56 protein-coding genes and 1 tRNA gene (1 of these 57 only partly in view) are annotated in these 56118 nt (G+C 58.4%); 38 read left to right on the forward strand and 19 right to left on the reverse strand.

Going from position 1 to position 56118, the window contains the following annotated elements; genetic code table 11:
* Both ABF859_RS02545 and ABF859_RS02550 read right to left on the reverse strand, forming a co-directional pair.
* Positions 1–24: the 5' portion of a sugar phosphate isomerase/epimerase family protein gene (locus ABF859_RS02545; RefSeq protein ID WP_415525862.1), read on the reverse strand. 828 nt of this gene lie to the left of the window's left edge; only the first 24 of its 852 coding nucleotides appear in the window; its start codon is at positions 22–24; its stop codon lies off the left edge, out of view.
* A gap of 4 nt (positions 25–28) precedes the next feature.
* On the reverse strand, positions 29–838 hold the full coding sequence (locus ABF859_RS02550) for an alpha/beta fold hydrolase (protein WP_415525864.1): 810 nt from the start codon (positions 836–838) through the stop codon (positions 29–31).
* 130 nt (positions 839–968) lie between these two features.
* On the opposite strand from ABF859_RS02550, the gene dusB reads away from it, so the two are divergent.
* From dusB to hflX, 6 genes are all read left to right on the forward strand, one after another.
* Positions 969–2084 (forward strand): tRNA dihydrouridine synthase DusB, encoded by a 1116-nt coding sequence (gene dusB / locus ABF859_RS02555; RefSeq protein WP_415525866.1) that lies wholly within the window; start codon positions 969–971, stop codon positions 2082–2084.
* A 33-nt stretch (positions 2085–2117) separates the two neighbouring features.
* On the forward strand, positions 2118–2849 hold the full coding sequence (locus tag ABF859_RS02560) for a sigma 54-interacting transcriptional regulator (RefSeq protein WP_415525868.1): 732 nt from the start codon (positions 2118–2120) through the stop codon (positions 2847–2849).
* Positions 2850–2917: 68 nt separating this feature from the next.
* The gene (locus tag ABF859_RS02565) at positions 2918–5233 is read left to right on the forward strand and encodes an ATP-binding protein (protein WP_415526173.1); all 2316 of its coding nucleotides are present in this window, start codon (positions 2918–2920) and stop codon (positions 5231–5233) included.
* A complete protein-coding gene (locus tag ABF859_RS02570) occupies positions 5223–6635 on the forward strand; it encodes a sigma-54-dependent transcriptional regulator (protein ID WP_415525870.1) in 1413 nt (470 codons plus the stop codon). Before ABF859_RS02565 ends, ABF859_RS02570 begins: the two co-directional genes overlap by 11 nt.
* A 48-nt stretch (positions 6636–6683) precedes the next feature.
* Positions 6684–6938, forward strand: coding sequence for an RNA chaperone Hfq (hfq, locus tag ABF859_RS02575; protein ID WP_415525872.1), 255 nt, complete (start codon positions 6684–6686; stop codon positions 6936–6938).
* Positions 6935–8248 (forward strand): GTPase HflX, encoded by a 1314-nt coding sequence (gene hflX, locus ABF859_RS02580; RefSeq protein WP_415525874.1) that lies wholly within the window; start codon positions 6935–6937, stop codon positions 8246–8248. The genes hfq and hflX overlap by 4 nt, the downstream gene beginning before the upstream one ends.
* 7 nt (positions 8249–8255) lie before the next feature.
* On the opposite strand, the gene ABF859_RS02585 is transcribed toward hflX, so the two are convergent.
* The 3 genes from ABF859_RS02585 to ABF859_RS02595 form a co-directional block, all read right to left on the reverse strand.
* On the reverse strand, positions 8256–9416 hold the full coding sequence (locus ABF859_RS02585; protein WP_415525876.1) for an OpgC family protein: 1161 nt from the start codon (positions 9414–9416) through the stop codon (positions 8256–8258).
* A 74-nt stretch (positions 9417–9490) separates the two neighbouring features.
* A complete protein-coding gene (locus tag ABF859_RS02590; protein ID WP_415526175.1) occupies positions 9491–10123 on the reverse strand; it encodes a hypothetical protein in 633 nt (210 codons plus the stop codon).
* A gap of 100 nt (positions 10124–10223) precedes the next feature.
* Entirely contained in the window at positions 10224–11678 is a 1455-nt protein-coding gene (locus tag ABF859_RS02595; protein ID WP_415525878.1) for a SulP family inorganic anion transporter, read from the reverse strand.
* Positions 11679–11909: 231 nt separating this feature from the next.
* On the opposite strand from ABF859_RS02595, the gene ABF859_RS02600 reads away from it, so the two are divergent.
* Both ABF859_RS02600 and ABF859_RS02605 read left to right on the forward strand, forming a co-directional pair.
* On the forward strand, positions 11910–12773 hold the full coding sequence (locus tag ABF859_RS02600) for an SDR family oxidoreductase (protein WP_415525880.1): 864 nt from the start codon (positions 11910–11912) through the stop codon (positions 12771–12773).
* 101 nt (positions 12774–12874) lie between these two features.
* Positions 12875–12950: transfer RNA gene (locus ABF859_RS02605), tRNA-His, on the forward strand.
* A 32-nt stretch (positions 12951–12982) separates the two neighbouring features.
* Here the strand turns inward: ABF859_RS02605 and ABF859_RS02610 are convergent.
* Positions 12983–13915, reverse strand: a complete 933-nt coding sequence (locus tag ABF859_RS02610) for a DMT family transporter (protein WP_415525882.1) — start codon at positions 13913–13915, stop codon at positions 12983–12985.
* Positions 13916–14157: 242 nt separating this feature from the next.
* On the opposite strand from ABF859_RS02610, the gene ABF859_RS02615 reads away from it, so the two are divergent.
* Complete coding sequence (locus ABF859_RS02615; protein WP_415525884.1) at positions 14158–15579, forward strand: mannose-1-phosphate guanylyltransferase/mannose-6-phosphate isomerase; 1422 nt, start codon at positions 14158–14160, stop codon at positions 15577–15579.
* A gap of 30 nt (positions 15580–15609) precedes the next feature.
* Here the strand turns inward: ABF859_RS02615 and ABF859_RS02620 are convergent, their stop codons facing one another.
* Both ABF859_RS02620 and ABF859_RS02625 read right to left on the reverse strand, forming a co-directional pair.
* Complete coding sequence (locus ABF859_RS02620) at positions 15610–16533, reverse strand: SDR family oxidoreductase (protein WP_415525886.1); 924 nt, start codon at positions 16531–16533, stop codon at positions 15610–15612.
* Positions 16530–17936 carry a hypothetical protein gene (locus tag ABF859_RS02625; protein ID WP_415525888.1) on the reverse strand — a complete coding sequence of 469 codons (1407 nt, stop codon included), beginning with the start codon at positions 17934–17936 and terminating at the stop codon, positions 16530–16532. Before ABF859_RS02625 ends, ABF859_RS02620 begins: the two co-directional genes overlap by 4 nt.
* Before the next feature lie 328 nt (positions 17937–18264).
* Between ABF859_RS02625 and rplM the strand changes: the two genes are divergently transcribed.
* Both rplM and rpsI read left to right on the forward strand, forming a co-directional pair.
* Entirely contained in the window at positions 18265–18738 is a 474-nt protein-coding gene (gene rplM / locus ABF859_RS02630) for a 50S ribosomal protein L13 (RefSeq protein ID WP_415525890.1), read from the forward strand.
* A 10-nt stretch (positions 18739–18748) separates the two neighbouring features.
* A complete protein-coding gene (rpsI, locus tag ABF859_RS02635; protein ID WP_062496006.1) occupies positions 18749–19240 on the forward strand; it encodes a 30S ribosomal protein S9 in 492 nt (163 codons plus the stop codon).
* An 89-nt stretch (positions 19241–19329) separates the two neighbouring features.
* Here the strand turns inward: rpsI and ABF859_RS02640 are convergent, their stop codons facing one another.
* Positions 19330–19875: a DUF2975 domain-containing protein gene (locus tag ABF859_RS02640; protein WP_415525892.1), complete on the reverse strand. Its 546-nt coding sequence runs from the start codon at positions 19873–19875 to the stop codon at positions 19330–19332.
* A gap of 263 nt (positions 19876–20138) precedes the next feature.
* Here ABF859_RS02640 and ABF859_RS02645 point away from each other — a divergent pair, with 263 nt between their 5' ends.
* Positions 20139–21218 (forward strand): branched-chain amino acid aminotransferase, encoded by a 1080-nt coding sequence (locus ABF859_RS02645; RefSeq protein WP_415525894.1) that lies wholly within the window; start codon positions 20139–20141, stop codon positions 21216–21218.
* A gap of 36 nt (positions 21219–21254) precedes the next feature.
* On the opposite strand, the gene ABF859_RS02650 is transcribed toward ABF859_RS02645, so the two are convergent.
* Together ABF859_RS02650 and ABF859_RS02655 are read right to left on the reverse strand one after the other, a co-directional pair.
* Positions 21255–21851 (reverse strand): nucleotidyltransferase family protein, encoded by a 597-nt coding sequence (locus ABF859_RS02650; RefSeq protein WP_415525896.1) that lies wholly within the window; start codon positions 21849–21851, stop codon positions 21255–21257.
* Positions 21848–22819 carry an XdhC family protein gene (locus ABF859_RS02655; RefSeq protein ID WP_415525898.1) on the reverse strand — a complete coding sequence of 324 codons (972 nt, stop codon included), beginning with the start codon at positions 22817–22819 and terminating at the stop codon, positions 21848–21850. The genes ABF859_RS02650 and ABF859_RS02655 overlap by 4 nt, the downstream gene beginning before the upstream one ends.
* A 170-nt stretch (positions 22820–22989) precedes the next feature.
* Here ABF859_RS02655 and ABF859_RS02660 point away from each other — a divergent pair, with 170 nt between their 5' ends.
* The 7 genes from ABF859_RS02660 to ABF859_RS02690 all read left to right on the forward strand — a co-directional run bounded on the left by ABF859_RS02660 (position 22990) and on the right by ABF859_RS02690 (position 27987).
* Positions 22990–24186, forward strand: coding sequence for a molybdopterin molybdotransferase MoeA (locus ABF859_RS02660; protein ID WP_415525900.1), 1197 nt, complete (start codon positions 22990–22992; stop codon positions 24184–24186).
* Entirely contained in the window at positions 24176–25210 is a 1035-nt protein-coding gene (gene moaA, locus ABF859_RS02665; RefSeq protein WP_415525902.1) for a GTP 3',8-cyclase MoaA, read from the forward strand. The genes ABF859_RS02660 and moaA overlap by 11 nt, the downstream gene beginning before the upstream one ends.
* A gap of 45 nt (positions 25211–25255) precedes the next feature.
* A complete protein-coding gene (moaC, locus tag ABF859_RS02670; protein WP_062447451.1) occupies positions 25256–25738 on the forward strand; it encodes a cyclic pyranopterin monophosphate synthase MoaC in 483 nt (160 codons plus the stop codon).
* Entirely contained in the window at positions 25735–26574 is an 840-nt protein-coding gene (locus tag ABF859_RS02675) for an NTP transferase domain-containing protein (RefSeq protein ID WP_415525904.1), read from the forward strand. The genes moaC and ABF859_RS02675 overlap by 4 nt, the downstream gene beginning before the upstream one ends.
* Positions 26571–27071: a molybdenum cofactor biosynthesis protein MoaE gene (locus ABF859_RS02680; protein WP_415525906.1), complete on the forward strand. Its 501-nt coding sequence runs from the start codon at positions 26571–26573 to the stop codon at positions 27069–27071. Before ABF859_RS02675 ends, ABF859_RS02680 begins: the two co-directional genes overlap by 4 nt.
* Positions 27072–27181: 110 nt before the next feature.
* Positions 27182–27772 (forward strand): hypothetical protein, encoded by a 591-nt coding sequence (locus tag ABF859_RS02685; RefSeq protein ID WP_415525908.1) that lies wholly within the window; start codon positions 27182–27184, stop codon positions 27770–27772.
* 8 nt (positions 27773–27780) lie between these two features.
* Positions 27781–27987: a hypothetical protein gene (locus ABF859_RS02690; protein ID WP_415525910.1), complete on the forward strand. Its 207-nt coding sequence runs from the start codon at positions 27781–27783 to the stop codon at positions 27985–27987.
* Between the two features lie 131 nt (positions 27988–28118).
* Here the strand turns inward: ABF859_RS02690 and ABF859_RS02695 are convergent, their stop codons facing one another.
* Positions 28119–29258 (reverse strand): type III PLP-dependent enzyme, encoded by a 1140-nt coding sequence (locus ABF859_RS02695; protein ID WP_415525912.1) that lies wholly within the window; start codon positions 29256–29258, stop codon positions 28119–28121.
* A gap of 511 nt (positions 29259–29769) precedes the next feature.
* Between ABF859_RS02695 and ABF859_RS02700 the strand changes: the two genes are divergently transcribed.
* On the forward strand, positions 29770–30717 hold the full coding sequence (locus ABF859_RS02700) for a YihY/virulence factor BrkB family protein (protein ID WP_415526177.1): 948 nt from the start codon (positions 29770–29772) through the stop codon (positions 30715–30717).
* Positions 30718–30768: 51 nt separating this feature from the next.
* Here ABF859_RS02700 and ABF859_RS02705 read toward each other — a convergent pair whose 3' ends face one another.
* Positions 30769–31419, reverse strand: a complete 651-nt coding sequence (locus ABF859_RS02705; protein WP_415525914.1) for a septal ring lytic transglycosylase RlpA family protein — start codon at positions 31417–31419, stop codon at positions 30769–30771.
* Positions 31420–31572: 153 nt separating this feature from the next.
* Here ABF859_RS02705 and aroQ point away from each other — a divergent pair, with 153 nt between their 5' ends.
* Genes aroQ through ABF859_RS02725 form a run of 4 tightly spaced genes read left to right on the forward strand, consistent with a single transcriptional unit; the run spans position 31573 to position 34410 of the window.
* A complete protein-coding gene (gene aroQ / locus ABF859_RS02710; RefSeq protein ID WP_041112562.1) occupies positions 31573–32022 on the forward strand; it encodes a type II 3-dehydroquinate dehydratase in 450 nt (149 codons plus the stop codon).
* Positions 32019–32474 (forward strand): acetyl-CoA carboxylase biotin carboxyl carrier protein, encoded by a 456-nt coding sequence (locus ABF859_RS02715; RefSeq protein WP_225198892.1) that lies wholly within the window; start codon positions 32019–32021, stop codon positions 32472–32474. The genes aroQ and ABF859_RS02715 overlap by 4 nt, the downstream gene beginning before the upstream one ends.
* Entirely contained in the window at positions 32474–33826 is a 1353-nt protein-coding gene (accC, locus tag ABF859_RS02720) for an acetyl-CoA carboxylase biotin carboxylase subunit (RefSeq protein WP_415525916.1), read from the forward strand. The genes ABF859_RS02715 and accC overlap by 1 nt, the downstream gene beginning before the upstream one ends.
* Positions 33827–33840: 14 nt before the next feature.
* A complete protein-coding gene (locus tag ABF859_RS02725) occupies positions 33841–34410 on the forward strand; it encodes an NIPSNAP family protein (protein WP_415525918.1) in 570 nt (189 codons plus the stop codon).
* An 81-nt stretch (positions 34411–34491) separates the two neighbouring features.
* Here the strand turns inward: ABF859_RS02725 and ABF859_RS02730 are convergent, their stop codons facing one another.
* The gene (locus ABF859_RS02730) at positions 34492–35181 is read right to left on the reverse strand and encodes a YfdX family protein (protein WP_415525920.1); all 690 of its coding nucleotides are present in this window, start codon (positions 35179–35181) and stop codon (positions 34492–34494) included.
* A gap of 412 nt (positions 35182–35593) precedes the next feature.
* On the opposite strand from ABF859_RS02730, the gene edd reads away from it, so the two are divergent.
* From edd to ABF859_RS02795, 13 genes are all read left to right on the forward strand, one after another.
* The gene (gene edd / locus ABF859_RS02735; RefSeq protein WP_415525922.1) at positions 35594–37441 is read left to right on the forward strand and encodes a phosphogluconate dehydratase; all 1848 of its coding nucleotides are present in this window, start codon (positions 35594–35596) and stop codon (positions 37439–37441) included.
* Between the two features lie 12 nt (positions 37442–37453).
* The gene (gene eda, locus ABF859_RS02740) at positions 37454–38077 is read left to right on the forward strand and encodes a bifunctional 4-hydroxy-2-oxoglutarate aldolase/2-dehydro-3-deoxy-phosphogluconate aldolase (RefSeq protein WP_415525924.1); all 624 of its coding nucleotides are present in this window, start codon (positions 37454–37456) and stop codon (positions 38075–38077) included.
* A 103-nt stretch (positions 38078–38180) separates the two neighbouring features.
* A complete protein-coding gene (locus ABF859_RS02745) occupies positions 38181–38744 on the forward strand; it encodes a metal-dependent hydrolase (RefSeq protein WP_415525926.1) in 564 nt (187 codons plus the stop codon).
* Complete coding sequence (purH, locus tag ABF859_RS02750) at positions 38741–40318, forward strand: bifunctional phosphoribosylaminoimidazolecarboxamide formyltransferase/IMP cyclohydrolase (RefSeq protein WP_415525928.1); 1578 nt, start codon at positions 38741–38743, stop codon at positions 40316–40318. The genes ABF859_RS02745 and purH overlap by 4 nt, the downstream gene beginning before the upstream one ends.
* The gene (locus ABF859_RS02755) at positions 40315–40665 is read left to right on the forward strand and encodes a hypothetical protein (protein WP_415525930.1); all 351 of its coding nucleotides are present in this window, start codon (positions 40315–40317) and stop codon (positions 40663–40665) included. The genes purH and ABF859_RS02755 overlap by 4 nt, the downstream gene beginning before the upstream one ends.
* Positions 40666–40822: 157 nt before the next feature.
* Positions 40823–42145 (forward strand): hypothetical protein, encoded by a 1323-nt coding sequence (locus tag ABF859_RS02760; protein ID WP_415525932.1) that lies wholly within the window; start codon positions 40823–40825, stop codon positions 42143–42145.
* 15 nt (positions 42146–42160) lie between these two features.
* Complete coding sequence (locus tag ABF859_RS02765; RefSeq protein WP_415525934.1) at positions 42161–42898, forward strand: flagellar hook assembly protein FlgD; 738 nt, start codon at positions 42161–42163, stop codon at positions 42896–42898.
* A 177-nt stretch (positions 42899–43075) separates the two neighbouring features.
* Entirely contained in the window at positions 43076–44755 is a 1680-nt protein-coding gene (fliF, locus tag ABF859_RS02770; RefSeq protein ID WP_415525936.1) for a flagellar basal-body MS-ring/collar protein FliF, read from the forward strand.
* The gene (locus ABF859_RS02775; RefSeq protein WP_415525938.1) at positions 44719–45765 is read left to right on the forward strand and encodes a flagellar motor switch protein FliG; all 1047 of its coding nucleotides are present in this window, start codon (positions 44719–44721) and stop codon (positions 45763–45765) included. The genes fliF and ABF859_RS02775 overlap by 37 nt, the downstream gene beginning before the upstream one ends.
* Positions 45765–46415, forward strand: coding sequence for a hypothetical protein (locus tag ABF859_RS02780; RefSeq protein WP_415525940.1), 651 nt, complete (start codon positions 45765–45767; stop codon positions 46413–46415). The genes ABF859_RS02775 and ABF859_RS02780 overlap by 1 nt, the downstream gene beginning before the upstream one ends.
* Positions 46416–46455: 40 nt before the next feature.
* Positions 46456–46749, forward strand: a complete 294-nt coding sequence (fliN, locus tag ABF859_RS02785) for a flagellar motor switch protein FliN (protein ID WP_415526179.1) — start codon at positions 46456–46458, stop codon at positions 46747–46749.
* Positions 46750–46800: 51 nt separating this feature from the next.
* Positions 46801–48933, forward strand: coding sequence for a flagellar biosynthesis protein FlhA (gene flhA / locus ABF859_RS02790; RefSeq protein WP_415525942.1), 2133 nt, complete (start codon positions 46801–46803; stop codon positions 48931–48933).
* A gap of 758 nt (positions 48934–49691) precedes the next feature.
* Positions 49692–50450, forward strand: coding sequence for an NAD kinase (locus tag ABF859_RS02795; protein WP_415525944.1), 759 nt, complete (start codon positions 49692–49694; stop codon positions 50448–50450).
* Between the two features lie 3 nt (positions 50451–50453).
* Here the strand turns inward: ABF859_RS02795 and ABF859_RS02800 are convergent, their stop codons facing one another.
* Genes ABF859_RS02800 through ABF859_RS02810 form a run of 3 tightly spaced genes read right to left on the reverse strand, consistent with a single transcriptional unit; the run spans position 50454 to position 52868 of the window.
* A complete protein-coding gene (locus ABF859_RS02800; protein WP_415525946.1) occupies positions 50454–51386 on the reverse strand; it encodes a 2-hydroxyacid dehydrogenase in 933 nt (310 codons plus the stop codon).
* A 37-nt stretch (positions 51387–51423) separates the two neighbouring features.
* On the reverse strand, positions 51424–51891 hold the full coding sequence (locus ABF859_RS02805) for a low molecular weight protein-tyrosine-phosphatase (protein WP_415525948.1): 468 nt from the start codon (positions 51889–51891) through the stop codon (positions 51424–51426).
* Positions 51888–52868 (reverse strand): AEC family transporter, encoded by a 981-nt coding sequence (locus ABF859_RS02810; protein WP_415525950.1) that lies wholly within the window; start codon positions 52866–52868, stop codon positions 51888–51890. Before ABF859_RS02810 ends, ABF859_RS02805 begins: the two co-directional genes overlap by 4 nt.
* A 159-nt stretch (positions 52869–53027) precedes the next feature.
* Between ABF859_RS02810 and ABF859_RS02815 the strand changes: the two genes are divergently transcribed.
* Positions 53028–53339, forward strand: a complete 312-nt coding sequence (locus tag ABF859_RS02815; protein WP_415526181.1) for a hypothetical protein — start codon at positions 53028–53030, stop codon at positions 53337–53339.
* A 20-nt stretch (positions 53340–53359) separates the two neighbouring features.
* Here ABF859_RS02815 and acs read toward each other — a convergent pair whose 3' ends face one another.
* Entirely contained in the window at positions 53360–55267 is a 1908-nt protein-coding gene (gene acs, locus ABF859_RS02820; protein ID WP_415525952.1) for an acetate--CoA ligase, read from the reverse strand.
* A 120-nt stretch (positions 55268–55387) separates the two neighbouring features.
* Positions 55388–55630 (reverse strand): hypothetical protein, encoded by a 243-nt coding sequence (locus ABF859_RS02825; protein WP_415525954.1) that lies wholly within the window; start codon positions 55628–55630, stop codon positions 55388–55390.
* Positions 55631–56118: the final 488 nt, after the last annotated feature.

Genomic DNA, 56118 nt, shown 5'->3' on the forward strand with positions numbered 1-56118 from the left:
GAAGCTGAAGGGGAATGTCGTCATGGGATCAGCTCTTGATGAAGTCGAGAACGGTGCGGTTGAACTTCTCGGTTTCGTCGAGAAAGACCATGTGGGCACTGTCCTCGAACTCCACTCCCGTGCAGTTGGGCATGTGCTGCGCCACCCAGGCCGGACCATCCGGATTCAGGACCTTGTCCTTGCGGGCGATCATCATCAGCGCGGGGAGCGTGAAACGGGGCAGGATATCGCGCCAGTCCTGCGTGGTGTGATCCGCCATCATGGCGCTGCGGGCATGAGCGGGACTTTGTGCCATTTCCCGGAGCAGGAACGCTTTTTCATCCTCGGGAAGCGGGTGGCAGATGCAGCTTTCCAGATTGCTCCTGTCGAACGCGTCCGGCGTTAGGGTGAGCTGCTGCTGCACGGCGGTCAGGCCGGCCTGATCGTAGCAGGCCGCATGTCCGAGCTTCCAGTCGGCGGAATAGTACTGTTTCGGGGTCTGCTGGACGAAAATGGCATTGCGGATGCGTTCTGATCCGAACAGTTCGAGATACGACCAGATGATGGGGCAGCCGATCGACCAGCCCAGAAGCGTGATGTCGTGAAGGTTGAGAGCAGCTAGAAGATCCCGCAGATCGGCAGCCAGACGGGCGATGCGGTAACCGTACTGGGGCTTCTCGGACCGGCCATGTCCGCGCAGGTCCACGGTGATGACGCGGGCCTGTTCGGAGATCGGACCGACATTGCGGTGGAAGAAGCGTCCCGAGAACGTCCAGCCATGGATCATGACGATGGGACGTCCGTGCCCCTGTTCCTCGTAATGGATGCGGGTTCCGTCACTGGTCGTGATGTGTGGCATGCTCTTCTCCAGGAATTGGGGGTGGGAAAGGGCGTGGAAACTCTTGAGGGCATAGCGCACGGACAGGGAGTGGGTTGCGTGCAAAGGAGCGTTTGCGCTTGCGGGGGCGGGACGGTAAATTGATCCTGCCATGACTGCTTCTTCTCCCTCCGCCGCCTCTGACGTGCCTTCCGCAGCACCCCCGAACCGCGTTCTGAAACCCATTGATCTGGGGCAGGGCGTGGTGATCGAGGACCCGGTGATTCTTGCTCCGCTCTCGGGGGTCACGGATCTGCCGTTCCGTCAGCTTGCCCGCGATCTGGGGGCGGGGCTCGTCGTGTCGGAAATGATCGCATCCTGGGCGATGATCCGTGAGAACGAGAACACCATGCGCATGGCGCGAATGGCCGAGCGCGGGCCGAATGCGGTCCAGCTCGCCGGGTGTGATCCCGAGGCCATGGCACAGGCGGCGAAGATCTCGGTGGATGGGGGCGCGAATCTCATCGACATCAATTTCGGCTGCCCGGTGAAGAAGGTGGCGATCGGGCAGATGGCGGGCTCCGCGCTGATGCGGGATGAGGTTCTGGCCGGAAAGCTGCTCGAAGCGACGGCGCGGGCCGTGAATGTGCCCGTGACGCTCAAGATGCGCATGGGCTGGGACCACAATTCCCTCAATGCGCCGCGTCTGGCGAAGATCGCGGAAGAGAGCGGAATCCGGCTCGTGACCGTGCACGGCCGCACGCGGCAGATGTTTTATAACGGTACGGCGGACTGGCATTTCGTCAAAACGGTGAAGGATGCGGTGTCGCTGCCCGTCATCGTCAACGGGGACATCAATACCATCCGCGATGCGCGGGAGGCGCTGCATCAGTCACAGGCTGATGGTGTCATGATCGGACGGGGCTGTTACGGGCGCCCCTGGTTTACGGCGCAGGTAGCGCAGTCCCTGCGGACCGGCGAGGATGTGCCGGACCCGGATCTGGCGACCGAGAAAGAGATTGCCCTGCGGCATTACCGGATGATGCTTGATCATTTCGGTGAGCGGCCCGGTCTGCGGCTCGCGCGCAAGCACGTCTCCTGGTATTCCGCCGGGCTGCCGGGGTCTGCGACGTTCCGCTCCACCATCAACGGTGTCGAGAGCGCAGCCGAGGCTATTGCGCTTCTGACAGCGTTCTATGACCGTCATATCGACGCCGGTGTCGTGCGCAACCGTGAGGCTGGCCCGACGGGCAGTCTGAGCCGCGACGGTACGCGTGAAGCGGCCTGAGGACGTGAGCAGTCTGGCGCTTTCGTGGCAGCCATGACGCAGCATTCCGCAGCAGGACTGGTCGAGCAGGGCTGTCATCCGGTTTTTCTGTACGGCGCGTCCCGGCTGGACCGGCAGGACGTGGCCCGGCGGCTGCACAGTCACAGCCCACGGGCGCAGAATCCCTTCGTCATTGCGGCGCTGACTGCGACGCCGCGTGCGCTGCGTGAAACCGCCCTGTTCGGAAATGGTGAGGCGGGCTGGATCCAGCAGGCGCAGGGGGGGACTCTTCTGCTGGATGAAATCGACTGTCTGTGCCCGCTGATGCAGGACCGGTTCATGGACTGGCTGGGCCAGGAGGACACGGATCTGCGCGTGATTGCGGGCAGCCGGCATGATCCTGTCCTGCTTCTTCGGCAGGGCGGTCTTGCAACGGGGCTGCATCAGTGGCTCTCGGCGCTGCCGTCCGCGCAGCGCATGGGGCCGGAGCGGATCAGTGCGGTCTGTCGGCTTGCGGCGGGAACGGGCACCGCCCGCCCGCGCGGGCTGGAGCGGGCGCTGGAACGTCCTTTGTCCGAATATCTTGAGGGCGATCTGGAAAACGGCGCCGGCGATCTGCATGCCTGTGTGGTGGGCGAGGTCGAGCGACCACTGATCACGATGGTCCTGCGCCGGACCTGTGGAAACCAGTTGCGGGCCGCCGCCATTCTGGGGGTGAACCGCAACACCCTGCGCAAGCGGATCCGTGAGCTGGACATCACGATCCCGAAAGGCATTGACGAGTGAGATTTCCTGCCCTGAGGCGCCTGTTTGCAAGGCTGACGAGTGCCAACGGGGCGGTTCTTCTGACAGTCATGGCGCTCGTGCTCGCCTTCGCGACCTTCGTCGTGCTGTCGGGGGGCATGTCTCTGGCGCATCGTCCGCAGGTTCAGGCGATTGTCTTCCTGCTCGACTTTATCATGCTCATGCTGATTGCGGCGGCGGCCGTGGTGCAGATCGGGCGGATGCTGGCGGAGCGCAGGCTCGGTCTGGCGGGCGCGCGGCTGCATGTTCGGCTTATTACGCTGTTCGGGATCGTGGCGGTCGCGCCGACCATCGTGGTGGGCGCGGTGGCGACGCTGTTCTTTCATTATGGCGTGGAAATCTGGTTCTCCAATCGTGTGAACGATGCCCTGACGGAGGCCCGTTCGGTCGCGGTCGGCTATCTGCGGGAGCATAACGACAACGCCCGGACCGAGGCGTTCGCGTTGGCGAACACGCTCATCACGGTCCAGAACGATGAGCTTTTCTCGCGTGGGATCGATCTTTTCCATGATCCGGCGCGTCTTCAGGAGTTTCTTGATGACGAAGTCACCGAGCGCGGCCTGACGGATGCGGAGGTCTTTGATCCGCTGACCTACAAGGTTCTGGCGGTCGGTGGTCTTCTGGGCAGCGACGCGGACATGACGACCGCCCCACCGCTTCCGCCGAAATCCGTGGTGGAACTGGCCCAGCACGGTGAGGCCGTGATTCTTGACCGGCCGGATCAGCGCAGGGTGCGTGCCGTGGTGGCTCTGGGGGGCAATTCGGGCCTCATGCTGGTCATTACCCGTCCGGTCGATCCGGATGTCGTGGAGCATATGCGCCGGACGGATGCGCTGGTTGCGGATTACCAGAGGTTGATTACCAATCGCGGTAAGACGCAGGTTCTGTTCGCGGTCATTTTCGCGCTGATGGGGCTGCTGGTTCTGGCGGTCGGGATGCTGACGGGGCTGGCGCTGGCCAACCGCATCGCCAATCCGCTCGGGTTGCTCATTCTGGCGGCCCAGCGGATTTCCAAAGGGGATCTGGGTGTGCGGGTGCCCGTCCCCGATGATGCGGGGCAGGATAAGGACGACGAGGTCACGGGGCTGTCCCGGGCGTTCAACAGCATGACGGACCAGCTTGAAAGCCAGCGTTCCGAGCTGATGCAGGCCTATGACCAGATCAACGAGCGCCGCCGCTTTACCGAAACCGTGCTGGCGGGTGTGTCGGCGGGTGTGATCGGGCTGGACCGGATGCAGGTCATCGAACTGCCGAACCGTGCAGCCTCCAGCGTGCTCCAGCGTGATCTCCAGCCAGCCATCGGCCGGAAACTGACGGACCGGGTACCGGAGTTTTCGGGTCTTCTGGAGGCTGCCCGCATGGCCCCGGAGCGCGTTCATACCGCGGAAATCCAGGTGGACACGGAAGGCGCGCAGCGTCCAGGTGGTCCGGGCGAAGGCGCTGGGGCCGGTGCGGGGCGGACGCTTCTCGTGCGCGTCGTGGCGGAACTGCGCGGGCAGGAAGTCGCGGGCTATGTCGTCACCTTCGATGACATCACGGATCTTCAGTCCGCGCAGCGCAAGGCGGCCTGGGCCGATGTGGCGCGGCGTGTGGCGCATGAGATCAAGAACCCCCTGACGCCGATCCAGCTTGCGGCAGAGCGCCTGAAGCGGCGCTTCCTCAAGGAAATCCAGTCCGATCCCGACACCTATACGCAGCTTGTGGATACGATCGTGCGGCAGGTGGGCGACATCGGGCGTATGGTTGACGAGTTCTCCGCCTTCGCGCGGATGCCACAGCCCGTCATGCAGCCAGAGGACTTCTCACGGCTCTGTCGGGAGGCGCTGGTGCTTCAGCGGAACGCTCATCCCGAAATCGTGTTCGAGACGACGGGGCTGCCGCCATCCGGGCCGATCGTCCGGTGTGACAGGCGACTCATCGGCCAGGCGCTGACAAACCTGTTACAGAATGCAGCCGATGCCATCAGCATGGCAGGCCGCGGAAAACCGGGAGAAAACGCTTCCGGGCAGCCAGTGCAGCCAATTGGACACATTGTGGTGGGCTTGCACATTCGCGGCGGGCATGTCCTGCTAGACATAGAAGATGACGGGATCGGCCTGCCGACGGTGGAACGCCACCGGCTGACCGAGCCTTATGTAACCCACAAGGCGAAGGGCACCGGCCTCGGCCTTGCGATCGTCAAGAAGATCATGGAGGACCATTCCGGGATGGTTCAGCTCACTGATCGGGAACCAGACCTGTCCCGTGGCCCGGCGGCCGGGCGGCGGGGAACGCGTGTTACCCTGTCCCTGCCGTTATGGGAGCAGGAGAGCCATCTCCCGGCTGGAACGGACCTTCAGACCATGAGGACAGCAGATGGAACATGAGATCCTGATCGTCGATGACGAACCGGACATCCGGTTCCTCATCGAGGGTATTCTGAACGACGAGGGCTACAAGACCCGGACTGCGGCGAATTCGGATCAGGCGCTCGAGCTTTTCCGTGCCCATCGTCCGTCGCTGGCGATTCTGGATATCTGGCTGCAGGGGTCGCGGCTGGACGGGATCGAACTGCTCAAGATCTTCCAGACCGAGGAGCCGGGGCTGCCGACGCTCATGATCTCGGGGCATGGGACCATCGAGACGGCGGTGTCCAGCCTCAAGCTCGGGGCCTATGACTTCATCGAGAAGCCGTTCCAGTCGGACCGGCTTCTGGTGGTGGTGCGTCGTGCGCTGGAAGCGGCGCGTCTGCGGCGGGAAAATGCGGAACTGCGGCTGCGGGCCGGGCCGGAGACGACCCTTTCGGGGGATGGTCCCGTCATCTCCGCCATCCGTGCCCAGATCGAGCGTGTCGCCCCGACCAATTCGCGCGTGCTGATCAGTGGTCCGGCTGGCTCGGGCAAGGAGGTGGCGGCGCGCATGATCCATGCGCGGTCCCGTCGTGCGGAAGGGCCGTTCATTGCCCTGAACTGTGCAACGCTGGCGCCCAACCGCTTCGAGGAGGAACTGTTCGGTCTGGAAGGCGAGGACGGCCAGCCGATGCGTCGCGGCGTGCTGGAGCGCGCGCATCGTGGAACGCTGCTGCTCGACGAGGTGGCAGACATGCCGCCGGAGACGCAGGGCAAGATCGTCCGGGCGCTTCAGGACCAGACGTTCGAGCGGCTGGGGGGCAATACGCGGGTGAAGGTGGATATCCGCGTCATTGCCACGACCAACCGCGACCTTCAGTCCGAGATTGCCGCGCACCGGTTCCGCGAGGATCTGTATTACCGGCTGGCGGTCGTGCCGCTGCGGATCCCGTCCCTGCGGGAACGGCGGGAGGATATTCCGGGTCTGGCGCGGCATTTTCTTGAACGCTGTGCGCAGTCCTCGGGTCTTCCGGTCCGGGAGCTGTCCGTTGATGCACTTGCGGCGTTGCAATCCTATGAATGGCCGGGGAATGTGCGTGAGTTGCGCAATCTGATGGAGCGGCTGCTGATCATGATGCCGGGGACGGGCAACGATCCGATCCGGGCGGACATGCTGCCCGCCACCATCAGTCAGGGCGCGCCGTCCATGACGCGGCTCAATTCGGGTGCGGATGTCATGAGTCTGCCGCTGCGGGAGGCGCGGGACCTGTTCGAGACGCAGTATCTTCAGGTGCAGCTCATGCGGTTTGGTGGTAACATCAGCCGGACGGCCAGCTTCGTCTGCATGGAGCGCAGTGCGCTGCATCGCAAGCTCAAGCAGCTTGGGGTGACGACGAATGACGAGCGTTCCAGCGCGCAATCCACGCCGGTGAGCAGTTGAGATGATGCGCCGGCTTTTCTCCTTTTCCTTCAGTCGACTGATAACCGCGTGACTTCAGACCCTTCCTCTTCTGCCGGTGCCCGAGCCGTTCAGGAGGTTTTTCTCGACCATCTGCGCAGGACGGAAGCTTCCGTGACCGTCTTTCTGGTCAATGGCGTCAAGCTTCAGGGCATTGTGGCCCAGTCGGATGCCCAGACCCTGCTGCTGCGCCGTGATGGTCATGTGCAGCTTGTCTACAAACATGCCGTCAGCACCATCATGCCGGTGGCGGCGATATCCCATTTCATGGAAGAAGAGCTTTGAGCGGTTTCGAGACCAAAAAACCTGCAACCCGGGCGGCTGTCATCCTGCCGTGGGAGAAATCGGGACCGCAGGAAGAAATCCGTGCGGCCGATGCGCGTCTTGAAGAAGCAGTCGGACTGACGGCATCGATCGGGCTGGTGGTGGTGCGCCAGGCTGCCATTTTGTTGCGGGCGCGTCGCCCTTCCACGCTTCTGGGCAGCGGTCAGGTCGAGCAGTTGGCCGAGGCGGTCAAGCTCGACAATGTGGATGTAGTCGTCATCGATGCGCGCCTGTCACCCGGTCAGCAGCGCAATCTTGAAAAGGCGCTGGGCTGCAAGGTTGTGGACCGGACGGGGCTGATTCTTGATATTTTCGGCGCGCGTGCGGCCACCCGTGAAGGTGTGTTGCAGGTTGAACTGGCTCATCTGGAATATCAGCGGTCGCGTCTTGTGCGGCTGTGGACCCATCTTGAGCGTCAGCGCGGTGGCTTCGGCTTTCTTGGTGGTCCGGGTGAGACGCAGATGGAAGCGGATCGCCGGATGCTGGCCGAGCGGATCGGCAAGATCAAGAAAGAGCTGGAACAGGTCCGTCGGACCCGCGGTCTGCATCGTGAATCCCGTAAGCGCGTTCCGTTTCCGGTCGTGGCGCTTGTGGGCTACACCAATGCGGGAAAATCCACGCTCTTCAATGCGCTGACGGGAGCGTCCGTCCATGCGCAGGACCAGCTTTTCGCTACGTTGGACCCGACGATGCGGGGCCTGCGCCTGCCGTCGGGCCGGAATGTGATCCTGTCCGATACGGTGGGATTCATCAGTGAACTGCCGACAGAGCTGATCGCGGCGTTCCGTGCGACGCTTGAAGAAGTAGCGCAGGCGGATGTGATCCTGCATGTCCGCGACATTTCGCATCCCGATAGTGCGGCACAGCGGGCGGATGTCCTGAACGTGCTGGATGGCATGGTGCGCGATGGCATGCTTGATGCGCACTGGTCGGATCGCACGATCGAGGTGCTGAACAAGGCGGATCTGGTCGGCGGTGTCGAAGCTGTGCCGAAGCGTGAGAATGCGGTTGCGATCTCGGCTATCACAGGTGAAGGCCTGCCGGATCTGTTCGAGATTCTGGACCAGTATCTGACGCGCTCGATGAAATCCGTGGAGGTGCGTCTTGCGGTAACGGATGGCGCGGCGCTGGCCTGGCTTTACCAGCATGGTGAAGTGGTTGGACGTACGGACCGGGAGGACGGGATGGATGTCCAGGTCCGTCTCTTCTCGGCGGATTTGGAGCGGTTCGAACTGCTTCACCCGGACCGGGTCGTTCAGCCGGAAGCCTGAACTTTCCCTATTGGGGCGCGGGCATCGCGGGTGCCGCGCCCGAAGAGATACGGGCGGCCTTGGCGCGCTGGCGGGCGCGGTCCAGAGGGATGGCCAGCGCATAGGTCAGGCCGAGGCCGACGACGTTCATGACAACCTGATCCCACAGGTTGATGCCGAAGCTGGCGAACATCAGCCGCCCCAGCAGGTCAAGCACGGTGCTGAAGGCAAAGACTTCCAGAGAATTCCGTCCCAGCAGGGCGAGGCTCTGGCCGATCCGGTCGGCGGAAATGCGGCGCAGGGTCTTGGAAGACTGCACCAGATAGAAAATCGCCATGATGTCCAGCAGGCGCCAGATGGCGAGGGTGGATTTGCCGGTATTGGGCGGTGCGGGGAAGAGCCGCAGAGACGGAACGTGCCAGTATTCGTAGGGGAAGCAGAGGACGAAAGCGCCTGCCAGATAGGCGAGGCAGAGCGCCTTGGCCCACGGGCGATAGGGCAGGTCGCCATTGTGTTTCGAGGCCCAGACAGCCCCCAGAATCCCCAGAATATAGAGAAACTGCCAGCCGAACGGGTTGAGATACCAGCCATTGGGATCGAGCCAGTTCGGGATGGTGATGCGCGGGTCCAGATTGGCGATGGCCCAGATGCCTGCACTCAGGACCAGCAGCAGCCACGGGCTGCGCCTGAGAAGCCAGTAGATCAGTGGAAACAGGGCCAGAAGCACGATGTAGAGCGGCAGGATATTCAGATAGCTCGGCAGGGCATCGAAGGTCAGGATACGCCACAGCCAGCTATAGCCGTGCGCAAGCTGGGGTTCGATCGTGTATTCGGGCAGGGGCTGATAATGACGCCACTGGCGGACGGTCCAGACGAAGACCAGCGTCATGCCGGTCTGGTACAGATACAGTCTGAGGCAGCGGGTAAGGATCCGGTGGATGCCGGTTTTCCAGCCCTGACGGTCGATCAGGCGCCCATAGGCCAGATAGGATGCATAGCCTGCCAGCATGACGAAGATCTCGGCCGCGTCCGCAAATCCGAAATTGCGGATGGTGATGCGATTGAGCAGGTCATCCGGTACATGGTCCACCAGCATCATCAGCAGCGCGATACCACGCAATGCGTCCACGCGGTGATCGCGGGGGTTCTTTCGCGCTAAAGCTGATGGGGGTGGGGAGGATGGCGCCATGGTCTCTTCATATCGTCAGTGCAGGGAGAGGGGTATGGGTAGCAGATTACGGTCTGATTAAAGATTGGACGGAATTACAGCCTGTGACTGTCCGTATCCGGATGATGCAGGGTCGGCTCCGCTCCGGCCTGCATACTCATGCCGCCTCCACCTTCATCCCCGCCTCCGCCTTTCCCGCTCTCCTTGCCTTCACCTTTGTTGCCGCCATTGGAGGAAGGGCGGGCCGGTCCCTGTTCCGGGAGGACGAGATTGGCGGGCAGGCTTTCCAGACTCAGGGCTTTTCGGATGAAATTGCGCAGGGAGACGACCAGGTCATGGGTAGGGACGGGGCGTCCGGCCACGAGTTCCGTCGCGGCCCGACCTGCCAGCCGGACCTGTTCTTCCGTGCCAAGCAGGATGATATCAGACAGGGCGGCCTCGACGGCGTCGCGGATGCGGCGGTTGCGGTCCGAACCGGAGAGCCGGTCTGCGGTCAGGTCCCGCTTGTGGGCCGGGTCCACGGTCAGGTCGCCGGTGAACGAACCGCCGAGGGTGCGATAGGCCGCCATCAGGACGCGCAGGCGCTCATTGATCTGCCGGTTCATGCGTTCCCGGCGCTGCTGGATGGTCAGCATGGTCAGCAGGCGGATGCCGACACCGATCAGGGTGAAGAGTGCCAGCCCGATCAGGGTCGCCAGCAGGCTGTGCCAGGAACTGAAATCAATCATGCTGCGCAACGGGTCTCTCCGGCCACTCGGGGTGTGCTGATATAACAGTCAGACTTCCGGGCGGTTTTGCGATTTCAGTTCCTGACGGTCTTTACAGGCTTTAGAGCGCGAGCAGGGTCTCGTTTGACTGTGTGGCGATGATGTCATGCTGATCGGGACGCAGTCCGGTGACTTCGACGACATGATCATGAGACTGCAACTTGCCGATGATCTTTTCCAGAACCTGCACCGAGGTGATGTCCCAGAAGCGGGCATGGCTGAGATCGAGAACCACAGTCGTTGCATCGGTATGGTAGTCGATGGCGTCGGACAGGCTGTCGGCGGAAGCGAAGAAGACCTGCCCGGAGGCCGTGTAGGTCACGGTATCGCCTGAACGCTGTTCCGTGACACTCAGCAGTCTGGCGGCATGCCAGGCGAAGAACACGCCCGAGAGCATGACGCCGACCGCGACACCGGCGGCCAGATCGTGTGTCATGACGACTACGGCGACAGTGACGAGCATGGTCAGGCTGGACAGGCGTGGGTGCCGCGTCAGATCGCGCAGGCTGCTCCAGGAGAACGTGCTGGCGGAGACCATGATCATGATGGCGACGAGGGCGGCCATCGGGACCTGCCCAACCCAGTGATGCAGCAGCACCATGAGGGCCAGCAGGAACGCGCCGGCAGTGAAAGTCGAGAGGCGTCCGCGTCCGCCATAACGCAGGTTGCCGACGGTCTGGCCAATCATGCCGCAGCCCGCAATCCCGCCGAAAGCGCCGACGAGGATGTTGGAAATGCCGAGGCCCGTGCATTCCATGCGCTGGTCGCCATGGGTGTCGGTGATGTCATCGACGACGGACGCTGTCATCAGGGACTCCAGCAGGCCCACCGCCGCCATGGCCAGCGCATAGGGCAGCACGACAGACCATGTGGCCCAGTTCAGGGCGATATGTGGGAAAGTGAGGCTGGGCAGGCCGGTCGGGAGATCCCCGAGATCCGAGACGGTGTGAACCGGCATCGGATGGAGCATCGTGATGGCCGTGAGGATGATGATGCAGATCAGGGGCGAGGGGATGGCATCCGAGAGGCGCGGTAGCAGGTAGATGATGACGAGGCCCAGCGCGATCAGAGCATAGGTGTGCCAGGTAACGCCCAGCATCTGTGGGACCTGGGCGGAGAAGATCATGATGGCCAGCGCGTTGACGAAGCCGGTCCGGACTTCGGCTGGCACGAACCGCATGACGGACTGGAGGCGCAGCAGGCCGAACAGGACCTGAAACGCACCGGCGACAAGCGTGGCAAGCAGCATGGCCTGTACGCCATGTGTATGGACCAGCGGCGCAACGACAAGAGCGACCGAGCCTGCCGCGCCTGAAATCATGCCCGGACGTCCGCCGAAAATGGCGATCGAGACCGAAATGACAAAGGATGCAAACAGGGAAACGGCCGGGGAGACGCCCGAGATATAGGAGAAGGCGATGACCTCGGGGATGAGGGCAAAGGTGCCAACCATTCCGGCCAGCACTTCGCGCAGCGGGTTCTGTGCCCACTGGCGACGGTAGAGAGCGGGGGTCATGAAGGATCCTTGCGGGCTGGGCGTGAACGGGGTGCGACGTATTCAGGCCCGGCGCGGCAATGGGGTGACCAGTCTAACCCGCCTCGGTTCAGGATTGAAGACAGGGAATGAAAATGAGGTGTGGACGGGCTCTTGGGCCAGCTTTTGACAGGACGTTGTGCTCCCGGATTGAACACGGGGCCACTGCGCTGCGTTGGGACGGGACTGACCATCCTTCATCCGGAGCGCATCATGCCCAATTATCCCTTCCCGCCATTCAACACGCCGCATCAGGATCACATTCCCGGACAAACGTCTCTCATGACGCCGAAGCCCGATCACGGTGAGCAGAGCTATGTCGGGCATGATCGGCTGCGCGGAAAGATCGCGATCATCACAGGTGGGGATTCCGGTATTGGCCGCGCCGTTGCGATCGCGTTCGCGCGGGAGGGCGTGGATGTTGTCCTTTCCTTCCTGCCCGAGGAAATGGACGATGCCCGCGAAACCGAGAGCTGGATCAGGAAAGCGGGCCGACGCGCTCTTCTGGTTCCGGGAGACCTGACGGATCGGGATGTCTGTGCCGAACTCGTGGACCGCACGGTTGCGGAGTTCGGGCAGATCGACATTCTCGTGAACAACGCGGCTTTCCAGATCGAGCGCTCCTCTCTGGCGGATGTGAGCGACGAAGAATGGGATAAGACATTCGACATCAACGCCGGCTCTGCGTTCCGGCTGTCTCGTCTGGCCGTCCCGCATATGCCGCGGGGTGGCGCGCTGATCCATACGGTGTCGGTCAACGCCGACCAGCCCAAGCCGAAGCTGCTGGCCTATTCCGCAACCAAGAGTGCCATCCAGAACTTCAGTGGCGGTCTGGCCCAGTTGCTGGGGGAGAAGGGAATCCGATCCAACGTGGTGGCACCCGGTCCGATCTGGACGCCGCTGATTCCCGCGACCATGGATGTCGAGCATGTGGAGCGCTTTGGCGCCGATACGCCCATGAAGCGTCCGGGGCAGCCGGCGGAACTCGCAGGAGCATATGTTTTCCTTGCAAGCGATGAAGCCAGCTATGTCTCGGGCGCCACGATTGCCGTCACCGGAGGTACTCCGGTGATCTGAGTGGGGACGGGGTGGCAGGAAAAATCCGGAGCATGAAAAAAATTGCTTCAAAGGACTGGACGACAGCCCCAACCTTCCTCTAGAGAATGCGTCGCTGTGTGGCGGATGTAGCTCAGTTGGTAGAGCGCCGGTTTGTGGTACCGGTTGTCGCGGGTTCGATCCCCGTCATTCGCCCCAGCAATCCTCTCTGAAAATTTTGGATAGCAGCTTCAGGGCTTCGGGATATCGGCCTGCGGGTGATGTCGGTGTTCCCAGTGTTCTTCCAGAGCCATGCGTTCGAAGCGCAGTTTCTGGCGGATCCAGTTCAGCATTCCCGATAGCGTTACAACGACGATTCCGACGAAGGTCCAGTTGTCCAGAGGCTGGTGGAACAGCAGGTAGCTGAACGCCACTGCCCAGACCATCTGGCTGTATTGCGGGAGCGCCACGCGGTTTGCGGGTGCTACTGCTGTGGCCATCATCATGAAAAGCTGACCGAGGGCTGCGAGAAAACCGTAACCGAACAGAATGGCCCAGATCCGGAGTCCGTGCGGCCATGACGCGTGGGCGATCATGAGAAGGCCATCGCCGATCAGTGGGCCGAACAGGCTTGAGCCGAATAGTGAAAGCCTTGCACTGCCATCGCCCGCCAGCCGGTAGGCCACGACGCTGCTGGCATTGGCCAGGGCGGCAATGATGGCGCAGACATGCCCAAGATGGAATGTCCGCGCGCCGGGCCTCAGGACGATCAGGACGCCGAGGAAGCCGACAGCGACGGACAACCATGTCCAGAACGAGACTTTTTCCTTCAGGATCGTCACGGAAATGATGGTGACGAAGAAGGGCATCAGGAACATCAGCGACAGGGCTTCGGGCATGGGAAGCAGCATGAAGGCCATGACGCTGGCGGCCGTCGAAACGAATGTCGAGACGGCGCGCAGGACCCACATGCCCGGACGGGTCGTTGCGAAGATGTCGGAATAGGGTTCGTCCGGACGGCGGATGAAGGGCAGGAGGATGAAGCCGAACACGCCGCCCGAAAATGCGACTTCAAAAGGATCGAGATGGCCTGCAAGTCCTTTCGAGCAAGCGTCGCTGATCGAAAAGGCGGCATAGCCCAGAAGTGCCAGCAGGATGCCTGAGGAGAAAATGGTCTGCTTCATGGATAGTGTTTCTCCGCGGGCAAGACTGCTTCCCGTTCACGGGGAATAAGAAGACCCCGTAGCGCTGGCAGTCAATGTGTCGGATTTTATATTCAATGTTTTCCGGCCTTTTCTTTGATGGAGCGGCTCCACGGGAGCAGGGAGGGGGGTAAATTGGAAAGGCCGCCGCCTTCATGTATGGTGCCGATCCTTTTGGGAGGCTGTATGGCCTCCATCCCGTGGATAAAAAGCGTAAGCCCCTCATGTCCCAGAAGATCGTTCCAGTCATTCTCTCCGGTGGGTCAGGCAGCCGTCTCTGGCCTGTTTCCCGCAGCAGCTACCCCAAGCAGTTCTGGCCTCTCCTGACGGAGCGGACCCTGATTCAGGAAACGGCCCTGCGTGGCGTGCGGGCGGGGCTGGCGGCTCCGATCGTGATCTGCAATGCCGAGCACCGCTTCATCGTGGCGGAGCAGTTGCGGGATGTCGGCATCGAAGACGCACGGATCGTGCTGGAGCCCGTGGGGCGCAACTCCGCGCCCGCCATTGCCGCCGCCGCGTTCCTTGTGGCCGAGACCGACCCGGATGCCATTTTATGGATCATGGCTGCGGATGCGGCCATTACCGATGAGTCGGCCCTCTATGCTGCACTTGGGCATGCTGTGGCCGCGGCGTCGCGGGGGCGGATCGTCACGTTCGGGATGAAGCCGACGCGCGTTGAGACGGGATATGGTTATATCGAGAGCGGTGCGTCCCTGCCGGGGCTGGACGGCGTCTATGAAGTCTCACGCTTCGTCGAAAAGCCGGACGCGGCCACGGCGGAGGAATTTTTCCGTGATGGTCGCTATCTGTGGAACTCCGGCATGTTCGTCAGTCAGGCCGGGGTTTTCCTGTCTGAGATCCAGGCTTTCGAACCGGCGATTTACGAGCACGTGGGAGAGGCCGTCCGCACCCGCAGCAGCGATCTTGATTTCGATCGGCTGGACGATGCGAGTTTCCGTCAGGCTCCGGATATTTCCGTGGATTATGCCGTTGCCGAGCGGACGAAGCGCGCGGCGGTCGTGCCGGGAACATTCGGCTGGTCGGACATCGGAAGCTGGGATGCACTATGGGACCTGTCCTCCAAGGACGAGGCGGGAAATGCCACGTTCGGAGATGTTTTCCTGGACGGTGCGCGGAACTGCTACGTCCGCTCGGACGGGATCGTTGCTACGGTCGCCGGTGTCGAGGATCTGGTGGTTGTCGTGACGCAGGACGCGGTCATGGTGTCGCATCGTGATCGTGCGCAGGACGTCAAGCACATGGTCAGCCGCCTGAAGAAGGCCGGACGCAAGGAAGCGGTGGCGCATAACCGCATGTACCGGCCTTGGGGCTTCTATGAGAGCCTGATTCAGGCGGACCGGTTCCAGGTGAAGCGGATCGTGGTCGAGCCGGGCCAGAAGCTTTCGCTTCAGAAGCACTTTCACCGCGCCGAGCACTGGGTGGTCGTGGGGGGCACGGCAGTTGTGACCCGTGATGCCGACCAGATCATGGTGCGTGAAAACGAGAGCGTCTATCTGCCGCTGGGCTGTGTGCACCGGCTGGAAAATCCGGGCCGGATTCCGCTGACACTCATTGAGGTGCAGTCAGGGCCTTATCTGGGCGAGGACGATATCGTTCGGATCGAGGACGTCTATTCCCGCAACTGAGCCGGACCTGAAACCCTGATCCGTTGAGGATCAGGGTTCCTGCGTCTGGTGGGAGCGGCGTCCGAACAGGTGATGCAGCCCGCTGGCAAGCGGGACGGGTCTGACCCCCAGGCGACGTTCCATCGGGCCGACATCGAAGTTCTTGTCTTCCAGAAGACGACGGACTTCTTCGGGTGCGATCTGCGGCAGTCTGCGGAGATGGCGTGTTACGTGGGAGAGCGCCATGAGCATCCATCCCGGCAGGGAAATGATGGGACGACCGCCCAGCCCCGCAAAATACAGCACCATGCGCACGAATGTCCGGTAAGCGACGGCGGTTGGACCGGCAATCACAATGCTTTCAGGCCCTGTGACCGCGCCATTCTGGATCAGGTGAATGGCCGAGACGAGGCAGCGCGTGACGTCACGCTGGTCGATGGGCTGTACCAGTGAGCGCCCGCCGCCAGGCAGCGGGATGACGGGCAGGCGTTCCAGAAGCTTTGCCAGACGCTGCACGTTGTCTTCGCCCTGTGCACCGTAAATCATGGTCGGATGGAGGATGATCGAGGGACGGCCGTCCGCTTTCAGTGCGGCCTCGCCGGCAAGGACACCGCGCCCGTGATCATCGGGCCAGTGCGTGAACTTCCGTGTGCTGCCCAGAGCCACGATGGGGGCTGTGGTGGCGGGCAGGATGGCAGGCAGGTGGCGGGCATGGGCGGTATTGACGACGACCGTCGCGTCTTCGAGCGCCAGAGGAAGCGTGGTGCTGTCGGTAAGATCGGCGATCCGGACGGCAAGGCATGCCTCGGCGATGTCCGGGGCGAGCTTGCCCTGGCTGCGCACGACAGCGATGATCTGCTGACCTTCGGCAAGAAGCGCCCGGCAGAGCGCGGATCCCGAGCGGCCGCTCGCGCCGATGATGCAGATTGGGCCATGCGCCGGTGGAACTGGGGGGGCAATGTCTCCGGTCGTCATTGTGCGGAAGCCTTCAGATCGGGGGAGGCGAGAAATGCCAGCATCGTGGCCGGGGAAGAGAGGGACTCATTGAGGGCCTTGAGGGACATGGGCGTTTCGGAGGCATAGGTCACCGTCAGGGTGCGACCTGCGGGATTTGCGACGTAATCCGAAACCGCGCCGAGTGCGGGATTGGCTGAGAGGCCCGCCTGCAGAACCTGTGTGGCCTGCTGACGGAGCTGATCTGCGGTCAGGCCATTTCCCGCCTGTCGGGCGGAAAGGACAAAACCGGCATCGAGAAGTCTGTCTCCCTGCAGGGACAGGGTGATGTTCTGCAGGGCGGTGGACTGCAGGATCTGCTGGGGGGAGGGGTGACCGTCCGCAAAGCCTGTCTGGATGGTCCTGGCATCGGCTTTCAGGGTCATGAAGCCGGGAACCGTCAGGGTGGCGGTGGTGCGGGACGTATGATCCGCGAGGCTGGAAATCCGCACGTAATGGGCCGTCGCGCCTGCGCCGTTGATCGGGAAGGGCAGTTTCTCGTCGCTCTGGAAATGAAAGCCCTTCATGTCCTGTGTGAGGGTGGCCGTCTGGTCTTTCAGGGTGCCTGTCCCATGCAGGTCTTCGAGCCGGAACGTGCCGGATGTCAGGCTCAGCCTAAAATTGCGGGCGTCAAAACTCTGCGGCGGGGCCATATGCAGGGGGAAGGGGAGATGGTCCCATGCGGCGGCAACCTGTGCGGCGAGGTCTTTCTGTTTCAGATCCAGCCGCTCCAGACTGGCCTGTCCGCTGACAAGCTGCGGATCATGCCCCGGTGCCTGCACGGTGCGTTCATAGGCGATTGTGGCACCAGCGGTGCGCAGGGTGGTGACGAGGGCCGGACCATAGTTGTCCAGCGTGAAGCGGTCGGCAAACAGGCTGTGGACATTGACGGGGCCGGGCGGAGAGGAGGGAGCGAGGTTCTGGACCGAGAACTGCTCGATCTGACCGTGAGCGAGGGCGATGTGGGCCAGATCGATCCGGGAATGTCCCTCTGCCGGGGGGCGTGACGGCGGCAGGATCAACTGGCGCAGGCTGAGTGTGCTGCCATGGATGATCTGGGTCGGCGTCTGGAGGAAGGGTTCACGGACTTCGACCGTGCGGATCGACAGGCCGCCATCCGGGGTGGGGCGGGGATGGCCCAGCCGCATCCGGGCGGCGCGCAGGGTGATGGAGCCGTCCCGCAGGGTGATGTCGGTCAGGGTGGCGCCCAGCGAGAGGATGGCGGGGCGGGCGCTGCCATACGTGAATGTCGTGCCCGGAGGGAGGGCCGCGCGGAAGCTCGACAGGCCGCGGACCAGCTCCATGTGGGCTTCGTGGTGAACGCCGGCCATGCCGATTACAGCAATTACCGAAATCAGGCTCGCCGTGAGCCAGGGTCTTTTCACGTTGATGTTCCTGTCTGAAACGGCCCCGCACAGGCGTCGGGCGCGAACGGTCTGCGTCGCGCGCAGGATACCATTGTCGTGACGGGGAGCAATGCAGACATCAGTTTTGTTGAGGTAACAGGTTACCATATAAGGAAAAACGGCTGAAAACCGCTGCGAATCACATAATTCAATATGTGAATGGGACTTGACGTGCGCGCCGGGGACGGCAATAAGGCCCCACCTGATCCGCTTCGCCGGAGGAGAGGGTGCTTTCGGGCATCGTCTTTCTCTGCAAGCGCCATCCACGGTGCGGCTCTTGGCCGTGCCCCAAGCTGGAATGTCACTAATGAAGACCACACGTTCGCTGAAGCCAGCGGAGGTGACGAAGAACTGGGTGCTGATCGACGCCGAAGGGCTCGTTCTCGGCCGTCTCGCCACCATCATCGCCACCCGCCTGCGCGGAAAGCACAAGCCGCAGTTCACCCCACACGTTGATTGCGGCGACAACATCGTCGTCATCAACGCCGAGAAGGTCGTTCTGACGGGCAACAAGGTTGGCCAGAAGCTGTTCCATTACCACACGGGTCACCCGGGCGGTATCAAGGAGCGCACCATCACGCAGCGTCTCACGGGCAAGAACCCGGGTGAAGTTGTCGAGAAGGCCGTTGAGCGCATGATCACCCGTGGTCCTCTGCAGCGCGCCCAGATGAAGCACCTGTATGTCTATGCCGGTTCCGAGCATCCGCATGACGGCCAGAAGCCCGTCAAGCTGGACGTTGCTGCGATGAACCGCAAAAACACCATCACCCACGAGTCGTAAGGCCTGTATCATGTCCGAGACCCAAGAGCGCACCGGCACGCTGCAGGACCTTGCGAGCGTCGCTCCTGCCGTTACCTCCAACGCCGCCCCGGTTCACGAAGTCAAGCGTGACGCCCAGGGCCGTTCCTACGCAACCGGCCGTCGTAAGGACGCCGTGGCCCGCGTGTGGATCAAGCCCGGCAAGGGTGACATCATCGTCAACGGCCGTCCGGTCACGACGTATTTCGCCCGTCCGGTCCTGCGTATGCTCCTCACGCAGCCGTTCCTGATTTCCGACCGCTACAACCAGTTCGACGTGTACTGCACGGTGACCGGTGGTGGTCTGTCCGGTCAGGCTGGCGCCGTCCGTCACGGTATCTCCCGTGCGCTGACGTATTACGAGCCGAGCCTGCGTGGCATCCTGAAGGCCGCCGGCTTCCTGACGCGTGACAGCCGTATTGTCGAGCGTAAGAAGTACGGCCGTGCGAAGGCACGTCGTTCCTTCCAGTTCTCGAAGCGCTGATTTCTTCAGCCTTTTCGAACGACGGAAAACCCGGCCAGAAATGGCCGGGTTTTTTTTGTATCTGGCTTCCAGGCCCCGTTTGTGGCGGGTCAGACCACTTCATCCAGTTCGCTGCGAAGCTCCAGTCCTTTCTGGAAGATCCATGCCATGACGAATGGCAGCGCAACCAGGCCGAGATCCGAAACGGTTTCAACGTCATAAAACGAATCATGTGGGTGGGAGACGGGCGAGGATACGGCCACCCAGCCCTCGATAAACCCTGCAAAAAAGGGAACACAGAGGCTCGCGAGACCTGTGAACCCGATCAGGCGCAGCGAGCGAACATTCGCAGAGGTGAAAATCTGTTCCTGAAGGCATTCGAAGATGATGGCGGCGATCCGGTAAAGGATGACAGCCTGACAGATTTCCTGAAAGGCCCGACCAAGATGTGTCATCGCTGACAGACCTTGCCACGGTGTCATCAGGAGCCTCCATCCGGCCCAGTGTGTCAGAAAGACGGGCAAATCGTTCTGCAGGACGGCGCAGACATGCCCGGCTGCGACCACCACGGAAAGCCCGGCGGGAATCTGCAACAGGACGGCGACGCTCTCGGCTACGGTGCGCGTTGTTTCGGTGGTGGCTTCTGACCGGATCATGGAAAGAGATTCCTCAGGCGACGATATTCTTGGTATTTATCGTAAAGCGATAATATCGAAAAGCAATAAAACTACTTTTCCGGGAGATAGGATTTTTGAGGGTTCGCGGAATAAGATCGATAAAAAAATAAGCTATTGGCAATAAAATTACCTTAATGTAAGAAATATAATAACGATATTCCGATATCGCCAGAAAGCCTCTTCTGTGCCACATTGCGCGCGCCATTTTTCGAGACCATGACCTATCCGGAAGCTGTGACCTCATGACACCTTTCATCATTGAAAAGACCGACACCCCGACCGATCCCGTGAAGCGGACGGAACTGCTGGCCAATCCGTCTTTCGGCCGGGTTTTTACCGATCACATGGCCATCATCCGCTATTCAGCCGACAAGGGCTGGCACGATGCGAAGATCACGGCGCGCCGTCCGCTGAGCATCGATCCCGCTTCGACGGTCCTGCATTACGGGCAGGAGATCTTCGAGGGCATGAAGGCCTATCGGGAGAAGGACGGCCATGTCGCCACTTTCCGTCCCGAGGCCAATGCATCGCGCTTCGCCGCGTCGGCCCGTCGGATGGGGATGGCCGAACTGCCGGAAGATCTGTTCGTTCAGGCCGTGGACGAACTGGTGCGTGTGGATCAGGACTGGGTGCCGTCCGGAGAAGGGCAGAGCCTCTATCTGCGTCCGTTCATGATTTCCAATGAAGTCTTTCTGGGTGTGAAGCCGGCAACGGAATATCTCTTCATTGTCATTGCCTGCCCGGTTGGTGCGTATTTCAGTTCGGGCTGCGTGTCCGTCTGGGTGTCCGAGCATTACACGCGTGCGGCGATCGGTGGCACGGGTGAGGCCAAGTGCGGCGGCAACTATGCCGGCAGCCTGATTGCCCAGGCCGAAGCCAAGGACAAGGGCTGCGATCAGGTCCTGTTCCTTGATGCGCGCGAGCGTCGCTTCGTCGAGGAAATGGGTGGCATGAACGTGATGTTCGTGCGCAAGGACGGCAAGATCGTTACCCCGCCGCTGGGTGGGACCATTCTACGCGGTATTACCCGCAACAGCCTGATCCAGCTCGCTGCCGATCAGGGTATCGAAGTGATCGAAGAGCCGGTTGATATCGACGAGCTGTTCGCTGGTGCTGCTTCGGGCAAGTACACGGAAGCCTTTGCCTGTGGCACGGCGGCGGTTCTTTCGCCGATCGGAAAGTTCGTGCGTCCGACGGGCGAGGCTGTGTTTGGTGACGGCAAGACGCCCGGACCGGTTTCGCAACAGCTCAAGAAATCCCTGACGGATGTGCAGGGTGGCCGTACGAATGATGTTCACGGCTGGATTCACCGCATTACCTGAGGATTGGGCGCCGGGTCCGTGAAGGGCCCGGCTTTTTCAATCCGGATCGATCCATCCGGCACGCCCCGCAGCGTCAAGCTGTTCCGGCGTATCGATGTCGAAAGCGAGTTCCGGGGCCTCGACCAGCGCCGGGGTGACGCCAGCGTTCTTCCAGAGGTGACGCAGGCCGGTGTCGCCATGCAGGCCGTCAATGCGTCTCCGGGTCGCGGGGCTTAGCAGGACCGGAATGCCGCGGCCTTCCTGGCCGTAAGCCGTCACCACATCTTTACCGACTGTTCCATGCTTCAGAAGAGTGCGGAGATGATGCTCCGTCAGGCGGGGCTGATCCGTACCGGCGATCAGGAGCGGGGTATTGTCCTGTTCCAGCATCCGGTGACCGTATCTGAGTGATGAAGCGAGGCCGGTCTGCCAGTCTTCGTTCTGCACGGTCACGATGTCGAGGTCCGCGAGAGCGTCGCGGATCTCTGCGCCAGCCCCTCCGGTCACGACCACAAGACACTCAGGCTGCGTTGCGAGCAGAAGCCGGGCAACATGTCGTACCAGCGGTTCCCCGCCGATGGTCAGAAGCTGTTTGGGACGACCGAGGCGTGTGCTTCCTCCTGCGGCCAGAAGAAGGGCGGAATGGCGGATCATCGTGGCCGGGTCGCGATCATCTGGGTCAGGATGGAGAGCGCGATTTCCATGGGCGTGCGGGCGCCGATTTCCAGACCGGCGGGCAGGTGCAGGCGACTGAAGGCCTCTGGGGGAACGCCTGCGGCCTTGAGGGCCTCAAGGCGCCCGGGGATCTTGCGGCGGCTTCCCAGGATGCTGACGCAGAAGGCTTCGGATTTCAGCCCGTAAGCAGCGAGCATCAGGTCGGAACGGGCGTCATGGGTCAGGCTGTATATGGCCGTCCAGCGATCAGGCCTGAGTGTGGGAAGAGCAGTGTCCAGACTGCTGCGGACATAACGTGCGGGCGAGAGCCCGGGAGGTGGCTCGGCCGGGCCGTAGGGGCGGAGCAGGGTGGTTTCGAGTCCCATGAGTCCGGACAGCATCAGGAGCGCAAGGATGATCGGATCCCCTCCGGACAGGATCAGGCGCAGGGGAGGGAGATACTGGCGGGCGAAACAGTTTTTTTCGCGGCCCGTGGGTCGGACGTCTTCGCAGAACTGCATGTCACCGGTCCGCAGATCGGTCAGAAGTGTGATCGGTCGGCGATGCTCCCGTGCTGTTCTGCGGGCCGCGACATGGGCTGCAAGGTCGGGCAGGGGGCGGACGAAGATCCCGATGCGGCCGCCGCAGGTGAGCTGGATGTCCAGAACCGGGCTTCCCGCGCCATAGTCCAGCATGCGGGTCTGTCCGTCTTTCAGGCATTCCAGGGCTTCCGCGCGAACCGCGGCTTCCACGCAGCCGCCGGAGACATAGCCCTGAACCTCGCCGTCCTCGCAGACCACCATTTCGCTGCCCAGCGGGCGGGGGGAGGAGCCGGTGATGTTGACCAGAGTCGCGAGGGCCGCGCGCTTTCCTTCGGCGGACCAGCGTTCCAGCGTGGGAAGCAGGTCATCCGTCAGGCCGTAAAGCGGCCATTGGGAAAGGGGGGAGAACTGTGCCGCGGCCGTCATGGAAGGTCCCTGATGTTCTTTGGTGGCATCAGGGTAACGCCAAAGACGATTATGACATACCCTTTCGCCCGCCAGACTGTTGATCCCTGGGCCATGAGGTCTATATCGGCAGGGAACGCAGCGTCGGCATTTCAGCCAGCGGAACAGACACGTCAGCGACCGGAGCGGAAATGAGTGATCTCCTGAGCGTTACACGGGCCATGGAACTGGTGCTGGATTATGCCGGCAGCTTCGGAACCGAGGTCGTTGATCTGAGCATGGCGGCCGGGCGCGTCCTTCAGCAGACGATCCGTGCCGAACGCGCCCAGCCCCCGTATGACCGCGTGATGATGGACGGGATTGCCTTCCGTCACGGCAGTGGTCCGACGCTGGTGTCACATGGCATCCAGCGTGCTGGTGCCCCCGGACAGATGTTGCCGGATGGGCCTGTCTGTCTTGAGGTCATGACGGGGGCCGTGCTGCCTGACGGTGCGGATACGGTCGTGCCGGTCGAGCGTCTTGTTCGCGAAGGCCGCTTGATCCGCTTCGAGGACGGTTATGAGCCGCGCAGGGGACAGTTCATTCATCGTCGTGGGTCTGAGTGTGCGGCGGGTACGGAGCTTCTGGCTCCGGGGCAGCGTCTCGATGGGCCGGCGCTTGCGGTTCTGGCGGGAAATGGCCATGCGCAGGTCACCGTCTCCCGGATTCCGTCCATCGGGATCGTTGCCACCGGGGACGAACTGGTGGATGTCGGCGCGCCGGTGCGGGACTGGGAAATCCGGCGTTCAAACGAATTCGCCCTGAGTGGCGCGCTGCTTGCGCGCGGGTTTAACTGTATCGAACGCTCCGTCGTTCCGGATGATCTGGCGGAGACGGTCGTGGCGTTGCGCGAGCAATTGTCGCGTCATGAGGTCCTGATCCTGAGCGGAGGTGTGTCGATGGGGGCGTTCGATCATGTCCCCAAGGCGCTGTCGAAAATTGGGGTGGAGCGGGTTTTCCACAAGGTGGCGCAGCGTCCGGGCAAGCCGCTGTGGTTCGGGGTCGGGCCGGAAGGGCAGCGTGTGTTCGGGCTGCCGGGCAATCCCGTGTCCGCCACGACCTGCGGGGTCCGTTATGTCATGCCCATGCTTCTGGCAGGGCAGGGGCTGAACCGCGCCGAGCCTTATGCGGTCATGCTGGATGCGGATGCCGAACTGGTCCCGACATTGACGCGTTTTCTGCCAGTGCGGGTGCGTCACGATGGGACAGGACAGGCGCTTGCAACGCCCTGTCCTATGCCGACTTCGGGGGATTTCAGCTTCCTGGCGTTAACGGACGGGTTTGTGGAACTGCCGCGGGGCGAAGGTGTGGCGCCGCGCGGGACAGCCGCGTTGTTTTATGGCTGGTAACGACAGGTCTGCCCTGACGGATCAGGCCAGCCGTCCGCTGCATGATCTGCGTATTTCCGTCATGGACCGATGCAATTTCCGCTGCCCGTATTGCATGCCGGAAGCGACCTATCACGAGCATTTCCGCTTTCTGGAACCGAAGGAGCGCCTCAGCTTCGACGAGATCGAACGTGTGGCGCGGGTGGCGGTGTCGCTGGGGGTGCGCAAGCTGCGTCTGACGGGCGGAGAGCCGCTGCTGCGTCCGAAACTGCCGGAACTTGTGGCGCGTCTGGCGGCCATTGACGGTGTGGAAGACATTGCCCTGACCACGAACGGCGTTTTGCTGGAGCGGCATGTCCGGGATCTGAAAGAGGCCGGGCTGAACCGGGTGACGGTCAGTCTCGACAGTCTGGATCCTGCGGTTTTTGCGCGTATGAGCGGTGGTCGGGCCCAGCTTGAGCCTGTTCTGGGCGCGATTGATACGGCCGCATCAGCCGGATTTTCAGGGGGCGTTAAGCTCAATACCGTCATCCAGCGTGGGCTGAACGATACGGGTGTCGAGGCACTGGCCGAACGTTTTCGGCATAGCGGCGTTGTGCTGCGTTTTATCGAATACATGGATGTCGGGACGCGCAATCACTGGGAACGGGCCGAGGTTGTTCCGTCGCGGGAGCTGCGTGAGCGCATTGATGCGCGCTGGCCGCTTGAGCCGGTGGATGCCCATTATCGCGGGGAAGTGGCGCGACGGTATCGCTATTGCGACGGGGCAGGAGAGGTCGGTTTTATCTCCTCCGTCACCGCGCCGTTCTGCGGGGATTGTTCGCGCGCGCGTCTGTCGTCTGAAGGACAGCTTTATACCTGTCTGTTCGCCTCGGAAGGGACGGATTTGCGCACGCTTTTACGCAGCGATGCGGATGATGCAGCCCTGCGCGACCTTCTGGCCGGGGTGTGGCGCCGCCGGACGGACAGGTATAGTGAGGAGCGGGCTGCCTCTTCGGATGCGCCTGCACGACGCCGCATCGAGATGAACTATATCGGCGGCTAGAATCGGTGGCCAGAATTCGGTGACCAGACCGGGAGATCGAAGACGATGAAGACGCTCACCCATGTCAACGAGCGCGGCGAGGATCCGCGCATGGTCGATATCAGCGGCAAGGATGTGACGGAACGCAGCGCTCATGCTCAGGCGCGTCTGGTTTTCCCGTCCGAGATGGCGCGGACATTGTCGGACGCCGGGTTCATGACAGCCAAGGGGGCGGTGCTGACCGTGGCGCAGATTGCTGGCGTGATGGGTGTGAAATCGACGTCACAGCTTATTCCGCTGTGTCATCCGCTGTCGCTTAGTGGCTGTCGGGTGGATATCACGATCGAGGGCGATGAAGCGGTGATCGACTGTCGGGTGTCCTGCAAGGGGCGGACAGGCGTGGAAATGGAGGCGCTGACCGGAGCCTCCGTGGCGGCGCTCACGATCTACGATATGTGCAAGGCCATGTCCCACGACATGGTTATCCGCGAGGTTCGTCTGATGGGCAAGGCCGGGGGCAAGCGCGACTTCCAGCGGATTGAATCATGACACCGCTTTACGGTCTGATTCTTGCTGGGGGTGCCAGCCGTCGCATGGGAACGGACAAGGCCGCGCTTGCCTATCACGGCAAGCCGCAGCTTCAGGTGGCTTTCGATATCCTGTCTCCTGTTGTGGAGCGGTGTTTCGTATCGGTGAGGGCCGCCCAGCACGCCGATCCGCTACGGGCAGGTTTTCCGCAGATCGTCGATACGGTGGAGATTGACGGCCCTGCTGCGGGGCTTCTGTCGGCGCATAAGGCTTTTCCGGGCGCGGCCTGGCTGGTGCTGGCCTGTGATCTGCCGATGCTGGATCGTGGTACGCTCGACACCCTGATTACGGCGAGGGACGGGGAGCACGTGGCGGTATCCTATCGCAGCGAGTTTGACGGTCTGCCCGAACCGCTCTGTGCCATCTGGGAGCCCGAGGCGCTGGATCGGCTGGAAAAGCAGGTTGAAGGCGGTCGGATCTGTCCGCGCAAGCTGCTGATCAACAGCCCGACAAAGCTGCTGGAGCCGCATCTGCGTGGTGCGCTCGATAACATCAACACGCCGGAGGAACGCGACGATGCGACCCGGCGCCTGAAAGATCTGCCGGGAGGGCCGATGATTCGCCTGACACTGGAATATTTTGCGCAGTTGCGGGAACTTGCGGGAACGCGGGAGCAGTCGCTCGAGACTGCTTTCGGGACAGTCGGCCCGCTTTATGAGGAACTGCGCAGGAAATACGCCTTTCCTTTCGAGGCTTCGAAGCTTCGTGTGGCGATCAATGGCGATTTCGCGCCCTGGACGCAGCCCCTGAAGGACGGAGACCGTATCGTGTTCATTCCGCCGGTGACGGGCGGATGAGCCGCTTTCGGATGGCGTCTGAGGCCGTGGATCTGAACGTACTGCGCGAAGATCTGCATCTGGCCGAGGCGGGCGGATTCTGCACTTTCGAAGGGTGGGTCCGCAACAGGAATGAAGGCCGTCCGGTGGATGGCTTGGAATATGAATCCTACGAGGCGCTGGCGCAGCTTGAGGGTGAGCGCATTGTGGCGGAGGCGCTGGAGCGTTTCGAGATCAGCCAGGCTGTGGCGATGCACCGCACGGGGAGCCTGAAGGTCGGGGATGTCGCGGTCTGGATCGGCGTTTCGGCACCCCATCGGGATGCCGCATTCCGAGCCTGTCGCTACATCATCGACGAGATCAAGCACCGGGTGCCCGTCTGGAAGAAAGAGCATTATCTGGACGGGGATGCGGAATGGGTGGCCTGCCATCACTGCCAGACCGCGCCACGCGCGTCGGAAGCTGGAACGCACGACCATGACCACGATCATGGAAGCTGTGGCCATCATCACCACTGACTGGGTGTTCCACGGGGCAGCGTATTTATGCCCTGTGGCGCTTTTTAAGTTGTAATTGCAAATCATTCTCAATTAGGGTGACTCCGGTTCTGCTGATTCGGAGTTTTCCCATGACACGGCTGTCTCTTTCCCTGTCCGACCTTTGCTGCTGTGAACGGCTCGCGCTGTGGAGCATCCGCTGTCTCATCAGTCATTACCGCCTGCCGAACTGCCCCGAGACCAAAACGACGGATGGCCTCTTCCCCGCCTGTTTCCGTCCGGCACTTGACGCCGCGGAAGGGGCTTTTGCTGATGCAACGCAATATCTGAAGTCCGAGGATCTGCCGCTGCTTGCTGTAAATGCACCCGGCATGCAGTCCCTGACGGAGCTGGAAGAGCGGTTTCTGCGAGGAATCATCGCGGCCCAGAATGAGGGCCAGCGGGATGTCTTTGTTCTTCTGGCGGAAGTCTTTCCGGACCGGTTCGTCCAGGGCTGCCTTGCGATGGCGCTGACGCTGCTGGCCGACTGCCTCGCCGGGGCAGGGCACTGGTTGCCGAAAAACATGCTGAGAGACGAAACCACGATTTCCGGTGGCGGAGCGCTGTCCTCGATCAATCGCTGGCGATCGGTCAACCCGTCGCGGATGCGCGTCCTGTGGCCACAGGACGGTGGCCCGTTACGGGGCGGCATGTCGCATGATGCGAACAGGATGATGCACTGATGGTGTTGATGAACAGGCACCCTTCCCGGGACAGGGCCACCTCGCAGCATCCTGGTCTGGAAGAACTGGAACACATGACGGTCTGTCTGCTTCTGCTGGCGGTTGGGGTGGTCGGGTTCTGCTGGCTGGCTTGCCTGAACCTTGAAATTTCCGCCGATGATCTTCTTGTGGCACTGGGATACCAGTCCGAACTGGAAGCACCCTTCCGGGGATAATTCCTTTCCCCAGAGGGGCTTTCCTAGAAAGTCTAGGGTCCCCCAGCGCCGCCTGAACGGGCTGTGTGTGCCTGGGTTTTATACCGGACGGGCGGCCGGCCCCGTTGGGTAACGGGACCGGTGAAGCCGTTTCAGATGTAGTATTCGGTCAGCGGGGGAAAGCCGTTGAAGCCGACCGAGCAGTAGGTCGAGACATAGGCACCGGTGGCGAGGATGTCGATGCGGTCGCCACATTCAAGAGAATCCGGCAGGGAAATGCGGTTCTTCTCATACATGATGTCCACGCCATCGCAGCTTGGTCCGGCGACGACGCACGGAGAGTGCGCCCCGTCCTCCGAATCGCGGGAGGTGCGGAAGGTATAGCGGATGGCCTCGCCTTCGGTCTCCGCCAGACCACCGAAGCGGCCGATATCGAGATAGACCCAGCGTGGATCGCCGGCCGCGCCACCGCGACGGCTGACGAGGATCACCTCGCTCGATACCACGCCCGACTGTCCGACCATGTAGCGGCCGGGCTCCAGCAGGATTTCGGGTGCGCCATCCGGGAAATGCGTTTTCAGGGATGCATGGATCGTATCGGCGAAATCCTGCACCGATGGCACGTTTTCGCGGTAATGCGTCGGGAAGCCACCGCCCAGATTGAGCATCTGGAGATCCACGCCCTGGGCACGCAGGTCATGATAAAGCCCTGCGGCCTTGGCGATGGCGTGATCGTAGGCGGCCACGCCTGTCTGCTGGCTGCCGACATGAAAGGAAAGGCCGTAAGGCTTCAGGCCAAGCTCGCGGGCACACAGCATCAGGCTCCGTGCGTGGTTCAGTGTCGTGCCGAATTTGCGCGACAGGGGCCAGTCCGCACCATCGTTCTCGACGGCGAGGCGGCAGAACACGCGTGCGCCGGGGGCATGCTTTCCGAGCTTTTCGAGTTCCTCGATGCTGTCGAATACGAACAGGTCGATGCCCAGTTCATGGGCCTCACGGATCCAGGCAGTCTTTTTCAGCGTGTTACCGTAGGAGATCCGGTCCGGCGTGGCGCCGGCATTGAGGCACATCCGGATTTCCGCAATGGAGGCTGCGTCAAAGGACGAGCCCAGAGCGACGAGCCGGTCGAGAATGGCCGGGGCCGGATTGGCCTTGATGGCGTAATAGATTTTCGCTTCCGGCATCGCGCCATGCAGGGCGCTGTAATGCGTCTCCACGACGTCGAGATCGACGACGAGGCAGGGGGTTGCCGGCTGCTGCTCGGCAAGGAAGCGGGTGATTTTGGGAGTCATGACACTCAATTCCCAGAACCGGACTCGTCAGGGAACGATATCGCCCTGCGAGTATGTTGCGAAACGGTCGAACGGACCGGCGAATAGCGGGAACCCGTATCGGGTGGATTCCTGAAGGCCAGAACGCTTGACGTCGTTGCGTAACCTCGAGTGGGCCAGTGGCACGTGCGTTGCTGCGTGAGGCGGGCATATGGGACCAAATGCCCCGTCGTGCAACCGATAATTTTGCATTGTGACGGTTTTGCCAATATTGGTGAGCCGAATCAGGGCGAATTCGGAACGCTGAAGGCTTCTTCCGCGTAGGTACTGGCTCGTGTCGTTCTATCGGGGAAGGGGTCTGTTACCTTCCGGACCGGAACGGGATGAGGCCGAGACTGCTGCCCCCAACAGGAAACTGCCGAGGACACCCTGCGTGAGTCTGACACCCGAATCTGCGACCCTCTCCGGCTCCCGGGACGTGCTGGAACAAGCCGTACCTTCGGAGCCTGAAAAGTCTTCTGCCGCGGCAGCCGTGAACGATCCGGCAGGCGCGGCGTCTCGGGACCGGCTGCATCATGCGGCCTGGCGCGTCGTCGCCAGACATCTGTTTGCCGAGGTCGGGTCCAGCCAGACGTCCCTGTCTGCGGCGGGATGCGCGTTTTACGCCACGCTCTCGCTCTTTCCGGCCATTTCCAGTCTGATCTCGCTGTATGGTCTGGCGTTTGATCTCCAGACGGTCGAACCCCAGCTTGAGGTTCTCCGACATCTCCTGCCCCCCTCGGCTTATGATCTGATCGGGGACCGGATCCACGAGCTGATTTCCCAGCCTCATTCCTCACTGACGATCGGACTGATCTTTTCGCTTTCCGTTGCGCTGTGGTCCGCTTCCGCGAGTACGAAGTCCGTTCTGTCAGCCCTCAATATGGCCTATAATGCGCAGGAAACGCGCAGTTTTCTGAAGTTTCAGGCTGTTGCCCTCTCGACGACACTGACGGCCATTCTTGGGGCAGCGCTGACTCTGGCCCTGATGGTGGCGGCGCCTGCGCTGGTGGATTATCTGCCCCGCCATGTCAGCTTTCTGAGCGACCCGCCGTTTCCGGTCGATCTGCTGCTGTCCTATGGCGCACCCATGGTCGTGCATACACTGGCACCGATCCTGATGCTGCTGTTCGTCTTTATCGCCGTAACACTGCTCTACCGTTTCGCGCCCTGTCGCGTTCATACGCAGTGGCGCTGGATTTTTCCGGGTTCGGCGCTGGCGACGATCCTGTGGGTCGTAACGTCGCTCGGATTCTCATGGTATGTCGCGCATTTCGCGAGCTATGGCGCAACCTATGGACCGCTGGGCGCGGTGGCGGCCATCATGATGTGGTTTTTCGTCAGCGCGTATGTCGTGCTGTTCGGGGCTGAACTGAATGCAAGCCTCGAGGCTCGGGCTGGTCAGGGTCAGGCCGTGTCACCGCAGTCCGCTTCGGTCTGAGACCTGTTCCGCTGGACTGTTCTGAGAAGAGCAGCCCAGCAAGGCGTAATCTTAGCGGTGATGATGGGGGATGCGCTGGGTATTGCCACCCCGCCGGGAGACAGGCGCTGCTCCGGTTCCCGCGGCCTGAATGGCCTGTGCGCTCGTGTCGGACGGGTCGGCTTCCGCGACTTCGGGCTCGGGGGCCGGTGTCATGGACGGAGCCTTCTCGGTCATCTTTGCGATCGTGACATGAGCTGTGCCCGCGCCGAGCATCCCGATCCTTGCCGCTGCGGCATGGGACAGGTCGATGATGCGGCTGTTGAAGGGGCCACGATCATTGACCGTCACCACAACCGAGCGTCCCGTGTCCTGTGAGGTCACGAGGAGTTTCGTGCCGATCGGCAGGGAAGGGTGAGCCGCCGTCAGGTCGTTGGTATTGAAAACTGCCCCGCTGGCGGTGCGTCGTCCGTGGAAATGCCGTCCGTACCAGCTCGCCACGCCATGCTGGGACCAGGCATGTGCGGCCTGATGCGCGCGGTTGGCCAGTGCGGTCCGGACGGAGTCTGCCCAACTCGTCCGCGGCGTTCCCTCAATAGCAGACTCGTCACTCGCATGAGCGGTGTGATGGCTGGCCAGACCCGCGAGAGCGACGGCGAACGTCATGCTGCGGAGCGGGATGAAGCGGAAGGGATTGCGAAGGACAGACAGATCAAGGCGCACTATATCAGGTTCTTCTCCAGTGGACGGAACGGGCTCAGACCCTGCCAGATAGCACGAAAATGCAGCCCTGTCGCCTTTTGGACGCCCTGAAGACGGCAGGAATAGGGCGATGACGCTTTCATGACGGCTCCGAAAGTGCTATCGCGCGGCCAGATGAAACGCCCTCTGATCACCGTTCTCAACGGTCCGAACCTCAATATGCTGGGACTTCGCCAGCCCGGAATCTACGGCCATGCCACGCTTGATGATGTCGAGCAGGTATGCATTCAGGCTGCCGAGCGGCTTGATGTCGCCATTGATTTTCGTCAGACGAACGGAGAGGGTGAACTTGTGTCCTGGGTTCAGGAATGTCGCGGCCGTGCAGATGGAATCGTGATCAATCCCGCCGCTTACGGACACACCTCGATTGCCCTGCTTGACGCGCTTCTGGCGGTCGAGCTGCCCGTGGTTGAGGTTCATATTTCCAATATCCATCGCAGGGAGCCGTTCCGTCATCATACCTACGTCTCGCAGGCCGCCATCGGCGTGATCTGTGGCCTCGGCGTCAGGGGATATGCGCACGCGCTTCAGGCAATAACCGACATGATCGAAGACGAAGGATGAGCCGTATGCTCGTGGACAAGGATGCCATTCGGGCATTGGCCGATATTCTGACGGAAACCGGCCTGACCGAAATCGAGATTTCCGAAGCTGACAGCCGCATCCGCGTGGCCCGCAATGTCAGTGTGGTCCAGGCTGCTGCTCCGGCAGCCGCTCCCGCGGCACCTGCTGCTCCGGTCGCGGCAGTGCCCGTCGCCGCTCCGGCAGATCCGGCGAAGCATCCGGGCATGGTTCCGAGCCCCATGGTCGGCGTGGCCTATCTGACGCCGGATCCGGCATCCCCGCCATTCGCCGTTGAAGGTCAGCCGGTCGCTGCCGGTCAGACAATCATGCTCATCGAAGCCATGAAGACCTTCAACCAGATCAAGGCGCCCCGCGCCGGTACGCTGACGAAGTTCCTTGTCGAGTCCGGTCAGCCGGTCGAGTTCGGCGAAGCCCTGGCGATCATCGAGTAATGATTTCCAAGGTCCTTATTGCCAACCGGGGTGAGATCGCGCTGCGGATCCAGCGCGCCTGCCGCGAGATGGGCATCAAAACCGTTGCCGTGCATTCGACCGCCGACGCCGATGCGATGCATGTGCGTCTTGCGGATGAAGCCGTCTGCATTGGTCCGCCGAGTGCGCGTGACTCGTACCTGAATGTTGCGGCCATTCTTTCGGCCGCGACGATCACGGGGGCGGACGCCATTCATCCGGGTTATGGGTTCCTGTCGGAAAATGCCGAATTTGCCGAGACCGTCGAAGAGCATGGTCTGGCGTTCATCGGCCCGACAGCCGAGCATATCCGCACGATGGGCGATAAAATCACGGCCAAGACGACCATGCGCGCGCTTGGCGTGCCGCTGGTTCCGGGCTCCGATGGCGCCCTGCCGGATCTTCAGGCTGCACGTGAAGTCGCTGAACAGGTCGGCTATCCGGTCCTGATCAAGGCTGCCGCCGGTGGCGGTGGTCGTGGGATGAAGGTCGCGCAGACCGCGGATGATATCGAGGAAGCCTGGTCGGTGGCCCGCGCGGAAGCTCGTGCGGCATTCGGCAATGACGAGGTCTATCTCGAGAAGTACATGAACCGCCCGCGTCATATCGAGCTTCAGGTTCTCGGTGACGGGCAGGGCAATGTCGTGCATTTCGGCGAGCGTGACTGTTCGCTTCAGCGCCGCCATCAGAAGCTTCTGGAAGAAGCCGGTTCACCGGCCCTGACGGATGCCGAGCGTGAGGAAATCGGTCGCACCGCAACCGAAGCCCTTTCGCGGATGGGCTATCGCAACGCGGGGACGCTCGAGTTTCTGTATCAGGACGGCCAGTTCTGCTTCATCGAGATGAACACGCGTCTTCAGGTCGAGCATCCGGTGACGGAGATGGTCTGTAACGTGGATCTCGTGCGTGAGCAGATCCGCATCGCATCCGGTGAGCCGCTCGGTTACACGCAGGCTGACGTCAAGATGTCCGGCCATGCGATCGAATGCCGTATCAACGCCGAAGATCCGGAAACCTTCATGCCGAGCCCCGGCACGATCAAGGTGTTCCATGCTCCGGGTGGGCTGGGTGTGCGCATGGACAGCGCCATTTACGCTGGCTATCGCATCCCGCCTTACTACGACAGCATGATCGCCAAGCTGATCGTTCATGCCCCGACCCGCGCCGAAGCCATTGCCCGCATGCAGCGTGCCCTGGACGAATGCGTGGTTGACGGTGTGAAGACGGTTATCCCGCTTCATCAGAAAATTCTGGCGGATCCGTCTTTCCAGAAGGGGGATTATACGATCCACTGGTTGGAAAATTTTGTCGCTGCCCAGCAGGCAGGAAAATAAACCGGAGTCAGCCCATGAGTTACGCAGAAACCATCGTTCTTGATGTCCGCATCGGACAGATGCCGCAGGTGGTTTCTGCACTCTCCGGGCGCGACGGGCTTGCTGTCTGGGTGAGTGAAATCGGTGTACTGAACCGGGTTATCCTGTTCCGGACGGCAGGAACCTGTTCGGAGCTTCTGGAGGGGCGTCCGGAACTGCTCGCTGCGATTCCGAAAGAGGCAGTCCAGAGCGTCGAGGTGACAAGCTGGCGGGTCATTTCCCCACTGCTTCCGGCCGGGGAGCACGGCAGCATCTATGAATGGCGCTGTTACGAAATGAAGCTCGGTCAGGCCGGGGATGTGGAGGAGGCTTTTGCCGCGGCTGTTCCGGGGCGGCTGGAGCTTTCTTCGCTTGTCTGCGGGATGGTCTCGATCGAAGGGACGCCGCGACTGGCCCATATCTGGCCGTATGCGGATATGAATGCCCGTCTGGAGATTCGTGCCCAGGCGGTGGCAAGTGGTGTGTGGCCGCCCCGGATCGGGAGCAATCTGGTCGCTATGGAAAATGCGATCCTGCTTCCGGCACAGGGTTCGGCCTGGAGTTGAACTCTGATCGGCGCGCATAAAAAAGCGGTGCAGGGCAGACCTGCACCGCTTTTTTTTGTGTAAGCGACCGGTGGAAGCAGATTACTTCGTAGCTGCTGCCGGAGCCGGAGTGGCGGGTGCCTGAGCCTCGACCGCGTTTTCGGAAACGAAGATCACCGAGTCCAGAGCCTGATTCAGCGCATCGACGGCATCCTGAGGGTGGTGGCCTTCGGTGAAAACGGTTGCGCGATAGACTGCGCCCTGAACCGGCGTGATGGGGGCGAGGGCCAGAATGAAGTCCGTATCCTCGCCAACGACCTTCATGGTCTCGGCCGCCTGATCCGTATTGCCGGATTTCAACTGGGCATTTGCCGAGGCAACGGCCGTTTTCTTTTCCGGGGCAAGGGTTTCATTCACGATGAACTCACCACCAACCGGAAGCCAGTCGGTCTGGCCAGCGACAGGTTTATGGGTTGCTGCAACGGGATGCTGCGGGGCCGGGTGCAGATCGTTTTCGGCAGCCTGAAACTTCTTGTCGGCCTTGTCAGCAGCGGCGAGGCGCTTCTGGGCGTCATAGAGCGCCGGGATAGCCGCTTCAGTCTTGCCGGTCGTCTGAAGGATGTCACGGGCGTTCAGGATGTCCTGAAAGGCACGCTGTCCATCAGCGGAAAGATGATGAAAAGCGCGGTGTGCCTTGAACTGCTCCCAGTGTGAGTGAAGTGAAGCGGCGCCCGCAAAAGGTGTCGCGCAAAAAAGGGCTGAAATCGCAGCCATGGCGGGAATGAATTTCATGATATCGGCTCCGTCAATATTCGGTTCTGACTCTCATCGATATTTCATGGAGGCCGATCGGGCAAATTACCGATCATTTAGTGACTGTCAGGATGCCCTGATCCTTTTGCCGGGGACATCGGAAGGCATGAAGCACTCCGTACAGGGGGAAGGCGGACTTCTGAAAACGGTTATTAACACATCTAATTCGTATTATTGCGCCAGAAATGTTATTTTTGGAACTTAGAAACCGGATGGCATGAGACATTGAAATAAAAATGGAGATATCGGGGTTTTCATTGGACGGGTGGCTTGCTCTGGGGAAGGGCATTCCGTATGTACGGTGCCTCAATCACGATACCGTGCCTTGCGCCGGAAAGTCGGCCTTTCCTGAACGCATTGCAGGCATCAGCCGAGTAGCGAGTATTTCCAGATGTCTCTGAATCCCGTCGTCGAGAGCGTGACTGCCCGTATCATCGAGCGTTCGAAAGTCTCCCGCCGTCGGTATCTGGCCTTGATGGAGCGTAACCGCGCCAAAGGCGTGCTCCGGCCCAAGCTAGCCTGCGGGAATCTGGCCCATGCCATCGCGGCGTCCAGCCCTGACAAGCCTGAACTGATGCGTCCCACCGGGACCAATATCGGTGTGATCACGACGTATAACGACATGCTCTCGGCACATCAGCCGTACGGCCGTTATCCCGAGCAGATCAAGCTGTTCGCCCGTGAAGTCGGTGCGACGGCCCAGGTTGCAGGTGGTGCGCCGGCCATGTGTGACGGTGTGACGCAGGGGCAGGAGGGGATGGAGCTGTCCCTGTTCTCCCGTGACGTGATCGCCATGTCCACGGCAGTCGGGCTGAGTCACGGCATGTTCGAGGGCGTGGCGCTGCTGGGCATCTGCGACAAGATCGTGCCGGGGCTTCTGATGGGCGCGCTGCGCTTCGGCCATCTGCCGGCCATGCTGATCCCGGCCGGACCGATGCCGTCCGGCCTGCCTAACAAGGAAAAGCAGCGCATCCGTCAGCTCTATGTGCAGGGCAAGGTCGGGCAGGACGAACTGATGGAAGCGGAAAACGCCTCCTATCACAGTGCCGGAACCTGCACGTTCTATGGCACGGCCAATACGAACCAGATGATGGTCGAGATCATGGGTCTGATGATGCCGGATTCTGCCTTCATCAATCCCAACACGAAGCTGCGTCAGGCGATGACCCGCTCGGGCATCCACCGTCTGGCTGAAATCGGCCTGAACGGCGAGGATGTGCGTCCGCTGGCTCAGTGTGTGGACGAGAAGGCCATCGTCAACGCGGCGGTCGGTCTTCTGGCGACGGGTGGTTCGACCAATCATTCGATCCATCTTCCCGCGATTGCCCGCGCAGCCGGTATCCTGATCGACTGGGAAGACATCAGCCGTCTGTCTTCTGTGGTCCCGCTGATCACGCGCGTTTATCCGAGTGGTTCCGAAGACGTGAATGCGTTCAACCGCGTGGGTGGTATGCCAACCGTGATCGCCGAACTGACTCGCGCGGGGATGCTGCACAAGGACATCCTCACCGTCTCGCGTGGCGGTTTCGCCGATTACGCACGCCGCGCGTCTCTGGAAGGCGACGAAATCGTCTATAGCCATGCAAAGCCGTCCACTGATACGGATATCCTGCGTGATGTTTCCTCGCCGTTCCGTCCCGATGGCGGTATGCGTCTGATGACGGGCAATCTGGGGCGCGCGATCTACAAGAGCAGCGCCATTGCGGCTGAGCATCTGACTGTGGAAGCCCCCGCGCGGGTCTTCCAGGACCAGCATGACGTTATCACGGCCTATCAGAATGGCGAACTCGAACGTGATGTTGTCGTGGTTGTCCGGTTCCAGGGGCCGGAAGCCAATGGCATGCCGGAACTGCACAAGCTGACCCCGACACTGGGCGTGCTTCAGGACCGTGGCTTCAAGGTGGCTCTGCTGACGGATGGGCGCATGTCGGGCGCGAGCGGCAAGGTGCCGGCGGCCATTCATGTTGGTCCCGAAGCGCAGGTTGGCGGCCCGATCGCCCGTGTGCGCGACGGTGACATGATCCGTGTCTGCGCCGTGACGGGACAGATCGAGGTTCTGGTGGATGCGGCGGAGTGGGACAGTCGCAAGCCGATTGCGCCGCCGCCGCCTGCTCTTGGAACGGGACGGGAACTGTTCGCGCTGATGCGTTCGGTGCATGATCCGGCCGAGGCTGGCGGGTCCGCGATGCTGGCCCAGATGGATCGCGTGATCGAAGCCGTTGGCGACGACATTCACTAAGGAACATTTTTCATGATCGATACTGCCAAACTTGATGCCGTCATGAGCCGCTGTCCGGTCATGCCGGTGCTGGTGGTCAATGACGTGGCGCAGGCCCGTCCGATGGCCGAGGCTCTGGTGGCCGGTGGACTGTCCACGCTGGAAGTCACGCTGCGCACGCCCTGTGCCCTGGAAGTCATTGAGGAAATGTCGCAGGTTCCCGGTGCGCTCGTCGGTGCGGGCACGGTGCTGAATCCCTCTGACATGGACCGGGCCGTGAAGGCGGGAGCGCGCTTCATCGTCAGCCCGGGACTGACCGAGGCGCTGGCGAAGGCATCCGTCGAGCATGACGTTCCGTTCCTGCCGGGTGTAGCCAATGCCGGTGACATCATGCGCGGTCTCGATCTGGGCCTGTCGCGCTTCAAGTTCTTCCCGGCCGTGACGAATGGCGGCATTCCGGCGCTCAAGAGTCTGGCGAGCGTTTTTGGCAGCAATGTCCGTTTCTGCCCGACGGGCGGCATTACGGAAGAGAGCGCACCGGACTGGCTGGCTCTTCCGTCCGTGGCCTGTGTCGGCGGTTCCTGGGTGACGGCCGGCACGTTCGATGCGGACAAGGTCCGTCAGCGCGCGACGGCTGCAGCTCTGCTGAAGGTCTGATCCGGAAAAGCGTTTCACGGATACACACATCATGTTGTGGTATCCGTGAACGTTTTGTGAACAAATGGTTTGCGGGACGTGCCGAAGCAGATCATAAGGGGGCGTGACCGGACGTTCCCATCTGCTGATTGGCGGCTTTGCCGTGTTGTGCGCCATGCGCTGGCATATGCTGTCGCCCGAACCGTTTTCCCTCTGCACGGGCCTGCTGGGTAGCCTCCTGCCAGACCTTGATACCGAGCGCTCCATGCTTGGCAGTCGGCTGAAAATCCTTTCCCGTTTTCTGGCAAAAGCCTTTGGCCATCGGGGTCTGACCCATTCCGGTGTGATGCTGCTGGTGGCTGCAGCCATCATCAATGGCCTGAGGGGGCCTGAAAGCCTGCATGGCCCCTGGGGCGCGCTCCTTCTTGGGGCTGCAACACATATTGCCGTGGACCTCCCAACAGGCGGCTGCCAGTTGCTGGCTCCTCTCAGCCGCTCGCGACTCTCGCTCTGGCCCTATGTCCGGACTGGCGGGATCGGGGAAATCATGCTTCTTGTGCCCATCCTCTGCCTTCTGGGCTGGGCAGGATTTTCCGGAAATGGCCCTCTTCCGGGTCATGTTCCTCAATCTGTGCATCACTCGCGGTTGCGCGGACATGTTTTGAAGGATATTTCATTCTCATCATGACTGAGACCCGACTCCCCGTCCGTCGCGCCCTCCTCTCCGTTTCTGACAAGACGGGACTGATCGAACTGGGGCGTGCGCTCGCCGCCCACGGTGCGGAACTGCTCTCGACGGGGGGCTCAGCAAAGGCCCTTCGCGATGCGGGTCTGACAGTCAAGGACGTCTCGGAGCATACCGGCTTCCCTGAAATCCTGGACGGCCGGGTCAAGACCCTCGTCCCGCAGGTGCATGGGGGCATTCTCGGCCGCCGCGATTTTCCGGCTCATGTCGCGCAGATGGCGGAACACGGCATTGCGCCGATCGATCTGGTCTGTGTGAATCTTTACCCGTTCGCCGCAACGGTGGCATCGGGTGCCGGGGATGAGGACTGCATCGAGAATATCGATATCGGTGGCCCTGCCATGATCCGCGCCGCCGCCAAGAACTTCGATCATGTGGCGATCCTGACAGATCCGCAGCAGTATGCCGCGGCTATCGCGTCGCTGGGGCACGGGGGGACGGTTCTGGCCGAGCGTCGCAATTATGCTGCTTCCGCCTATGCTCATACAGCCGCTTATGACAGCATGATCTCACGCTGGTTCGCCAAACAGGCCGGCGAAATCCTGCCGCCGGTCCTGACCCTGAGCGGGACCCGGGACGATCTGCTGCGTTATGGCGAAAATCCGCACCAGAAGGCGGCTTTCTATCGGGACGGAAGTCAGCGTCCGGGTGTCGCGACAGCCCGCCAGCTTCAGGGCAAGGCGCTGAGCTACAACAATATCAACGACACGGATGCAGCCTTTGAGGCTGTGGCTGAATTCGATGAACCGACAGTCGTGATCGTCAAGCACGCCAATCCATGCGGCGTGGCCTCCGCGTCTACTCTGGAGCAGGCCTGGATTGCGGCCCTGCGCTGTGATCCGGTCTCGGCTTTCGGTGGTATCGTTGCAGTCAACCGGACGCTGGATGGAGCAACGGCCCAGAGGATCAGCAAGATCTTCACGGAAGTGATTGTTGCACCCGATGCCGATGCGGAAGCGATCGAGATCCTCGCCCGCAAGAAGAACCTGCGCCTTCTGCTGACCGAAGGCATGCCGGATCCGACAGCCGAAGGGCTGGCGTTCCGCTCGGTCGCGGGCGGCTTCCTGGCTCAGACCCGTGATGCGGGCCGTGTGACGGAAGCCGATCTGAAGGTCGTGACCAAGCGCGCACCGACGGCTCAGGAAATGAAGGACCTGCTGTTTGCGTTCCGTGTCGCAAAACACGTGAAGTCAAACGCTGTCATCTATGTCCGTAACGGGGCAACGGTCGGCATTGGCGCCGGACAGATGTCCCGGGTGGACAGCGCGCGTATTGCAGCGCGCAAGAGCGAGGACGCTGCGAAGGAAGCCGGAGAACGCGCACCGCTGACGACCGGTTCGGTCGCGGCTTCGGACGCTTTCTTCCCCTTCGCTGATGGTCTTGAGAGCGTTGTTGCGGCAGGTGCTGTGGCTGTCATTCAGCCAGGCGGCTCCATTCGCGATCAGGAGGTGATCGATGCGGCAGACGCTGCCGGGATCGCCATGGTATTCACCGGCATGAGGCATTTCCGACATTGAAAACGCTCGCTTTCGCCAGCCTGGTCCTGGCTCTGTCCGTCTCCGCAGCCAAGGCTGCTCCCTGCGTCTATGACATGACGCCGCTGCCGGTGACGCAGGGGATCGTCTCCGGCATCACGCCTACGGGCGTGAAGCTGCGCGATGGCACGACAGTTATTCTTCCGGATGAGTTTCTGGCAAATGTTCGTCTGAACCAGAAACTGGCCGTCAGGGGACTGGTTTCAACGGCAACGCATACAGTGCAGGCATTGGCGCTTGAGGGAAATCCGCCTGTATGTCCAAGTACACCGACCATTCCGCGAGGTCCTTTCGCGGGTTCCCCGGCATACGACGCTATTCATCCTTGAGACAGGGTGCTGCGGTCTTTCCATATCCCCGGAAAAGCCTGATGAAAGGGTTTTTCCAGGGGATGTCCCTTAGGGATCGTTAAACGCTTTCTTTACAATTTTTGTGCCAACATTTTCGCGGATTTCCCATTGTCAGCGGATCCGGAGGCACAAACTTTTGTCACATGTCACGACATCCGCATCTTTAATGACGACCGGACCCGGGCGTGGCGAGCTTGCGCCTGGCACCCAACTGGCTTCGAATGAGCGCTTCCACGATTTTCTGGAAAGCTATGTGCACCCGAAGACGCCTGCGCATGCTCAAGTCAGCCAGAAAAATACGATGGACAAGCCGCAGGCCCTAAAAGCACAGGGCTCAGACAGCAAATCTTCAAATCAGCTTCCAAAAACCAGAGCTCCGACAAAATTTGATCGTTCTGCTGCCACGCAGAATGAAGCTACGGATTCAAATCGTCATATTATTGCGACGAAATCAAATATCGTGGCTAAAGATATGCCTTCAGATCGGGTGCAGAAGAATACGCTGGGATTAAACAGAGAACAGAATCAAAAAAACGGACTCAATCAATTTCAGCAGGAGGTGAAAGGGAAAGAAGCTGGAAAAATAGAGAAAATCAAAAACAATGATGAACAAAATGTAGAAAAAGAAATTCCAGAAGACGGTTTATCTGAATTACCTGATAATAATTCAGTCGTACAGTCATCGTCAGATGTGAACATTTCTGAGGGGGGGCAGGCTACGCCAGCTCTGGAAAGTCAGGAGCAGGAAGCCGAGCCGAAGCCGTCTGACAGTACTGACCTGTCATTGGAGCATGTATCGGTAGAAGTCTCAGCTCAAAAAGACAGGGCGTCGCAGATAACGACAGAAAGTCTTCCAGTAATGGAAAGTGTCGATGGATCAAAGCCAGTGATGTCGATGGAAAATATTCCCTTGGCTCACATGGAATCAACTCCGGAAAAAACAATATCTGCCGAACCGGTGGATGAGACATCTTTCGCTTCTCAGTCAGAAAAGGCATCGGAGGCGGCAGACTCTGAAGAGCGGATTTCGCGTCATGATGAACAACAGCCTTTACTCTATCAGAAAATCGACGGTGGAAACGCGACAACTCATATCGAAATGAGTATCGGGAATCATGAAAAAGTACATGTAGAAATTGGCGGAGATGCCAATAAAGAACATCGTATCCACATCAATACAGATAATCCCGAAGTTTACCAGTCGCTCAAAGATGATCGCGACACATTACTGGCGACGATAACTCAGAATTCGGTTTCGATGACTGACCTCCAGCCCCTGATATCGCCAGATATCCAGGTCAGTCTTTCAGCCCCTTCATTTCTTGACATGTCGTCCAACGGCAAACGGCAGGAAGAAAACAACCAATCTTCAGGCGCAACGCGTGGTGCTTCAACGGCAAACGCAAGCCCCGTAGCAGAACGTCGGGTTTTGCGTGGTGTCGTCGATCTTACCGTCTAACATAGGATTAGAGTCATGATCTCTTCAGCGGGAACAACAGCCAGCACATCTCTTTTGAGTCAGGCTATCGCTGCGGCGAAAAGTAATGCCGCAGCAAATTCTGCAGCAGCTTCGTCCAGTACATCAACTGCTACAAGCAGTTCGACCGGCTCCCTGTCCTCTCTTGGAGGAAACTTCAATCAATTTCTTACATTGCTCACAACGCAGCTACAGCATCAGGATCCGAGCAATCCTACAAGCACTGACTCGTTCACGGCGGAACTGGCTCAGTTTGCGGGTGTTCAGCAGCAGGTGGAAACCAATACCAATTTAACCAGCCTGATCTCTGCGACTCAGGATAATCAGATGGCCTCGGCTGTCAGTCTGATTGGCAAGACGACAACTGCCAGCAGTTCCAGTTTGCCGCTGCAGGGGGGAGCGGCATCCCTATCATTTACGGCGCCTCAGGCGGGTGATGTGGCAATTGCTGTAACGGATAATACAGGAACGGTTGTAAAATCCGAAACAATAGACGCGGCATCAGGAACAAATACCTGGAAGTGGGACGGTAAAAATAATGCAGGAACGCAATTGAACGATGGAGCTTATACTGTCGCAGTAGAAGGAAGCTCTACGGATGGTACCAGTGTTGCTCTTCCAACTACGATAACAGGAACGGTAACCGGCGTTTCAAAAAGTTCTTCCGGAGTCAATATTGATATGGGAGATGCTACAATTGACATGAGTGACCTGACTGGTTTTTCAGATACCTGATCCCAGCATCTTCCCAATGCGGCTTGTTAGGCGTGTGTTAACCTTTCTGTCCCACAATGAGCATTATCGACAGTAAAGCTTTTAGGGGTAAGTGCGCATGTGGACAGAGCAGGGAGGTTTTCCTGAGGGGAGTCGTCATGATTGCGATTCGCCTTGTAAGCAGGAAGAGAGCAACCGGTGAAAGCGTTGCTAACAAACCTCAAGCAATTGGGTCTTCCGCGTTTGGCAGCTCTCGGTGGTGTTGGAACTGCCATGCTGATCCTGCTCGGAGTTCTTGTTCTGCATGGTGTTAATGCCACAAACGGGTTGCTGTACCGTGATTTGGAAGCTCATGAAGCGGGTGAAATCGTAGACCAGCTTTCAAAAGCGCATATCAAATATCATCTACAGGATCAGGGCAGTACCATTATGGTGCCTGACGAGGATGTCGCCCGCGCCAGATTGCTCCTGGCGAAAAGTGGACTGCCATCCGGTGGATCTGTCGGATACGAGATTTTTGACAAGGGCAACAGTTTTACAGCCACGCAATTCGAGCAGACCATTAATGAGACCCGCGCCCTTGAAGGGGAGCTCGAGCGCTCAATTCGTCTCATCCATGGCGTTCGGAATGCAAGAGTTCACTTGGTTCTGCGCCATAGGGAACTCTTTTCAACTGATGAACAAAATGCCCAGGCAAGTGTTCTTCTTTCAATGGACGGAGGGCGTCGTCTTGATGAAGAAAGCATTGCTGCCGTTGTTAATCTTGTTTCCGCTGCGGTTCCGGGGCTTGATGCACGCAATATCTCCCTGATTGATAATCGTGGGCATGTTCTTCTGAAACAGGGAGAAGGGACGGCTAATGGCGGTCAGTCTCCGGAAGAGCAGCGTCAATTGATTGAGCAACGTATTGCCCGAGAAGTTGAAGATCTATTGGGATCGTCATTGGGACCGGGGCATGTTCGTGTTGAAGCAAATGTAACAATGAATAACGATCAGGTCCGGGAAACTCAGGAAAATTATGATCCTGATCAACAGGTACTGCGTTCACAGCAAACCAAAACAGAAAAAAACATTAATACTCAGGGCTCTACCAACACGACAGTATCGAATAACCTTCCCAACGCCAACGCGGGCCAACAGCAAAATGGAAGTCAAAGCAGTCGGCAGGAGCAAACCAACAACTACGAAATAGGCAAGACCGTCCGCACTCTGGTTCAAGACCAGCCACGTATTGCTCGTATAAGCATGGCTGTAATGGTGGATGGTATTAGCCAGACTGATGGCAAAGGCCATTTGACATGGCAGGCACGCAGTCAGGAAGAACTCGGTCGACTGACTGCGTTGACCAAAAGTGCAGTTGGGTTCGATCAGAGCCGCGGTGACGTGGTAACAGTAATGTCCATGAAATTTACTGATATGGAAACGGAAATGCGACCAGCCGCTTCCGGTTGGTCCAAATTTCTTTCTCATTCAAATCAGATGGAAGCCGTAAGGTTTGGATTATTCGTTACTTGTTTAGCCATGGTCCTGTTTTTTGTTGTTCGACCATTGTTGCGACCGGTTGGAGAAGGAAATACACAGACATTATTAGGTTTTCCAGCTTCCCAATCTCGATCTCCGGGCGATGCCCTCTCAGCACAGCCGGCTGTTTATTTGCCGGGTAGTCAGGCTGAGGGACAAAAAACACCAATGCTCGAAGCTGCATATGTTAATGCGGAGCCACTGGATGAAGAGACGGTTTCTGTTAATGGGGTTCAAGGGCGAATTAGGGCTTCGTCGGTTCAGAAGGTCGTAGATCTTGTGGAGACCCATCCTTCTGAAAGCATTGCTTTGGTAAGGGGATGGTTGATGCCTTCTCAGGAAGGAATAGCGAGATAATGGAAATGGAAAAGAATATCTCAGGGGTGCAAAAGGCTGCCATCTTAATGATGGCACTGGGTGAAGAAAACTGCTCTCGTTTGTTCGAGCAGATGCATGAAGAAGAGATTAGAGAAATTTCTTCTGCCATGGCCCAGCTTGGGATTGTTTCTTCAAATGTTGTCGAAAAAGTATGCCATGAATTTAGCCAGGGATTAGGATCGGCGGAAGGAGTGGTAGGAGATCTCGAGAGTACAGAAAAACTTCTCAAGAATGCTCTTCCTGCCAATCGTGCTGCGGCGATTATGGAAGAAATTCGTGGTCCTGCTGGGCGAACAATGTGGGATAAACTGGGGAATGTATCAGAATCAGTTCTCGCGAATTATTTGAAAAATGAGTATCCACAAACAGTGGCGGTTATCTTGAGTCGGATTAAACCTTCTCATGCAGCGAAAGTTCTCGCACTTTTCCCTGAAGAATTTTCGTTAGATATTATGATGAGAATGTTGAAGACAGAAACTATACAAAAGAATGTTCTTCAAAGTGTAGAGAAAACGTTAAGATCAGAATTTGTTTCTAATCTTCCGCGAGGAATAAATCGTAATAGTCATGAAGTTTTGGCGGATATATTCAACAATTTTGACAGGAGACTTGAAGGCAGATTTATGACTGCTTTGGAAGAGCGTAGTCAGGATGATGCAGAACAAATTAAAAGCCTCATGTTTACCTTCGAAGAGCTTGTAAATATTTCGGGAGAAGGGTTGATAACACTATTGAACCAAATCCCTCGTGAGAGCCTTCCGTTGGCGCTTAAAGGCGCAAGTGACAAGTTAAGGCAGGCATTTCTCGCTTCTATGTCAGAACGCGCAGGTCGCATTCTTTTGGATGAAATTGAAGATTTGGGGCCTGTTCGAGTGAAAGATGTGGATACAGCACAGAACGAAATTCTTATCATTGCGAAAGATCTGGTTGACCGGGGTGAAATTGATCTGATTGATCAAGAACAACCAGGAAACGAGATGATTGTTTGATGAGTAATTTATTTTCTGCAGAAAGGAATATTCCAAGTATTCTTTATACTGAGGATTTTGACTCAGTGTCTAAATTCAAAATAGAAAAAAACGAGGACATACCCGCTGTAGTAGAGGTTAAAAAAAATGAACTGCCCTCCAAAGAGGTTTTAGATGAGTATTATAATAAGGGACTTCGGGAAGGGCGAAGGCTGGAAAAAGAAATAAGCGATAATGAAAAATTAATTTTGGAAGATAATTTTAATAAAAATATATTATGTGAAATAAAAGAAATAAAATTAAAAATAGATGAGCAAAAAAGAGAAATTTCCAGAGAAGTTTCTTTTGTAATATTTAAAGCTCTTATAAATTTATTTCCTAATATCCTGGCACAATATGGGGCTGAGGAATCTAAAAAAATTTTTGAGAAAATCACTCCCTTTTTAAATGAGAATTACCGCTTAAAATTAACTTGCTCTAAAGATCTTTTTGGAAAAATAAAGATGTATTTTCCTAGCTCTATGGAAAGTGAGATGGAGATCAATCTGGATGAAGAAATAAAAGATGGTGAATTTAAATTATCGTGGGGTGGTGGGTATTTGGTCCGTAATGCAGAGGAATCTATAAAAAGAATAATATCAGATATTTTTCTTTTACTGGATGATAAATAGGAACGAAAGCATGTCTGAAAAAGACAAGGAAGATTTCAATATGGAAAAAGAAGAATTTTCGGGAGTTGATAAAATAGATAATAAAGTCCCTAATGATTTAGAGGCTATTTATGATATACCGGTGACTGTAAGTGCGGTTTTAGGGCGTACCACTATGCCAATAAACCAGTTATTGCGCTTGGGTCGTGGTGCTGTAGTCGAATTGGATCGTAAAATCGGAGATTCGATTGATATACTCGTCAATAATCGTTTGATAGCAAGGGGTGAGGTTGTTATGGTGGATGAAACTCGTTTAGGTGTTACTATGACTGAAATCATAAAATCAGAAAAATAAATATATTATCGATCTCATTTATGAGAAATTTCTAATTCCACTGGAAGAAAAATGAATAATATTAGCAAAAATTTTTCATCTGGGATTGGAAAGATATTTTCGTCATTAAATATTTCTCCAAGTTTAATTTTATTAAAACGGTGGATTCCTGGCTCTGATATAGGCCTTGCGCTCTCTGTGTCGGCGTTGCTTTCTATACTCGTTTTGCCACTTCCAACTTTTGTGTTGGATATAGGTCTGTCATTATCAGTAACATCTTCCATTTTAGTTCTAATGGTTGCATTATTTCTGAATAGGCCTCTTGACTTTACTTCATTCCCTACATTGTTGTTGTTAACAACACTCTTGCGACTCTCCCTTGAGGTGGCAACTACTCGTTTGATTCTTAGTCATGGATACGAAGGGGCGTATGCTGCAGGCCACGTTGTGGCAGCTTTCGGTGGTTTTTTGATGGGGGGCGATGTTGTTATCGGGGCGATTTTGTTTTCGATACTCTTGGTCGTTAACTTCATGGTTATTACAAAAGGATCAGGACGTATCGCCGAGGTTGCTGCGAGGTTTTCTCTCGATTCCATGCCTGGCAAACAGATGGCTATTGATGCTGAATTATCGTCGGGGGCTATCACTGACTTTGTTGCACGTAAAAAACGTAAAGAATTAGAAGAAGAAAGCGGTTTTTATGGTGCTATGGATGGTGCCGCTAAGTTTGTGCGTGGGGATGCAATCGCTAGTCTGATAATCACGGCCATTAATATTATTGGAGGTTTGACGATAGGCGTTATTCGTCATGGAATGTCAATAACAGATGCCGCCACCGCTTTTACAACTTTAACGATAGGCGATGGTCTTGTTTCACAAATACCAGCTCTCTTGGTTTCTACCGCATCAGGTATTGTTGTAACAAAAGGAGGAACTGAAGGGGGAGCAGACGTTGCGCTGGTGCGGCAGTTGGGAGGTAATCCTAAGCCACTTGCCTTGGCGGCAGGATGTGCAACAGTTTTGGCATTAATGCCAGGTTTGCCAACATTTCCCTTTCTATTCCTGGCAATCTTGTCGGCGTCCGCCGCATGGATGAGACATCATTCGCCGGTTATTGACAAGGATAATGATGGAGATACTGTTCAAGTTCCTGAAAGTACTGTTCCAACAGATGTGCCAATTTCAGAAAGCCTTAAGGTCGACTTATTGAGACTGGAGCTAGGATTTAATTTGTTGGCAATAGCAAGCGGCGAAGGCGCTCGTCTAACGGAAAAAATTAAAATCCTGCGTAGAACAATTGCAAGTGATATGGGCTTTGTGCTGCCTCCTGTCCGTATTCAAGATAACCTGCTTCTGCCATCGGATTGTTATTCAGTCTGTATTAAAGAAATAGAAGTTGGGCGCGGTGAAGTTAGGCTTAATAAATTGTTGGCAATGGATCCTCAAGGTGGGCAGCCTCAAATTGAAGGCGAAAAAACCAAGGAACCGGCCTTTGGTTTGCCTGCATTATGGATTGATCAAAGCTTACGCGAAAATGCTATTGTTCAGGGGTATACAGTTGTGGATCCTGCGAGTGTAATTATTACACATCTGACTGAATTGGTTAAAGATAATATGGCAGATCTTCTGTCTTATTCTGAAACGCAAAAATTGCTGGATGAACTGCCTCGTGATCAACAGAAACTTGTTGTTGATTTGATTCCATCTCAGATATCAGTAGGAATGATCCAGAGAACACTTCAGTCTCTTTTGGATGAGCGTGTATCAATTCGTGATTTAATCAGCATTTTGGAAGCTTTGCAGGAAGGGTGCAGCCAAGGTCTCAAAACGGTCTCAGCATTGGTCGCACATGTTCGAATTAGGTTGGCTCGTCAAATTAGTTTTTCATTTACTAATGCTCAGGGATATATTCCAATTTTATCACTGACTCCTGAGTGGGAAATTTCCATTTTTGACAGTATGTCTAGCTTTGGAGAGGAAAAACAGATCAATTTTCCTCCTTCTAAAATGAATGAATTCGTATCTCGTTTAAGATTCTGTCTGGATAGTGCGCTGAAGAGTGGAGAAGTGCCAGTGATACTGGTTTCTCGAAATATTCGTCTTCCCCTTAGACGAATAGTGGAGCGTATACAGCCTTCGGTTGCTGTTCTGGCGCAAGAAGAAATTTTCCCTCGGTCTAAAATTCGGACTATTGGTTCAATATAAAGAGATTGTACTGGATTTTGGCGGTGGGATAGGTCGCGTTGACAAAAGATCTGATCCACAGTCCGTTGGCGGCGGGATTGCATGAAGTCGTGAAAGGTAGAGGATTTTGTCGTAGCGGGCAGGTGATACGCTATATTTGTTGAGGCAACTCAACATCGGCTCGATGCGTTTCGGTCCCGGAGCGCTTGCAGTCTGCTTACTTCTTTGGAGCGCTTCGGTCTTTGCGTGGTGGAATGACCGGTAAGATTCCGTGGATCAGCAGATCCTAGTGGAAACAGTGACCATTATGGCCTCAATCGGTCAGTGTGGCTCTGGCGTTCGGGAATAGCAATTTTATCAGAGGCGTCTATGGCTCTATAGTCTAAGGTCTGGCCTCTGGTGAGGAAAGGAGCATCCCGGGATTGTTACATCAGGTGTGGATCTTGCCCGTAAATTTCCGCGGGATCGACCAAAGCTCTTCGAAGAATCCCCTTTTTTGCTCTGGTGAGCTGCGAGGGGGCGGCCCACGAACTGTAGACTATATGCTGTCACGCATCGTCTATTCCTGATCCGGCAGGTCCATATCCGCTCTCCCCCTGCTGCCTGGATTGAAGCAGCCCCTGAGTCAGATATTACCCCAGTCCGATAGACCTTTTATCAACGTGAGCTAAAATCAGCCATCCAACATCAATCAATGGTTCTTCGATCCTTCCAGATGCTACAGCTTCATTCAGTGAAGAAAATGGTTTCCACTGACTTTGGATTGATGTGATTGTATTATGAAAATTCACTTTGTTGCATCTTCAACTGCTGCAGCTCAGGCCGCACTGGAGCGGCTTTCACAGAAGTACGGCAATGTGCGGCTTCATAATGCAGACGTTGTTGTCTGTCTGGGCGGGGATGGTTTCATGCTTGAAGCCCTGCACAAAGTTTTGGACAGTAGTATTGCTATTTACGGGATGAATTACGGAACAGTTGGCTTTTTGATGAATGCTGCTGAAGAGAATAATCTCTTACATCGTCTGAAGAAATCCCAGCCTTCGGTTCTTCATCCACTGCATATGACGGCGACGACGACGACGGGAAAAGTCAGAAGTGCGTTAGCGTTCAATGATGTGTTTCTTTTCCGGCAAACGCGTCAGACATCGCGTATCAAAATTGAAATAGATGGCCGGACCCGACTTGAGGAACTGATCTGTGATGGGATCATTGTTTCCACGCCAGCGGGGTCCACAGCGTACAATCTGTCTGCTCATGGGCCGATTGTGCCTTTGAGCGCCAATATTCTTCCTCTTACACCGATTTCTGCTTTTCGTCCCCGGCGTTGGCGCGGAGCCCTTTTGCCGTCAACTGCTGTGGTGAAGCTGACACTGCTGGATACGGAGAAGAGAGCAACAGCGGCCGTGGCTGATTTCACTGAGATTCGCGATGTTGCCGAAGTGATTGTGCGGGAAGATCGTTCCCGGAAAGCCACGATCCTGTTCGATCCCGATCATGGCCTTTCAGAGCGGATCATCGCCGAACAGTTCGTCGCATAGGCTTTAGATGACAGGTGTCAGCAGACTTCTGTCAGTGAAATAGGCAATCAGATTGTCCACGACCAGATTTGCCATGGCTGTTCTGGTCTCGATTGTGGCCGATGCCTGATGAGCCTGTAGAACGGTGTTCGTCAGGGTGAAAAAGGCCGGGTCAATGTTTGGTTCGTTCTGGAACACATCCAGACCGGCCCCCGCGATCCGTTTTTCCTGCAAGGCGTTCAGCAGGGCCGCTTCGTCTACGACTGTGCCGCGGGCGATGTTGATCAGGAATCCGTCCTTGCCCAGAGCCTCAAGGATTTTGCTGTCGATCATGTTGGCGGAACGCGGACCGCCCGAGACGGCCAGGATCAGGACGTCGCACCAAGTGGCCAGCGTTTTCAGGTCAGGCTCGAAGCGGAAGTCGCTTTCGGGCCGTGCATGAGAGTTGAAATAGGCCACTTCCATGCCAAAGGCAGAGACTCGCTTGGCAATTGCCTGTCCGATATGGCCAAATCCCGCGATACCGACCTTTTTTCGTGTCAGGCTTCGTCCCAGAGGAAGTGTTTCTGAAGGCCATTTACCGGCCCGAACGAATTGATCATTCGTCACGATGCCCCGCATTGTTGCCATCATCAGGGCAACGGCCATATCGGCGACGTCGTCGGTCAGGGTGTTCTGGGTTGTGGCGACCCGGATGTTGCGGCGTCTCGCTTCGTCCAGATTGATTCGGTCCGTGCCCACCCCGTTGACGGAAATGACTTCCAGATTGGGCAGAGCATCCATGATTTCGGAAGGCACACCAGAGGCCCCACCCGTCGTGATCCCGCGAATGGCAGGAGCAATCGCTTTCAGGTTTTCAGGAGAGGTGTAGGGATGAAGCGTAAAAGACTTCTCCAACCGTTCCTTCATGAGCGGGGGAGGGGGATCGATCGTGAGAATGTCAGGTCTTGATGACATTGGGCTCTCCATTTTTGTTCTGCCGAAGCCGCAGGCCTCAGGGGCGGGGACCAAGAGTGGTTCTGGCAAGGGCAGCGCAAGCGGCCTCGACATCCTGCCATGTCGTGACGAAGCCTTCATCTGGCCCATAATACGGGTCGATGACCTCCTGTCCGGCACGGGCGGGAATATGGTCCAGCATCAGCGAAAGACGCGCTTCTGACTGATGGGGGCGCATCTGTCTGAGAATGGCGAGATGGGAGCGATCCATCGCGATGATGTGGTCAAACCGGTAGAAATCCTCTTCGCTTACAAGGCGCGCGCGAAGGGGTGAAGCATCCAGACCCTGCCTGGATGCGACGACGCAAGTGCGTGGATCCGGAGCTTCTCCCAGATTCCAGTGTCCCGTCGCCGCAGAGTCGATATCAAGGTTGAGTCCGCGCAGGTCGGCTTCACGGCGCATGGCCAGTTCTGCGAGAGGCGAGCGGCAGATATTGCCCGTACATACAAAGAGAAAACTGGTCATGCACCTGTCAGCCAAATGAAAAACGCCATGGTGAAGATTGAACTTAACGTTCCGAAGAACAGAACGGATGCAATTTCACGTTCCAGGACGTGATACCGCATGGCAAGAATGACGTTGATGGACGCGCTGGGAATGGCCATTGTCAGAACACTCTCCTGCAACGCGGGCAGGGGAAGATGCCATATTCGGGCAAGGGTATAGACGATCCCCGGGATGATGACGTTCCGGACCGTGACGATTACGCCCACCAGAGGGCTGAATTTTACCTGACGCGTGAAGAGCACCACGCCCGATGCGAACAGCGCCGCACCGCCTGTCGTACGCCCCAGGAGCAGAAGGGAGCCCTTGAGAAACTGAGGGAGAAAAGCACCGGCACTCACCAGCAAGAGGGCCATCATCGGCACCCAGACGACTGGTTCGCGGCAGGAGTGCATCAGATGTCCGAAAAGCTCACGGAGTTCATTTTTGGACTCCCCTTCGGTCTCGACGCGATGGCGCGTGCCGCGATCATGTCCCATCAGGATCAGGGTGATGGGAAGCTGAACCAGATTCATGGCCAGGGACGCGATTGAAATCGGCACCGAACTGGCTGGCCCGAAAATCTGCCCCAGTACCGGAATACCGATGAAAGGAACGGATGGTCCCGTAATGGTCATCGCAATCAGGGCTGCTTCGCCGAGGCGGCGTTTGAGGAGCACGCGCAGGATGGCGAAGATAACGCCATACCCGCCCACCATCGCCAGCAGGATCAGAGCCGCGACCGGTCCTGCTGCCAGAACCTGATTCCGGGGCGTACTGAGGATGGATGCCAGCAGTTCCAGGGGAAGCGCGTACAGCATGACCAGACGTGTCAGAACACCAGCCTGCTGCGCGTCGAAGTCCTTTCGGTATGCCGCGAAATATCCAAATCCCAGCGTTACGAGAATCGGGAGAATGGACTGAACGATCGTCAGCAGCAGGGCAGGCGAATTCGTCATAGATGATCCATGAAAGAAAATCCGGTCAGGAAAGGATCACCTTTCGTAACGGTCGCTCCAACATTCGTCTATCCCCATGGCAGATGACAGTTGACCGAAGACGCGGAGAATGGCTTTGTGGAGTACTCTTGTCCTCTTTCTATCGGTGCCAGACACGTGATGCAATCCATACTCGATACGTTGTGGGGTCTGATCCTGGGGTTGCTGGGCGTGGTTGTGGCTGGTGTGGCGATCATCGAAGTCATGGCCCGCACCGTCCTGGCCAGTCTGGGGATACAGGGGAACACGCAGACAGTACTGCTATTCCTGCTTCTGGGAGCGTTGATCGTGGCGTCGTTCAGGATTTTCGGACGGCTCTTTGCGGTTCTGCTGGTCGCAGCGTTTTCCGTTTATTTCATGCATGTCGTGTTCGGGTTTCTGAGCGACGCGCTCATTCCGGTTCAGACATCGGGTGGGACGACCGATGTCTGAATCTCTTCTGTCCTGACAGGTCAGCCCTTCGGCGCCTGGATGATGCTGATCAGCGTCGCTACGATCTCAGGTTCGGCGAGGGTGGACAGATCGCCAAATCCTTCGGTCTCGCCGCAGGCAATCTTGCGAAGCAGACGCCGGACACTCTTTCCCGAGCGGGTCTTGGGAAGATCCGGCACGACATGGATGTGCTCTGGCGCGGCATAGCGGCCCACTCTGGAGGTGATGGCCTTCGCGGCCCTGAGGTGCAGGTCGTCGGGAGCCTCATCGCGCGGGACGACATAGACGACGATCCCCTGACCCTTGAGATCGTGGGGGATGCCAATCGCCGCGCTTTCCGCGATGGCAGGTTCAGCCGCCAGGGCATCTTCTATTTCGGCTGACCCGATCCGGTGTCCGGAGACATTGATCACATCGTCAACGCGTCCGGTAATCCAGTAATAACCGTCTTCGTCGCGTCGGGCGCCGTCACCTGTGAAATAGTAACCGGGATAAGGCTGAAGATAGGTGCGCTCGAAAAGAGCCGCATCCTTCCAGATGGAGAGAGCCCGCCCCGGCCAGGATCCTCTCAGGCAGAGCACGCCCTCAGTGGCGCCTTCTTTCGAAACGCCGCGTTCGTCAAGAAGAACAGGATGCACACCGGGAAGGGGGAGGGTGGCAGAGGCCGGCTTTTCCGTGACGGCGCCCGGAACAGGAGAGATCAGGATCCCACCGCTTTCTGTCTGCCACCAGGTGTCGACGAAAGCGCAGTGACCGCCACCGACATGGTCATTGAACCAGGACCATGCTTCCTGGCTGATGGGTTCACCCACAGTCCCCAGAACCCGCAGGGAAGAGAGGTCATGACGCTGCACGACGTCATTGCCTTCGCGCATGAGGGCACGGATGGCCGTCGGGGAGGTATAGAATGTCGTAACCTTGTGGTCCTGGATCACAGTCCACCAGCGGCCCGGTCCCGGATAGGAGGGCATGCCTTCAAACAGCAGAGCCGTGCCTCCATTCAGAAGGGGGCCATAGACGCCATAGGTATGACCCGTGATCCAGCCGATATCCGCCGTGCACCAGAAGATGTCACCCTCCTGATGATCGAAAACCAGTTCGTGCGTGTAGGACGCCCAGACCAGATATCCTCCCGTGCTGTGGACGATCCCCTTGGGCTTGCCGGTGCTCCCCGAGGTGTACAGCAGGAAAAGCGGGGCTGACGAAGGCATGTTCTGTGGCGTGCATTCGGGGGCGGCGTTTGCCAGCAGAGGGGAAAGCCACATGTCCCGTTCTGCCGTCATGCTCACGTCGTCTTCCGTGACGCTCACCACCAGAACATGCCTGACGGAAAGAGCCTCCGGGCGCAGATCCAGGGCGGCATCAAGTGTTGTCTTGAACGGAATCCGTTTGGCCCCACGGCGACCGACATTGGCCGTAATGACCAGAACCGCGCCGCTGTCAGCCAATCTGTCGGCAATGGCTTCCGCGGAGAAGCCACCAAAGAGAACCACATGGATCGCCCCGATCCGTGCGCAGGCGAGCATCGCGATCAGGCCTTCGGGGACGGACGGAAGGTGAATGGCAACCCGGTCGCCGGTCTGGACACCCTGTTCCCGCAGGACATTGGCCAGACGGCACACATGGTCATGCAGCGTCCGGTAAGTGAAGGTCACGACCCTGTCGGCGTCTTCCGCCTGCCAGATCAGAGCTTTCTGATCGCCGCGCGCTTTAAGATGCCGGTCGAGGCAGTTGACGCTCGCATTGAGCATGCCATCCGGAAACCAGCCCTGTTTCTCACAATGGGCCTGGCTGGGCTCGGCGGTCCAGGCCAGCCGTCTGCTCTCGCGCTCCCAGTAAAGCTCAGGCTCGGCAGCGGCCTGTCCCACCAGAGCGCTGTAGTCTGCCGGAGACAGCCGGAATGAGTGAGGGTGAGAGGATGGGGGCATGGACCTGAAACCTTACGCACGAAAGACGAACGCCATATAGCGGGTGTGCCGTTATATTTGGCTTGCAGGATCGGAAATAGAGAGAATTTTTTGCCTCCTCGCAGAAAGCCCTGCAGGGAGTCATGGTGTCCGCGAGAGGATTCGAACCTCCGGCCCCAGGATTCTTACCACTTCGGTTTTCACCGCCATGCCCGAGGGCATGTTCGTGGTCTGGACTGTCTCTTCACCATGGCTGTCGAAACGAAGCCAAGGTGTCACCCGTACAGTCTCTACACCTTCTTTCCAGCGCACCGGAAAGCTTGGCTCGGGATTGGCACGATCGAGATGATCAGAGCGTTCCCCGAATTTGAGCGAATCCACCATGCGGTTTCCCATCATGGCGCCCAATTCAAAACCTTAGGAATCCTGTGCTCTATCCTGCTGAGCTACGCGGACAAACAAGTTTAGGATATCGCGGTTACATTGTTTCTGCAACCAGGGGCCTTCCGCATTCGGGAATGGAAAATGTTCGGGATTCTCCTGTTCATCCCGATCCTCGGGAGATGAGGAATGAAAAAAATGCCGGTGGAACAGGCATATCGGGAGGAATGAGGATGATACAGTGCGTTTATGCTATCTAAACTTTTTCTGGTTACTCTTTTAGGCAGGGCTTCTGCTACGGCCTTGCACGGCACCTCTTTTCCATCAAAAAGGTGATCCGTTTTTTTTGGTAGTACCAAATCCTGAGTAGGATAGATCGCATTCGCGTCTGGCATCCTACACAATACCCCTTGTCAGGGGTGTTGCAGGTTTGACTGGGTTGAGAATCGCCATGATCTGCTTTGCTTGCGACGATACACTGAAGCTGCTGG

It is taken from the genome of Gluconobacter sp. (genome assembly GCF_047722525.1).
Lineage (GTDB): Bacteria > Pseudomonadota > Alphaproteobacteria > Acetobacterales > Acetobacteraceae > Gluconobacter.

Bases quoted from the DNA above. Each gene is read 5' to 3' on its own strand.
- ABF859_RS02590 (WP_415526175.1), bottom strand. From the start codon at position 10,123: ATGATTGATTTCAGTTCCTGGCACAGCCTGCTGGCGACCCTGATCGGG.
- ABF859_RS02570 (WP_415525870.1), top strand. From the start codon at position 5,223: ATGGAACATGAGATCCTGATCGTCGATGACGAACCGGACATCCGGTTC.
- ABF859_RS02680 (WP_415525906.1), top strand. From the start codon at position 26,571: ATGAGCCGCTTTCGGATGGCGTCTGAGGCCGTGGATCTGAACGTACTG.
- ABF859_RS02615 (WP_415525884.1), top strand. From the start codon at position 14,158: ATGTCCCAGAAGATCGTTCCAGTCATTCTCTCCGGTGGGTCAGGCAGC.
- purH (WP_415525928.1), top strand. From the start codon at position 38,741: ATGACTGAGACCCGACTCCCCGTCCGTCGCGCCCTCCTCTCCGTTTCT.
- ABF859_RS02715 (WP_225198892.1), top strand. From the start codon at position 32,019: ATGAGCCGTATGCTCGTGGACAAGGATGCCATTCGGGCATTGGCCGAT.
- ABF859_RS02595 (WP_415525878.1), bottom strand. From the start codon at position 11,678: ATGACCCCCGCTCTCTACCGTCGCCAGTGGGCACAGAACCCGCTGCGC.
- ABF859_RS02560 (WP_415525868.1), top strand. From the start codon at position 2,118: ATGACGCAGCATTCCGCAGCAGGACTGGTCGAGCAGGGCTGTCATCCG.
- flhA (WP_415525942.1), top strand. From the start codon at position 46,801: ATGAATAATATTAGCAAAAATTTTTCATCTGGGATTGGAAAGATATTT.
- moaA (WP_415525902.1), top strand. From the start codon at position 24,176: ATGGCTGGTAACGACAGGTCTGCCCTGACGGATCAGGCCAGCCGTCCG.
- ABF859_RS02620 (WP_415525886.1), bottom strand. From the start codon at position 16,533: ATGACGACCGGAGACATTGCCCCCCCAGTTCCACCGGCGCATGGCCCA.
- ABF859_RS02600 (WP_415525880.1), top strand. From the start codon at position 11,910: ATGCCCAATTATCCCTTCCCGCCATTCAACACGCCGCATCAGGATCAC.
- ABF859_RS02800 (WP_415525946.1), bottom strand. From the start codon at position 51,386: ATGTCATCAAGACCTGACATTCTCACGATCGATCCCCCTCCCCCGCTC.
- ABF859_RS02690 (WP_415525910.1), top strand. From the start codon at position 27,781: ATGAACAGGCACCCTTCCCGGGACAGGGCCACCTCGCAGCATCCTGGT.
- ABF859_RS02775 (WP_415525938.1), top strand. From the start codon at position 44,719: ATGGTTGATGCCTTCTCAGGAAGGAATAGCGAGATAATGGAAATGGAA.
- acs (WP_415525952.1), bottom strand. From the start codon at position 55,267: ATGCCCCCATCCTCTCACCCTCACTCATTCCGGCTGTCTCCGGCAGAC.
- ABF859_RS02685 (WP_415525908.1), top strand. From the start codon at position 27,182: ATGACACGGCTGTCTCTTTCCCTGTCCGACCTTTGCTGCTGTGAACGG.
- ABF859_RS02730 (WP_415525920.1), bottom strand. From the start codon at position 35,181: ATGAAATTCATTCCCGCCATGGCTGCGATTTCAGCCCTTTTTTGCGCG.
- ABF859_RS02815 (WP_415526181.1), top strand. From the start codon at position 53,028: ATGCAATCCATACTCGATACGTTGTGGGGTCTGATCCTGGGGTTGCTG.
- ABF859_RS02640 (WP_415525892.1), bottom strand. From the start codon at position 19,875: ATGATCCGGTCAGAAGCCACCACCGAAACAACGCGCACCGTAGCCGAG.
- ABF859_RS02650 (WP_415525896.1), bottom strand. From the start codon at position 21,851: ATGATCCGCCATTCCGCCCTTCTTCTGGCCGCAGGAGGAAGCACACGC.
- ABF859_RS02795 (WP_415525944.1), top strand. From the start codon at position 49,692: ATGAAAATTCACTTTGTTGCATCTTCAACTGCTGCAGCTCAGGCCGCA.
- ABF859_RS02565 (WP_415526173.1), top strand. From the start codon at position 2,918: ATGGCGCTCGTGCTCGCCTTCGCGACCTTCGTCGTGCTGTCGGGGGGC.
- ABF859_RS02780 (WP_415525940.1), top strand. From the start codon at position 45,765: ATGAGTAATTTATTTTCTGCAGAAAGGAATATTCCAAGTATTCTTTAT.
- ABF859_RS02550 (WP_415525864.1), bottom strand. From the start codon at position 838: ATGCCACACATCACGACCAGTGACGGAACCCGCATCCATTACGAGGAA.
- ABF859_RS02725 (WP_415525918.1), top strand. From the start codon at position 33,841: ATGAGTTACGCAGAAACCATCGTTCTTGATGTCCGCATCGGACAGATG.
- ABF859_RS02675 (WP_415525904.1), top strand. From the start codon at position 25,735: ATGACACCGCTTTACGGTCTGATTCTTGCTGGGGGTGCCAGCCGTCGC.
- ABF859_RS02660 (WP_415525900.1), top strand. From the start codon at position 22,990: ATGAGTGATCTCCTGAGCGTTACACGGGCCATGGAACTGGTGCTGGAT.
- aroQ (WP_041112562.1), top strand. From the start codon at position 31,573: ATGAAACGCCCTCTGATCACCGTTCTCAACGGTCCGAACCTCAATATG.
- ABF859_RS02825 (WP_415525954.1), bottom strand. From the start codon at position 55,630: ATGGTGGATTCGCTCAAATTCGGGGAACGCTCTGATCATCTCGATCGT.
- ABF859_RS02585 (WP_415525876.1), bottom strand. From the start codon at position 9,416: ATGGCGCCATCCTCCCCACCCCCATCAGCTTTAGCGCGAAAGAACCCC.
- edd (WP_415525922.1), top strand. From the start codon at position 35,594: ATGTCTCTGAATCCCGTCGTCGAGAGCGTGACTGCCCGTATCATCGAG.
- ABF859_RS02645 (WP_415525894.1), top strand. From the start codon at position 20,139: ATGACACCTTTCATCATTGAAAAGACCGACACCCCGACCGATCCCGTG.
- ABF859_RS02610 (WP_415525882.1), bottom strand. From the start codon at position 13,915: ATGAAGCAGACCATTTTCTCCTCAGGCATCCTGCTGGCACTTCTGGGC.
- moaC (WP_062447451.1), top strand. From the start codon at position 25,256: ATGAAGACGCTCACCCATGTCAACGAGCGCGGCGAGGATCCGCGCATG.
- ABF859_RS02810 (WP_415525950.1), bottom strand. From the start codon at position 52,868: ATGACGAATTCGCCTGCCCTGCTGCTGACGATCGTTCAGTCCATTCTC.
- fliN (WP_415526179.1), top strand. From the start codon at position 46,456: ATGGAAAAAGAAGAATTTTCGGGAGTTGATAAAATAGATAATAAAGTC.
- ABF859_RS02655 (WP_415525898.1), bottom strand. From the start codon at position 22,819: ATGACGGCCGCGGCACAGTTCTCCCCCCTTTCCCAATGGCCGCTTTAC.
- ABF859_RS02805 (WP_415525948.1), bottom strand. From the start codon at position 51,891: ATGACCAGTTTTCTCTTTGTATGTACGGGCAATATCTGCCGCTCGCCT.
- accC (WP_415525916.1), top strand. From the start codon at position 32,474: ATGATTTCCAAGGTCCTTATTGCCAACCGGGGTGAGATCGCGCTGCGG.
- ABF859_RS02765 (WP_415525934.1), top strand. From the start codon at position 42,161: ATGATCTCTTCAGCGGGAACAACAGCCAGCACATCTCTTTTGAGTCAG.
- rplM (WP_415525890.1), top strand. From the start codon at position 18,265: ATGAAGACCACACGTTCGCTGAAGCCAGCGGAGGTGACGAAGAACTGG.
- eda (WP_415525924.1), top strand. From the start codon at position 37,454: ATGATCGATACTGCCAAACTTGATGCCGTCATGAGCCGCTGTCCGGTC.
- ABF859_RS02695 (WP_415525912.1), bottom strand. From the start codon at position 29,258: ATGACTCCCAAAATCACCCGCTTCCTTGCCGAGCAGCAGCCGGCAACC.
- rpsI (WP_062496006.1), top strand. From the start codon at position 18,749: ATGTCCGAGACCCAAGAGCGCACCGGCACGCTGCAGGACCTTGCGAGC.
- dusB (WP_415525866.1), top strand. From the start codon at position 969: ATGACTGCTTCTTCTCCCTCCGCCGCCTCTGACGTGCCTTCCGCAGCA.